This is a genomic window from Neisseria sp. (genome assembly GCF_030523955.1).
Classification (GTDB): Bacteria; Pseudomonadota; Gammaproteobacteria; order Burkholderiales; family Neisseriaceae; genus Neisseria.
In genome coordinates this window covers 1-56,803 of sequence record NZ_JAUNHL010000013.1, presented here as the reverse complement: position 1 = coordinate 56,803, position 56,803 = coordinate 1, and the positions used below count along the sequence as shown (strand labels likewise).

The 56,803-nt window shown below is 52.5% G+C and carries 54 protein-coding genes and 5 tRNA genes (1 of these 59 cut by a window edge); 39 read left to right on the top strand and 20 right to left on the bottom strand.

Annotation, left to right across the window (positions count from 1 at the left end; all coding sequences use genetic code 11):
- The 3 genes from argC to Q4C79_RS04335 form a co-directional block, all read right to left on the bottom strand.
- Nucleotides 1-131, bottom strand: partial view of an N-acetyl-gamma-glutamyl-phosphate reductase gene (gene argC, locus Q4C79_RS04345; protein WP_303089804.1) — the 5' end (the start) only. 919 nt of this gene lie to the left of the window's left edge; the window shows 131 of its 1,050 coding nt (coding positions 1-131); it begins with the start codon at nt 129-131; the stop codon falls past the left edge of the window.
- 344 nt (nt 132-475) lie between these two features.
- A complete protein-coding gene (locus tag Q4C79_RS04340) occupies nt 476-1,642 on the bottom strand; it encodes an NnrS family protein (protein ID WP_303089803.1) in 1,167 nt (388 codons plus the stop codon).
- A 191-nt stretch (nt 1,643-1,833) separates the two neighbouring features.
- Nucleotides 1,834-2,193 (bottom strand): hemerythrin domain-containing protein, encoded by a 360-nt coding sequence (locus Q4C79_RS04335; RefSeq protein WP_303089802.1) that lies wholly within the window; start codon nt 2,191-2,193, stop codon nt 1,834-1,836.
- A 246-nt stretch (nt 2,194-2,439) separates the two neighbouring features.
- On the opposite strand from Q4C79_RS04335, the gene Q4C79_RS04330 reads away from it, so the two are divergent.
- From Q4C79_RS04330 to Q4C79_RS04275, 12 genes are all read left to right on the top strand, one after another.
- Nucleotides 2,440-2,868, top strand: coding sequence for an Rrf2 family transcriptional regulator (locus Q4C79_RS04330; protein WP_303089801.1), 429 nt, complete (start codon nt 2,440-2,442; stop codon nt 2,866-2,868).
- Between the two features lie 100 nt (nt 2,869-2,968).
- Nucleotides 2,969-3,910, top strand: a complete 942-nt coding sequence (gene hemC, locus Q4C79_RS04325; protein WP_303089800.1) for a hydroxymethylbilane synthase — start codon at nt 2,969-2,971, stop codon at nt 3,908-3,910.
- 30 nt (nt 3,911-3,940) lie between these two features.
- The gene (locus tag Q4C79_RS04320; protein WP_303089799.1) at nt 3,941-4,708 is read left to right on the top strand and encodes a uroporphyrinogen-III synthase; all 768 of its coding nucleotides are present in this window, start codon (nt 3,941-3,943) and stop codon (nt 4,706-4,708) included.
- The gene (locus Q4C79_RS04315) at nt 4,705-6,222 is read left to right on the top strand and encodes a uroporphyrinogen-III C-methyltransferase (RefSeq protein WP_303089798.1); all 1,518 of its coding nucleotides are present in this window, start codon (nt 4,705-4,707) and stop codon (nt 6,220-6,222) included. Before Q4C79_RS04320 ends, Q4C79_RS04315 begins: the two co-directional genes overlap by 4 nt.
- On the top strand, nt 6,219-7,421 hold the full coding sequence (locus Q4C79_RS04310; RefSeq protein ID WP_303089797.1) for a heme biosynthesis HemY N-terminal domain-containing protein: 1,203 nt from the start codon (nt 6,219-6,221) through the stop codon (nt 7,419-7,421). Before Q4C79_RS04315 ends, Q4C79_RS04310 begins: the two co-directional genes overlap by 4 nt.
- A gap of 99 nt (nt 7,422-7,520) precedes the next feature.
- Nucleotides 7,521-8,420 carry a recombination-associated protein RdgC gene (locus Q4C79_RS04305; protein WP_303089796.1) on the top strand — a complete coding sequence of 300 codons (900 nt, stop codon included), beginning with the start codon at nt 7,521-7,523 and terminating at the stop codon, nt 8,418-8,420.
- A gap of 180 nt (nt 8,421-8,600) precedes the next feature.
- A complete protein-coding gene (gene dcd / locus Q4C79_RS04300) occupies nt 8,601-9,167 on the top strand; it encodes a dCTP deaminase (RefSeq protein ID WP_303089795.1) in 567 nt (188 codons plus the stop codon).
- A gap of 369 nt (nt 9,168-9,536) precedes the next feature.
- Nucleotides 9,537-10,877 carry an ABC transporter substrate-binding protein gene (locus Q4C79_RS04295; protein ID WP_303089794.1) on the top strand — a complete coding sequence of 447 codons (1,341 nt, stop codon included), beginning with the start codon at nt 9,537-9,539 and terminating at the stop codon, nt 10,875-10,877.
- Between the two features lie 83 nt (nt 10,878-10,960).
- Nucleotides 10,961-11,878 carry a carbohydrate ABC transporter permease gene (locus tag Q4C79_RS04290; protein ID WP_303089793.1) on the top strand — a complete coding sequence of 306 codons (918 nt, stop codon included), beginning with the start codon at nt 10,961-10,963 and terminating at the stop codon, nt 11,876-11,878.
- Between the two features lie 44 nt (nt 11,879-11,922).
- Nucleotides 11,923-12,765, top strand: coding sequence for a carbohydrate ABC transporter permease (locus Q4C79_RS04285; protein WP_303089792.1), 843 nt, complete (start codon nt 11,923-11,925; stop codon nt 12,763-12,765).
- A gap of 3 nt (nt 12,766-12,768) precedes the next feature.
- Nucleotides 12,769-14,424, top strand: coding sequence for an alpha-glucosidase family protein (locus Q4C79_RS04280; protein ID WP_303089791.1), 1,656 nt, complete (start codon nt 12,769-12,771; stop codon nt 14,422-14,424).
- Nucleotides 14,425-14,478: 54 nt separating this feature from the next.
- Nucleotides 14,479-15,666: an ABC transporter ATP-binding protein gene (locus tag Q4C79_RS04275; protein ID WP_303089790.1), complete on the top strand. Its 1,188-nt coding sequence runs from the start codon at nt 14,479-14,481 to the stop codon at nt 15,664-15,666.
- A gap of 254 nt (nt 15,667-15,920) precedes the next feature.
- On the opposite strand, the gene Q4C79_RS04270 is transcribed toward Q4C79_RS04275, so the two are convergent.
- Nucleotides 15,921-17,297, bottom strand: a complete 1,377-nt coding sequence (locus Q4C79_RS04270; RefSeq protein ID WP_303089789.1) for a nucleobase:cation symporter-2 family protein — start codon at nt 17,295-17,297, stop codon at nt 15,921-15,923.
- A 245-nt stretch (nt 17,298-17,542) separates the two neighbouring features.
- The gene (gene trpB / locus Q4C79_RS04265; protein WP_303089788.1) at nt 17,543-18,748 is read right to left on the bottom strand and encodes a tryptophan synthase subunit beta; all 1,206 of its coding nucleotides are present in this window, start codon (nt 18,746-18,748) and stop codon (nt 17,543-17,545) included.
- Between the two features lie 233 nt (nt 18,749-18,981).
- Here trpB and Q4C79_RS04260 point away from each other — a divergent pair, with 233 nt between their 5' ends.
- From Q4C79_RS04260 to Q4C79_RS04240, 5 genes are all read left to right on the top strand, one after another.
- Nucleotides 18,982-19,401 carry a diacylglycerol kinase gene (locus Q4C79_RS04260; protein ID WP_303089787.1) on the top strand — a complete coding sequence of 140 codons (420 nt, stop codon included), beginning with the start codon at nt 18,982-18,984 and terminating at the stop codon, nt 19,399-19,401.
- Between the two features lie 37 nt (nt 19,402-19,438).
- Complete coding sequence (locus Q4C79_RS04255) at nt 19,439-19,906, top strand: copper chaperone PCu(A)C (protein WP_303089786.1); 468 nt, start codon at nt 19,439-19,441, stop codon at nt 19,904-19,906.
- Nucleotides 19,907-20,137: 231 nt separating this feature from the next.
- A complete protein-coding gene (locus Q4C79_RS04250; protein WP_303089785.1) occupies nt 20,138-20,674 on the top strand; it encodes a DUF2062 domain-containing protein in 537 nt (178 codons plus the stop codon).
- The gene (locus tag Q4C79_RS04245; protein ID WP_303089784.1) at nt 20,667-21,230 is read left to right on the top strand and encodes a type IV secretion protein Rhs; all 564 of its coding nucleotides are present in this window, start codon (nt 20,667-20,669) and stop codon (nt 21,228-21,230) included. The genes Q4C79_RS04250 and Q4C79_RS04245 overlap by 8 nt, the downstream gene beginning before the upstream one ends.
- A 131-nt stretch (nt 21,231-21,361) precedes the next feature.
- Nucleotides 21,362-21,437: transfer RNA gene (locus Q4C79_RS04240), tRNA-Thr, on the top strand.
- Between the two features lie 143 nt (nt 21,438-21,580).
- On the opposite strand, the gene Q4C79_RS04235 is transcribed toward Q4C79_RS04240, so the two are convergent.
- From Q4C79_RS04235 to Q4C79_RS04225, 3 genes are all read right to left on the bottom strand, one after another.
- The gene (locus Q4C79_RS04235) at nt 21,581-23,104 is read right to left on the bottom strand and encodes an acetyl-CoA hydrolase/transferase family protein (RefSeq protein WP_303089783.1); all 1,524 of its coding nucleotides are present in this window, start codon (nt 23,102-23,104) and stop codon (nt 21,581-21,583) included.
- Nucleotides 23,105-23,260: 156 nt separating this feature from the next.
- Nucleotides 23,261-23,878: a recombination mediator RecR gene (gene recR / locus Q4C79_RS04230; RefSeq protein WP_303089782.1), complete on the bottom strand. Its 618-nt coding sequence runs from the start codon at nt 23,876-23,878 to the stop codon at nt 23,261-23,263.
- Between the two features lie 175 nt (nt 23,879-24,053).
- Nucleotides 24,054-24,704, bottom strand: coding sequence for an HAD family hydrolase (locus tag Q4C79_RS04225; protein ID WP_303089781.1), 651 nt, complete (start codon nt 24,702-24,704; stop codon nt 24,054-24,056).
- A 300-nt stretch (nt 24,705-25,004) separates the two neighbouring features.
- Here Q4C79_RS04225 and yaaA point away from each other — a divergent pair, with 300 nt between their 5' ends.
- The 4 genes from yaaA to Q4C79_RS04205 all read left to right on the top strand — a co-directional run bounded on the left by yaaA (nt 25,005) and on the right by Q4C79_RS04205 (nt 26,726).
- Nucleotides 25,005-25,778, top strand: a complete 774-nt coding sequence (yaaA, locus tag Q4C79_RS04220) for a peroxide stress protein YaaA (protein ID WP_303089780.1) — start codon at nt 25,005-25,007, stop codon at nt 25,776-25,778.
- Between the two features lie 73 nt (nt 25,779-25,851).
- Nucleotides 25,852-25,941 (top strand) — tRNA-Ser (locus Q4C79_RS04215).
- A gap of 27 nt (nt 25,942-25,968) precedes the next feature.
- Nucleotides 25,969-26,058 (top strand) — tRNA-Ser (locus Q4C79_RS04210).
- A gap of 143 nt (nt 26,059-26,201) precedes the next feature.
- Entirely contained in the window at nt 26,202-26,726 is a 525-nt protein-coding gene (locus Q4C79_RS04205; RefSeq protein ID WP_303089779.1) for a C40 family peptidase, read from the top strand.
- A gap of 198 nt (nt 26,727-26,924) precedes the next feature.
- On the opposite strand, the gene fabB is transcribed toward Q4C79_RS04205, so the two are convergent.
- The 3 genes from fabB to trmA form a co-directional block, all read right to left on the bottom strand.
- Nucleotides 26,925-28,136: a beta-ketoacyl-ACP synthase I gene (gene fabB / locus Q4C79_RS04200; protein ID WP_303089778.1), complete on the bottom strand. Its 1,212-nt coding sequence runs from the start codon at nt 28,134-28,136 to the stop codon at nt 26,925-26,927.
- Nucleotides 28,137-28,161: 25 nt separating this feature from the next.
- Nucleotides 28,162-28,689 carry a 3-hydroxyacyl-[acyl-carrier-protein] dehydratase FabA gene (gene fabA / locus Q4C79_RS04195; RefSeq protein ID WP_303089777.1) on the bottom strand — a complete coding sequence of 176 codons (528 nt, stop codon included), beginning with the start codon at nt 28,687-28,689 and terminating at the stop codon, nt 28,162-28,164.
- A gap of 170 nt (nt 28,690-28,859) precedes the next feature.
- Nucleotides 28,860-29,960 (bottom strand): tRNA (uridine(54)-C5)-methyltransferase TrmA, encoded by a 1,101-nt coding sequence (trmA, locus tag Q4C79_RS04190; protein WP_303089776.1) that lies wholly within the window; start codon nt 29,958-29,960, stop codon nt 28,860-28,862.
- Between the two features lie 136 nt (nt 29,961-30,096).
- On the opposite strand from trmA, the gene ruvB reads away from it, so the two are divergent.
- Nucleotides 30,097-31,128: a Holliday junction branch migration DNA helicase RuvB gene (gene ruvB / locus Q4C79_RS04185; protein ID WP_303089775.1), complete on the top strand. Its 1,032-nt coding sequence runs from the start codon at nt 30,097-30,099 to the stop codon at nt 31,126-31,128.
- A 145-nt stretch (nt 31,129-31,273) separates the two neighbouring features.
- Here ruvB and Q4C79_RS04180 read toward each other — a convergent pair whose 3' ends face one another.
- The 5 genes from Q4C79_RS04180 to Q4C79_RS04160 all read right to left on the bottom strand — a co-directional run bounded on the left by Q4C79_RS04180 (nt 31,274) and on the right by Q4C79_RS04160 (nt 35,549).
- On the bottom strand, nt 31,274-32,689 hold the full coding sequence (locus tag Q4C79_RS04180) for an MFS transporter (RefSeq protein ID WP_303089774.1): 1,416 nt from the start codon (nt 32,687-32,689) through the stop codon (nt 31,274-31,276).
- A gap of 106 nt (nt 32,690-32,795) precedes the next feature.
- A complete protein-coding gene (gene hemW / locus Q4C79_RS04175; RefSeq protein WP_303089773.1) occupies nt 32,796-33,974 on the bottom strand; it encodes a radical SAM family heme chaperone HemW in 1,179 nt (392 codons plus the stop codon).
- A 51-nt stretch (nt 33,975-34,025) separates the two neighbouring features.
- Nucleotides 34,026-34,619, bottom strand: a complete 594-nt coding sequence (rdgB, locus tag Q4C79_RS04170) for an RdgB/HAM1 family non-canonical purine NTP pyrophosphatase (RefSeq protein ID WP_303089772.1) — start codon at nt 34,617-34,619, stop codon at nt 34,026-34,028.
- 13 nt (nt 34,620-34,632) lie between these two features.
- A complete protein-coding gene (locus Q4C79_RS04165) occupies nt 34,633-34,866 on the bottom strand; it encodes an NGO_0222 family membrane protein (RefSeq protein ID WP_303089771.1) in 234 nt (77 codons plus the stop codon).
- Between the two features lie 329 nt (nt 34,867-35,195).
- Nucleotides 35,196-35,549, bottom strand: coding sequence for a RidA family protein (locus Q4C79_RS04160; RefSeq protein WP_303089770.1), 354 nt, complete (start codon nt 35,547-35,549; stop codon nt 35,196-35,198).
- Between the two features lie 153 nt (nt 35,550-35,702).
- Here Q4C79_RS04160 and ybaK point away from each other — a divergent pair, with 153 nt between their 5' ends.
- Genes ybaK through Q4C79_RS04145 form a run of 3 tightly spaced genes read left to right on the top strand, consistent with a single transcriptional unit; the run spans nt 35,703 to nt 37,529 of the window.
- A complete protein-coding gene (gene ybaK / locus Q4C79_RS04155) occupies nt 35,703-36,182 on the top strand; it encodes a Cys-tRNA(Pro) deacylase (RefSeq protein ID WP_303089769.1) in 480 nt (159 codons plus the stop codon).
- A gap of 25 nt (nt 36,183-36,207) precedes the next feature.
- Nucleotides 36,208-36,630, top strand: a complete 423-nt coding sequence (locus Q4C79_RS04150; RefSeq protein ID WP_303089768.1) for a hypothetical protein — start codon at nt 36,208-36,210, stop codon at nt 36,628-36,630.
- Nucleotides 36,631-36,653: 23 nt separating this feature from the next.
- Entirely contained in the window at nt 36,654-37,529 is an 876-nt protein-coding gene (locus Q4C79_RS04145; RefSeq protein WP_303089767.1) for an EamA/RhaT family transporter, read from the top strand.
- A gap of 266 nt (nt 37,530-37,795) precedes the next feature.
- On the opposite strand, the gene mutL is transcribed toward Q4C79_RS04145, so the two are convergent.
- Nucleotides 37,796-39,715, bottom strand: coding sequence for a DNA mismatch repair endonuclease MutL (mutL, locus tag Q4C79_RS04140; protein WP_303089766.1), 1,920 nt, complete (start codon nt 39,713-39,715; stop codon nt 37,796-37,798).
- 179 nt (nt 39,716-39,894) lie between these two features.
- Between mutL and Q4C79_RS04135 the strand changes: the two genes are divergently transcribed.
- From Q4C79_RS04135 to Q4C79_RS04100, 8 genes are all read left to right on the top strand, one after another.
- A complete protein-coding gene (locus Q4C79_RS04135) occupies nt 39,895-40,182 on the top strand; it encodes a hypothetical protein (protein ID WP_303089765.1) in 288 nt (95 codons plus the stop codon).
- Between the two features lie 138 nt (nt 40,183-40,320).
- A complete protein-coding gene (locus Q4C79_RS04130) occupies nt 40,321-40,632 on the top strand; it encodes a YqjD family protein (RefSeq protein ID WP_303089764.1) in 312 nt (103 codons plus the stop codon).
- Between the two features lie 88 nt (nt 40,633-40,720).
- Complete coding sequence (locus tag Q4C79_RS04125; protein WP_303089763.1) at nt 40,721-41,131, top strand: phage holin family protein; 411 nt, start codon at nt 40,721-40,723, stop codon at nt 41,129-41,131.
- Between the two features lie 3 nt (nt 41,132-41,134).
- Entirely contained in the window at nt 41,135-41,434 is a 300-nt protein-coding gene (locus Q4C79_RS04120; RefSeq protein WP_303089762.1) for a hypothetical protein, read from the top strand.
- A gap of 217 nt (nt 41,435-41,651) precedes the next feature.
- Nucleotides 41,652-42,911 (top strand): transcription termination factor Rho, encoded by a 1,260-nt coding sequence (gene rho / locus Q4C79_RS04115; RefSeq protein WP_303089761.1) that lies wholly within the window; start codon nt 41,652-41,654, stop codon nt 42,909-42,911.
- A gap of 82 nt (nt 42,912-42,993) precedes the next feature.
- Entirely contained in the window at nt 42,994-44,334 is a 1,341-nt protein-coding gene (locus Q4C79_RS04110) for a deoxyguanosinetriphosphate triphosphohydrolase (RefSeq protein ID WP_303089805.1), read from the top strand.
- Nucleotides 44,335-44,469: 135 nt separating this feature from the next.
- A tRNA-Arg gene (locus Q4C79_RS04105) sits at nt 44,470-44,546 on the top strand.
- A gap of 15 nt (nt 44,547-44,561) precedes the next feature.
- A tRNA-Glu gene (locus tag Q4C79_RS04100) sits at nt 44,562-44,636 on the top strand.
- 607 nt (nt 44,637-45,243) lie between these two features.
- Here the strand turns inward: Q4C79_RS04100 and cysG are convergent.
- A complete protein-coding gene (gene cysG, locus Q4C79_RS04095; protein ID WP_303089760.1) occupies nt 45,244-46,623 on the bottom strand; it encodes a siroheme synthase CysG in 1,380 nt (459 codons plus the stop codon).
- A 188-nt stretch (nt 46,624-46,811) separates the two neighbouring features.
- On the opposite strand from cysG, the gene Q4C79_RS04090 reads away from it, so the two are divergent.
- From Q4C79_RS04090 to Q4C79_RS04070, 5 genes are all read left to right on the top strand, one after another.
- The gene (locus tag Q4C79_RS04090; RefSeq protein ID WP_303089759.1) at nt 46,812-47,537 is read left to right on the top strand and encodes a phosphoadenylyl-sulfate reductase; all 726 of its coding nucleotides are present in this window, start codon (nt 46,812-46,814) and stop codon (nt 47,535-47,537) included.
- A gap of 555 nt (nt 47,538-48,092) precedes the next feature.
- Nucleotides 48,093-49,007, top strand: coding sequence for a sulfate adenylyltransferase subunit CysD (gene cysD, locus Q4C79_RS04085; RefSeq protein WP_303089758.1), 915 nt, complete (start codon nt 48,093-48,095; stop codon nt 49,005-49,007).
- Between the two features lie 316 nt (nt 49,008-49,323).
- A complete protein-coding gene (locus tag Q4C79_RS04080) occupies nt 49,324-50,187 on the top strand; it encodes a GRP family sugar transporter (RefSeq protein ID WP_303089757.1) in 864 nt (287 codons plus the stop codon).
- 217 nt (nt 50,188-50,404) lie between these two features.
- The gene (locus Q4C79_RS04075) at nt 50,405-51,715 is read left to right on the top strand and encodes a sulfate adenylyltransferase subunit 1 (protein WP_303089756.1); all 1,311 of its coding nucleotides are present in this window, start codon (nt 50,405-50,407) and stop codon (nt 51,713-51,715) included.
- Between the two features lie 367 nt (nt 51,716-52,082).
- A complete protein-coding gene (locus tag Q4C79_RS04070) occupies nt 52,083-53,882 on the top strand; it encodes an assimilatory sulfite reductase (NADPH) flavoprotein subunit (RefSeq protein ID WP_303089755.1) in 1,800 nt (599 codons plus the stop codon).
- A gap of 105 nt (nt 53,883-53,987) precedes the next feature.
- Here the strand turns inward: Q4C79_RS04070 and Q4C79_RS04065 are convergent, their stop codons facing one another.
- A complete protein-coding gene (locus tag Q4C79_RS04065) occupies nt 53,988-54,392 on the bottom strand; it encodes an opacity family porin (RefSeq protein ID WP_368492203.1) in 405 nt (134 codons plus the stop codon).
- Nucleotides 54,335-54,607, bottom strand: a complete 273-nt coding sequence (locus Q4C79_RS13185) for a hypothetical protein (RefSeq protein WP_368492202.1) — start codon at nt 54,605-54,607, stop codon at nt 54,335-54,337. Before Q4C79_RS13185 ends, Q4C79_RS04065 begins: the two co-directional genes overlap by 58 nt.
- Nucleotides 54,608-54,891: 284 nt before the next feature.
- Here Q4C79_RS13185 and cysI point away from each other — a divergent pair, with 284 nt between their 5' ends.
- On the top strand, nt 54,892-56,661 hold the full coding sequence (gene cysI / locus Q4C79_RS04060) for an assimilatory sulfite reductase (NADPH) hemoprotein subunit (RefSeq protein WP_303089754.1): 1,770 nt from the start codon (nt 54,892-54,894) through the stop codon (nt 56,659-56,661).
- The last annotated feature ends 142 nt before the right edge of the window (nt 56,662-56,803 follow it).

Here is a 56,803-nt window from a genome sequence, read left to right as displayed (position 1 = left end):
CCGGCTTCGCCGCGGCTGGTAATGGCGGTGACTTCGGCGTGAGGGTGGCCGGCCAGAAGGCGCAAGAGTTCGACGCCGGTATAGCCGGTGGCTCCGACGATGCCGATTTTGATTTTGGGCAAAGCGCTCATGTTGTGTATCCTTTTTTGCTGTTGTCATTCAAAAAGCAGAATGGAAGTGTAATCGGATAATGCCTGTCTGAAAAGACTGTTGTGTTTGCGGATGGTTGTACGGGCGCCTGCATTTCGATAACGCCGGCGGGATAGATGTTAAAACAGTCGGATGAATGGAAAAAATAGAACGAAGGATGGAAGGAAAAAGGCCTGTCTGAACCGGATTCAGACAGGCCTTTAGGGCATCTCGTCAGAAATGCTTGCGACGGCAGGTGCGGATTTTAACCAAAAATGCCGTCGCAACGTTTTCTGGCGGTACCTCTTGGTATGGCAAGTAGCAAGATATACCGGTAAAAAACGTTTCAGCCTGCTTTGCCGTCGATGCGCGGTTGTGTGAGCCAAGGCAGATAGCGGTAGATATACAGCACTAGGGCGGCGGCAAACAATACGGCGGAGAGGCGCATGCTGTGCAGATAGGCGGTAGTGTTGACTGCTACCAAGGCGGCGGAAGCGGCGCGGCAGAGGGCGGCAGCCAGCATCAAAACGAATGCGGCAGTCATCGGTTTGGGTACGGGATAGAGCGGCCGGCCGGTGTGGCCAAGTGCGGTGCGTACCATCATGCCCAGCGTTAACAGGCCGATGCCGCCTACGGCAATCAGGTGTACGCCCATATTGGTGAGGATGTAGGATTTCATCCATTGCGATACGCCCAATACCGCCAAACCCAGCGATGCAAACAGATAGCCGGCAAACAGTACCCATAATAAAGGTTCGCGCAATACGCCTTTTTCAAACCAGCGTACGGTTTGTACCAAGCCGAGCAGGCCGGCGGCCACGGCGCAGAGGGCGGCCAACGCGGGAAACAGTTGCAGCATGGTCGATAAGGCGGCGGTTAACGGCAGCAAAAGAGCGGCGAATGCCGTCCATTTCGGATTGGCAACTTGCGCAGTATTGAGGCGGCGGGAGGTGAAAAAGGAAATGATGCGGGTGCCGATCAGGCCGATAAAACCGCTTACCATAAACAAGCCGGCGAGCAGGCCGTTGAACAGTGCGCTGCCGTCAAACAGCGGTTGTGTCAAATATAGATGGAATACGGCGTGCGACAAACCGAAGGCCGCTAAGGCAACCACGGCGATATAGTTGTTGCCGTTGCGGCTTTTGATTACCGGTGCCGCCATCAGGGCAGCCGCCAGCCAGAAGAAGGCGGTGCCGGCGATGCCGCTGACGGCAGCGCCTTGCGGGAATAAGGTGGCAATGCGTGCAATCAGCCACAAACCGACCAAGCCGGCCAGCCGGGCGCCGCGTACCGGTGGTTGGCCGGTCCAAGTGGCTACGGCGGTTAACAGAAAGGCAACGACGATGGCGCCGGCATAGCCCCAAATCATTTCGTGGGCATGCCAGAAATAAGCAGGCAATTGCAGGGTACTGTACCAGCCGAAGCTCCACATTAAAATGGAAACCGCGCCGTAGAGGGCGGCCAGCAGATAAAGCGGGCGGAACGCCATTGCGAAAACAGGGTGTTTGAGCATGATGATTCTCTTGATTAAGGGCTTTTCCATTTTTTCAGACAGGCATTCGGATCGTAATGCCTGTCTGAAAAACAAAAGAGATACGGATTTTATAAAATAAGCAACAAGGTTTGAAAGGTTCGGATACGAATCGGATAGGGAATGCGCTTAGCTTTCGGTTGGCAAACAGCCATGCCAAATTTCCGGTGGATTTAAAGCGCATACTTTGCCAGCGCTTCAAACAATTCGCGCTCTTCAAAGCGCACATGATCGCGCAAACGTTCCGCCAGCATGTTTTGCCATTGCGGTTCGCCATATTGCGGCTGGCTTAACAGTTCGCGCAAAGCGGTATGGTCGCGCTCAAAACGCAGGCGCAGGTTGTGATCCGGCAGTTTTTGCCAAAGCGGGGCGAATTGTTGCTCTTCTCGGGTAAAGTGTTCCAGTAAATCGCGACTGTGGTTGCGGATGTCTATGCTGTGGTCGGCTTGCGGATCGCGTAAAATACGGGCGGCCATCGCCAGTGTATGATGGTGGTCGTGGGAAAGTTCGATGAGGGTTGCGTGGCGTTTCATAAAGGATTCCTGAATCGGCGGCGCCGGTTTGGCTGGAGTAGTAATTTCTAGAGTAAATATTTCTTTCCATGCTTAACCGGATAAAACGTTTGATTTAAAATCGCTTTGCCGGTTTTAGTTTGTGTGGGTATGAATTTGCCGTTAGGCTGTGTGCGCATCGGGGTAAACGATAAATAGCGTGGTAAACGGCGGCAAATCGTATATTTAAACTTTCATCTATTATGAAACTTATTAGGGGTAACCGCAATGTATTTGACCCAGTACACTGATTATGCGCTGAGGGTATTGATTTATGCCGCGGCCAATCAGGATAAATTAGTCAACATCAGCTCGATTGCCGAGGCTTACGGTATTTCCAAAAGCCATCTGATGAAAGTCGTTACGGCTTTGGTAAAAGCCGGTTTTCTTGAAGGCGTGCGCGGCAAGGGCGGCGGATTGCGGCTGGGAAAACCGGCGGAAGAAATCTGTATCGGAGAGGTGGTGCGCGAGTTGGAGCCTTTTCCGATTGTCGAATGTATGGGAAGCAACGGCAATTGTATTCTAACGCCAAGCTGCCGTTTTGCCGGTGTTTTAAACGGTGCGTTGCAGCAGTTTCTTCATTATCTGGACGGCTATACATTGGCCGATTTAATGAATCAGCCTTTGCGCGACAAATTGATCGAGCCGCCCAAATAGAAGCAATGCCTGTCTGAAAAGATGTTTCAGACAGGCATTTCTGCTACACTCAGGCCGATTTGTATTACTTGTCAATTTAATGTCTAACGGGTTTGATTTTATGACAACACCTAAAAAACTGGTTATCGCCAGCCGCGAAAGCAAATTGGCCTTATGGCAGGCCGGGCACATCAAAGCCCAATTGGAAGCGCTGTATCCCGAATGCGAAGTCAGCATTTTGGGGATGACTACGCGCGGCGACCAGATATTGAACGTTACCTTGTCGAAAATAGGCGGCAAAGGGCTGTTTATTAAAGAACTGGAGCAGGCGCTGGCAGACGGACGCGCCGATTTGGCGGTACATTCGATCAAAGACGTGCCGATGGAATTGCCGCACGGTTTTACACTGGCGGCGATTGGCGAACGCGCCAGCCCGTTTGATGCCTTTGTTTCCAACCGTTACGAGAGCTTGCAGGATTTGCCGGCAGGCGCGGTGGTCGGGACTTCCAGCCTGCGCCGCGAAGCGCTGTTGCGCGCACGTTTCCCGCATTTGGTGGTCAAACCCTTGCGCGGCAACCTGCAAACCCGTTTGGGCAAGCTGGATAATGGCGAGTACGATGCGATTATTCTGGCTAAAGCCGGGCTGGAGCGGCTGGGCTTGCACGACCGCATCCGCGATACCTTAAGCGAACAAGAGAGCTTGCCCGCTGCGGGGCAGGGCGCTTTGGGCATCGAAATCGCCGCCCACCGCCTGGATTTGCTGGAAGTGCTTAACCCGCTCAACCATCCGCAAACCCATGCCTGCGTGAGTGCCGAACGTGCCTTGTCGCGCGCCTTGGACGGCAGTTGCCAAGTACCTTTGGCGGCTTATTGCACGGAACAAAACGGTATGTTGAGGTTGCGCGGTTTTGTCGGCCGGCCGGACGGCAGCGAAATGTTGGAAGCAGAAGGAGAAGCGGCCATAGCTTATGCCGAAGAATTAGGCCGCAGAGTGGCCGAAAAACTAGCCGATGCCGGTGCCAAAACCTTGATTCAATCGATTCTGGCCGAACAGAAGCAGTAAAGCTGAATAAAAGTAAATGCTTTGTACGAGATGAAATTTGAGGATAAATGCCTGTCTGAACAGGAAAAAGGCGCACCGGTAATCTTAATTGTCCGCACGCAAGGGCGGCAGACGGCTGATACGGAAGTTTGCCGTGCCGCCGGCTGGCGGCCCTTATGGTTCAGCCCGCAAAAAATTGAACCGCAGGCAGCGGCGCTGGCGGACTTGCCGGCGCAATACGTCGGGGCAGATGCGGTATTTTGGGTAAGCCCCGGTGCGGTTCAGACAGGCATAGCCGCCTTGTCTGCCGAAGATTACCGCAACAAACCCAATATTGCGGTTGGCCGGGCGACGGCACAGGCTTTGCGCGAAGCCGGTTGCCGGCAGGTGATTGCGCCGGCAGACGGGCAGGACAGCGAAGCGGTATTGCGCCTGCCATTCTGGCAGCAGCAAATTGCCGGCAGATTATTGATTGTAAGCGGCGAAGGCGGGCGCAATTTATTGGCGGCTGTATTGGCCGAACGTGGTTGGCAGGTGGTACGCGCCGCCGTTTACCGGCGCGAGCCGCAAGCTTTGGATTGGGCGGCCTACCGTGCCGCAAAGCCGCTTGCGGCTTGGGTAACTTCCGCCGAACTCGTGCGCTTGCTGTTTGGGCAAGCGCCGCCCGAATTGGCGCAAAGTTTAAAATCCTTGTTATACTTAGTGCATCACTCTAAAATCGCCGAGGCCCTTTATCAGGCCGGTGCCACTCAAGTAGAGGTGGTCGAACGGCTGGATGAACACTTTCTGAAATCGTTACACGGAGCACAAAACCGATGAGCGAAGATAATCAGCAAAAAAATACGCTGCCGGAAGAAACGGAGCGGAATGTCATTACCGTCGACAGCGGCGGAAATGCGCATCGGCCGTCAGAATCCGACAGACAACCGCAAAAACACGAAACGCCAGAAGTTGCGGATTCAGCCGAAACCCGGCATTCCGCCCCTTATTCTAAAAACAACCAGACAGGAACCCCCATGACAGAGCCCAGTAAAAACGAACAAAACGCCGCCCCGACAGTTGCGCCGGTGGTGATCAAACAATCCGGCGGCAAAGGCTTGGCGGCAGGCGCCTTGATTTTGGCGCTATTGGGCTTGGGCGCCAGCGGTTTCTTGTTTGTACAGGGGCAGAATGTTTTAAAAAATCAAGAGCTCAATGTCGAGAACAAGCTGGATAAAGCGGCTTTGGGCGAGAGTAACAATGCCAGTATGCTGCAAGAAACACTGCGCCGCCAAAGCCAGATCGAAGCGGCGATCGGCCAGCTTGGCGGAGCGGCCAAGCAGAATGCAGAGGCCATTGCCAATACGCAACGCGCTTATCAGGAGTTGCTGAAAAGCAGGGTGAATTGGGTGGTGGACGAAACCGAATCCACATTGAACACCGCTGCACAACAGCTGATGCTGTCGGGTAACGTACCGGTAGTGATTAATGTTTTACAAAGCGTGGAAGGCCGCCTGAACCGTTTCGATCAGCCGGAATTGCTGCCGATTAAGCAAGCCGTCAGCAGCGATTTGGCCGCTTTGAAAAACCGCCCTTATGTCGACGTATCGAGCGCGTCGCTACGCTTGAACCGTTTGGAGACTGCGGTAGCCAGCCTGCCCTTGTCGGTGGACAGTACGCTTCAGCCGAGCAAAGCCGCTGCTGCTGCCGAAGCACAAGCCCAAACAGGTGCTTCTTGGTGGGAAAATGCTTGGGATAAAACCTTAAACAGCCTCAAAGGCTTGGTGGAAGTCCGCAAGATCAACAGCAATGACGCGATGCTGATTTCGCCGGAGCAGGCTTATTTCGTTCGCGAAAACCTGCGTTTGCGCCTATTGGATGCGCGCACTTCGCTGATGCAGCGCAACGGTGAAATTTATCAGGCCGATTTGAACGATGCAGAAGCAGCGGTGAAGCAATATTTCGATGTGAATTCGCCGGCTACGCAGTCATGGTTGAAAGAATTGGGCGAACTGAAAGCGCTTGATATCCGCTCGATTTCCGATGATGCGCTGAAAGCCAGTATCGCAGCCGTGCGCAGTTATCAAGACAGCGTACGGGTAGGCAGCATTGATGTCGGTTCTGCTGCCAGCCCGGTGCAGAGCGCTTCCGCACCGGCAGCTGCCAGCGCACCTGCCGCTTCGGCTTCTGCGCCGGCTGCTTCTGCGCCGCCAACCCAAGCTTCCGAGCCGGCAAAAGCCGCCGCTTCTGCCGCTCCCGCTTCTGCGGCCAAGCCGGCTGATAAAGCACCGCAAAGCCAACAGCCGGCTAAACCCGCTGCACCCGCCGCCGGTGTGAAAGGGGATCAAGCATGAAAGGCCTGATTTGGACGATTATTCTTTTTGCCGTTGCCGCCGGATTGGCAGTTGCCGCCAGCATTTATAGCGGTAATGTTTATATTGTGGCCGAACAGACCATGATACGCATCAATCTGATTGCCTTTATCATCGGCTTGCTGGTTTTGGTGGCGGTACTGTATCTGCTGTTCGGGCTGTTGGCCGGTATATTGAACGTGCCGGGCCGTATGCAGCGTTTCGGTACTGCGCGCAAGGGCCGCAAAGCAACGGTTGATCTGAATGCCGCCGGTTTGGCCTTTTTCGAAGGTAGGTTTCAGAAAACCGAGGAGGAAGCAGCCAAAGTGCTGGCCAATAAAGAAGCGGGTGATAACCGTACGCTGGCTTTGATGTTGGGCGCACACGCGGCCGATCAGATGGACGATATCGAGTTGCGCGACCGCTATTTGCAGGAAATCGAGCATTTGCCGCAGAAACAGCAGTTATCCCGCTACCTGTTGTTGGCGGAAAGCGCCTTGAGCCGTCGCGATTATGAAGCGGCGCGCACGAATATTACCGCAGCCACCCAGATTAATCCCACGCTCACCCGCTTGGTGAAACTGCAATTGCGCTATGCGCTGGATCACGGCGATGCGGCCGAAGCTTTGGAGCGTACCGAAAAACTGCTGAAAGCCGGCGCCATTAACGAAAACGAAGCGGCGCAATATCAGGATTGGTCATACCGCCGTCTGTTGGCTTTGGCGGGCGATGCGAGCGCTTTGAAGGCCTGTCTGAAACGGATTCCGGAGAAAGAAAAAAGCAGCAGTTTGTGTGTGGCGATTGCAGAAAAATATGCGGCATTGGGTTTGTATAACGATGCTGTGGACTGGGTGGGCAAATATTATCCGCAAAACCCGCAGAGCGGTTTGTTGGCGGTATTCGTGCACAGTGTGAATTTCTTGGGCGGCCGCGAGCAGCGCAAAGCCATCGATATGGCCGAAGGCTGGTTGAAAGCCAATCCGCAGGATGCCGATTTGCTGCTTTACCTCGGCCAGCTGGCATACAGCCAGCAGTTGTGGGGCAAGGCGCAGGGTTATCTGGAAGCCAGCTTGGCCGTACGCCCTGGCATGCAGGCACGTTTGGCTTTGGCCAAGGTGTTTGACGAAACCGGCAATACGGTCAAGGCCGACGAACAGCGTATGCTGGCGCTGGAAAATGTAGCCGGACAACCGGCCGATTAAGCATGATCGCACCGATAAAATGCCTGTCTGAAAGCTTTCAGACAGGCATTTTGCTATAATAGCCGGCTTTGTAACATAAGATTAAAGAAAGCATCTGTTATGTGGTTTAAGCAAATCAGTTTTTATCCCCTCAATTTAGAAAAGCTTCCCGAATTGGAAACGCTCGCTGCCAAGCTTGGCGAAGCGGAATTTGCTCCGTGTATGGGGTTAGATTGGTTTAGCGAAGGTTTTGCCGCACCGGTTTCGTTTTCGCCCGAAACCGTATTCCCGGCCGACTACACTTGGCGGGTGGCATTGAAGAAGGAAGAAAAAGTGCTGCCTGCCGGCGTTATCCGCGATATTTTGGACGAACGCGTTGCCGAAATTCAGGAAAACGAAGGCCGCAATGTCGGCCGTAAAGAGAAGCAGGAATTGAAAGAGCAGATTACCGATGATTTGCTGCCGCGCGCGTTTACCCGCTCCAGCCGTTGCGAAGCGGTATTCGATACCCGCAACGGTTTTTTATTGGTCAACAGCGCATCACCGAATAAAGCGGACAACCTCTTGACCAAGCTGCGCGAGGCACTCGGCGGCTTGGAAGCCGGCCTGCCCAATACCAAGCAATCTCCCGCCAGCCTGATGACCGACTGGTTGCTGCGCGGTGCCTGCGAAGGCGGCTTCGAGCTCGACAGCGACTGCGAACTCAAAGGCAGCGGTGATGTGGCGGCAACGGTTAAGGTGTCGAAACAGGATTTAACCGCCGATGAAGTGGTGCAGCACGTGAAAAACGGCAAAACCGTCACCCAGCTGGGGCTGGTGTGGCGCGAACAGATTGCCTTTGTGCTCACCCAAGATTTCACTCTTAAGCGTATCCAGTATCTGGACGTATTGCAGGAAGAAGCGGAAAGCCACGGTGATGATGCCGCCAGCCTCACCTTCGCCTCGCAGATTCTGATGACCGATGCGCTTAGCACCCTGTTGCAAGAGTTGGTGGCTTATCTGGGCGGTTGGCAGGATTGATGCCAATATTGGTTTGAACGAGAAAATACGGTATCGGTGTGGTATATTGCGGTTTAAGTTAATTTCGTCACCGCCGTGCTTGTAAACGACGTTTGATGATAACCGGATGGCAAACAGTTTGGATATTGGGTTTGTAAACCGAAAATACGTCTTTAAAAATATTGAATCAGGAAATGAGCAATGAGTATTAAGTCTGACAAATGGATACGCCGCATGAGCGAAGAGCACGGCATGATCGAGCCTTTCGAGCCTAATCAGGTCAAGGAAATCAATGGGCAGAAAATCATTTCCTACGGCACTTCCAGCTATGGTTATGACATCCGCTGTGCCAATGAATTCAAAATCTTCACCAATATCAACAGCACCATCGTCGACCCGAAAAATTTTGATCCGAAAAACTTTGTTACCGTGGAAGACGACTGCTGCATTATTCCGCCCAATTCCTTCGCATTGGCACGGACAGTGGAATATTTCCGCATCCCGCGCAATGTGTTAACCGTGTGCTTGGGAAAATCCACTTACGCGCGTTGCGGCATTATTGTGAATGTCACCCCGTTCGAGCCGGAATGGGAAGGCTATGTAACCTTGGAATTTTCCAATACCACGCCGCTGCCGGCCAAGATTTATGCCGGCGAAGGTGTCGCACAGGTATTGTTTTTCGAAAGCGACGAAATATGCGAAACCTCTTATAAAGACCGTAATGGCAAATACATGGGACAAACCGGCGTGACTTTGCCGAAAACCTGAGCGCGTCAGGCAAACTGATACAGGCTTACCAGATGAATGCCTGTCTGAAAACAAGCGAATCGCAATTTTTGTATCGCCTAAGTTTTCAGACAGGCATTTGCCGTAAAGAGCCGCCGCATAAAGCTTACACATAGCTTTCTAGACGATGCCTTCTATCAAGCCGGTTATCCAACTTGTCTTTTCTGATTGACAATTATTAAAACTTGCTATATTTTGCCGCCGGATGTGAACAAAAATATTCACATCTTTGTGTTTTTTAACATATAAACATTAATATGATAAGAAACATGGATTTTTTACAGTATTTGAACGATGCTTAAGAGTAAATATTCTAAACGCTTCGCAAACTTTTTTAAGAAATAGGAAGAAATGATGGCTAAATTGGCAGAATGGAAACAAATCGGCAAATGGACAATGACCGTCGGTGCCGTATTGGTACTGGGTGCTTGCGGCGGCAACAAGGGCGATGCCGCTAAAGCGGATGCACCGGCAGACAGCAAAGGCGGCAATGTAGAGTTGACGATTTCCTGCGGATCGGTAGGCCAAGACTATGAAATGTGTAAAAAATTAACTGATGCTTGGGCTCAAAAAACCGGCAATAAAGTAAAACTGTTTACCGCACCCAATTCCAGTACCGATATTCTGGCCTTGTTCCGCCAGCAGTTCGGCGCCGGTTCTTCGGATTTGGACGTAGTAATGATTGACGTAGTTTGGCCGGGTATTTTGAAAAACCATCTGGTTGATTTGAAACAATACAGCAACGGCGCAGAATCCAAGCATTTCCCCGCCATCATTGCCAACAATACCGTTGACGGCAAATTGATAGCCATGCCTTGGTTTACCGATGGCGGCCTGATGTATTACCGTAAAGATTTGTTGGAAAAACACAATCTTCCTGTACCGAAAACTTGGGCAGAAATGGCTGAAACCGCGCAAAAAATTCAAGATGCGGAGCGCGCTGCGGGTAATAAAGATATGCAAGGCTTTGTTTTCCAAGGTAAGGCTTATGAAGGCTTGACTTGTGACTCTCTGGAATGGGTAAGCAGTTTCGGCGGCGGTTCCTTCGTGGAAGCGGACGGCAAAATTTCCGTAAACAATCCGCAAGCAGCGGCGGCATTTGATACTGCGGCCAAATGGGTAGGCACCATTTCACCGAAGAGCGTGCTAAATGGCGGCGAAGAAGAAGCGCGCGGTATTTTCCAAAACGGTAATGCCGTATTCATGCGCAACTGGCCGTATGCTTGGTCGCTGATGCAGAAAGATGACAGCAAAGTTAAGGATAAAGTGGGCGTTTCACCTCTGCCTGCCGGCGGTGAGGGCGGCAAATCTACTGCGACTCTGGGTGGTTGGCAGTTGGCGGTTTCCAAATATTCCAAACATCCGAAAGAAGCCGCTGATCTGGTGATGTTCCTGACCAGCCCGGAAATTCAGAAACAGCGTGCCATCGAAGGCTCTTATAACCCGACTATTCCGGAGCTGTATAAAGATGCCGATGTTTTGAAAGCCACTCCTTTCATGGGCGATTTGTATGATGTGTTTACCAGTGCGGTTGCGCGTCCTTCTACCGTTACCGGCGACAAATACAACGAAGTATCTGCTGCTATCTGGAATGCAACCTCTTCTGTATTGAACGGTAAATCCAACGGTGCGGATGCAGCGAAAAAATTGGAAGAAGATTTAACCAAAATCCGCCGCGGCGATAAATGGTAATCTGAGACTATACGGGTCAAATCCCGCACTTTTTCAGGTGGGATTTGGCCTTATTTGTATCCAATTTTGGGAGGAGAGGATTTATGTCGAAATCCAATCAGACAGAATTAAACCGGCAGCGGGTGCGCAGCGCATGGTTCTTTTTGGCGCCGATGTTGATTGTGCTGACTTTGGTTGCGGTATGGCCGTTAACACGTACCATTTGGCTGAGTTTTACTGATGCCAAAATCGATATGATGTCCGGCCCGGATGTCAATTTTGTCGGGCTGAGCAACTATATCGGCCAATACGGTTTATTTTTTACCGGTTCCGAGATGATTAGTGCCGAATGGTGGCAAGCAGTAAGAAATACATTTTTCTTCGCTTTTGTGTCGGTTACCTTGGAAACCATCTTGGGTTTGGCGGTGGCATTGGTGTTGAATGCCGAATTTAAAGGCAGGGCATTGGTGCGTACGGCGGTGTTGGTACCGTGGGCGATTCCGACCATCGTATCGGCGAAAATGTGGGATTGGATGCTGCAACAACAGTTCGGCATCATCAATTTGTTTCTGGCTACCATCGGTTTTGAGCGTATCGCTTTTACTACCGATTATCCGATGCTGTCGGTATTGATTGCCGACGTCTGGAAAACCACGCCTTTTATGGCATTGTTGATTCTGGCTGCATTGCAAATGTTGCCAAAGGATTGCTACGAAGCAGCCAAGGTCGACGGTATTTCTCCCGTTAAAGTCTTCTTTAAAGTTACTTTGCCTTTAATCAAACCGGCGCTGTTCGTCGCAGTGATTTTCCGTTTACTGGATGCGCTGCGTGTGTTCGATGTGATTTATATCATGACCGGTACCAACGAACAAACCATCAGTATGTCGGGTTTCGTGCGCGAAAAACTGATTGCAAATGGTTATATCGGTGAAGGATCAGCCGCTTCTACGGTTTTGTTCCTGATTATCGCAGGTTGTACTTTAATCTATATGAAAATGACGCGAACCGGTGCCGACAAGTAATGCCTGTCTGAAACGGTTTGCTTATAGCTTAATAGGAGAAATTTATGCCTAAATCTTTATTTTGGCGTCTCTGTTTTTGGTTGTTTGTGCTGCTGATCGTATTTTTTGCCTTATTCCCGTTTGGCTATGCGATTTTGTCATCCCTGCTTACCGGTAATGCGTTGTATGACGTTACGCAAGTGGTCAATACCGGTTTGAGCTTTGCCAATTACAGCTCTATTTTAGACAATGAGGATCAGCCCTTTTGGTTGAACATCATGAATTCTCTGCTGGTATCGATATCGGTTGTTGCCGCTTCTTTGTTCCTAGGGGTAACGGCGGCCTATGCTTTGGGAAGAGTTCAATTCCGCGGCCGTGGCTTGTTGCTGATCATGGTATTGGCGGTTTCCATGTTTCCCCAAGTTGCGGTATTGGCCGGTATGTTCGAAATGATGCGGGCAATGGGTTTGTACAATAAAAGCATGGGCTTGGTCTTGCCGTATTTGATTTTCACGTTGCCGTTTACGGTATGGGTGTTGACGACCTTCATCCGAGATTTGCCGAAAGAAATCGAGGAGGCGGCCATCATGGACGGCTGCACGCCTTGGCAGATTATCAAAGATGTATTCATGCCATTGATGTGGCCGGCTTTGGTATCGACCGGTTTGCTGGCTTTCGTAGCGGCGTGGAACGAGTTTCTGTTTGCGCTCACTTTTGTGAATGATGATGCAGAACGCACCGTACCGGTGGCGATCTCTTTGATTGGCGGCGGTGCAAGCTCGCAAGAGCTGCCTTGGGGTAAGCTGATGGCAGCTTCGGTAATCGTTACCTTGCCTTTGGTGGTAATGGTGTTAATTTTGCAAAGAAAAATTGTATCTGGCTTGACCAGTGGTGCGGTGAAAGGATAAATCATGAAAACTTTTTTACAACATCCGGATAATCAAACGAATCCGGAATGGTGGCGCGGTGCCACGATTTACCAGATTTACCCGCGCTCCTATCAAGACAGTAACGGTGACGGTATCGGCGATCTGAAAGGCATCATCGACAGATTACCTTACATTGCCGGTTTGGGAGTAGATGCCGTTTGGTTATCACCCTTTTTCACTTCGCCGATGAAAGACTTCGGCTATGATGTTTCCGATTATTGCGATGTGGATCCGATGTTCGGAACTTTGGATGACTTCAAACATTTGGTAGCCAAAGCGCATGAGCTGGGCTTGCGTGTGATTATCGACCAAGTGTTGAGCCATACCGCCGATATTCATCCTTGGTTTGTCGAATCCAGTTCCAGCCGCGATAATCCGAAAGCCGATTGGTATGTATGGGGCGACCCTAAAGAAGATGGCTCGCCACCCAATAACTGGTTGTCGATTTTTATCGGTAGCGCTTGGCAGTGGAATGCACGCCGCGAGCAATACTACATGCATAACTTCCTGACCAGCCAGCCGGATTTGAACCTGCACAACCGTGAGGTGCGCGCCGCCTTGTTTGATGTATTGCGATTCTGGCTCGATATCGGGGTGGATGGTTTCCGTTTGGATACGGTGAATTTCTATATGCACGATGCCCAATTGCGCGACAATCCGGCACGCGGCCGTCCGTCCGATAACGATTGCGGCGTGGTGCCGACCAATCCGTATAGCTGGCAGAAGCATTTGTATGACAAGTCGCAGCCGGAAAACCTGCAATTGTTGCAGGAAATGCGAGCCGTGTTGGACGAATATCCAGGCATCACCACCGTCGGTGAATTGGGCGATGAAAATTCGTATGAATTGCAGTTAGCCTATACCGCAGACGGCGACAAACTGCATACTGCTTACACCTTCGACTTGCTCAGCGAACAAAAATCACCGCTTTATCTGCATGAAGTGTTGGACAAGTTTGCACAAGGCGGGGAAGACAGCTGGGCGTGCTGGTCGCTGGGTAACCATGATACTCCCCGCTTGGCCTCCCGTTGGAATGGAGATCCGCAGGCATTGCGCGCTTATTTGTCGATGCAGTTGAGCTTGCGTGGCAGTCCTTGCTTGTATCAAGGCGAGGAACTGGGTTTGACCGAAGGCGTGCTCACTTTCGAGCAATTGCGCGATCCTTACGGCATCAGCATGTGGCCGGAAGCAGGCGGGCGCGACGGTTGCCGCACGCCTATGGTGTGGCAGTCGGGTGCTGCCAATGCCGGTTTTTCCGATGCCGAGCCGTGGTTGCCGGTGATGCAAAATCATTTGCCGTTGGCGGTCGATCAGCAAGATGCAGATTCAGGCAGTCTGTTGAATTATTACCGTGATTGGTTGCAGGCACGCAGGAAATTGGCCGTATTGTGGTCAGGTTCGTTCGAGCTGCTGGCCGCACATTCTCAGGTATTGGCCTATATTCGCCGCGATGTTAAGTCCGGCAGAACACTTTTGTGTGTGATGAATCTATCGGGTCAGACAGCGGAATATGCTTTGCCTGCTAATGTGTTAGCGAAAGAATTGGCCGATGTGCCGCAAACAGCGGATAGCAAGCTGCTGGATAAAGAAGTTCTTTCTTTACAGCCATGGGGCACTTTGTTTGCCTGGATCGATTAAAACACGGTTCCCTTTATACATTATTGAAAAGAAAGAATCCCTTAGGAGAGTATTATGGCAGAGATCGTTTTAAAGAACGTCTACAAACAATACGGTCACAATCCCTATACCATCAAAGATGTAAACCTGCATATTAAAGAAGGCGAGTTTTGCGTATTTGTAGGCCCGTCCGGTTGCGGTAAATCTACCTTGCTGCGCATGATTGCCGGTTTGGAAGGCATTACCAGCGGCGAGCTGACCATCGGCGGCAAGCGTATGAACGAGAAAGCACCGTCCGAACGAGGCGTATCTATGGTATTCCAAAGTTACGCTTTGTATCCGCATATGACGGTTCGTGAGAATCTGTCTTTCGGTTTGAAGCTGGCGAAAACCGACAAACAGACCATAGACCAGAAAATCCAAGAAGCGGCCAAAATCCTGCAATTGGATCATCTGTTAGACCGGTTGCCTAAAGAGCTTTCAGGCGGTCAGCGCCAACGCGTTGCCATCGGTCGGGCGATTGTGCGCAACCCGGATGTGTTTTTGTTTGACGAACCATTATCAAATCTGGATGCCGCCTTGCGTGTGCAAACCCGTATCGAAATCGCCAGACTGCACAGCAATCTGAGTGCCAGTATGATTTACGTTACTCACGACCAAGTGGAAGCGATGACCTTGGCTGATAAGATTGTCCTGCTGAACTCAGGCCCGGCCGTTGAGCGTGACGGTTCGGTTGCACAGGTGGGCGCACCGCTCGAACTGTATCATTTTCCGATAAACAAGTTCGTGGCCGGCTTTATCGGTTCTCCGAAAATGAACTTTATTCATGCCAAGTTGCGTTCCGCCACCCCGGAACAGGCGATAGTGGATATCGGCGGACAAACCTTTACCGCACGCATTAACGCAGTCGGGCTGCCGGACGATACACCGTTGGAAATCGGTATTCGACCCGAACACGTGATTATTGCAACCGATCAAACCGATAACCTACTGAAGGGAGCGATTGAATATATCGAGAAGTTGGGCGAAGCCTCTTATCTGTATGTGCGTACACCTGAGAGCGAACAGCCGATTACCGTGCGCCAACACGGTGACAGCCGTTATAAAGAAGGCGATATGATTACGCTTTATTTGAAACCCAGCCGCTTGCATGCCTTTAAAGAAGACGGCCGTTCCTGCCCGCGTACCATTACCAAAGAGTCGGTTAACCACACATTGTTTGTTGCCGGTGTGGTTGGCGGAGCTGCGGCGACTGCCGATTGATTGTATCGCTTGTGTTAGCGGGAACACGGTTATCCGGAAGCAAGCCGTGTTCTATAGCGGATTAACTTAACTTTCGCTACGGCGTTGCTGCGCCTTGCCGTACTACTTGTACTGTCTGCGGCTTGCTGCCTTGTATCGAAAATTAATTAAATCCGCTATATATTGAGAAATGCCTGTCTGAAAGTTTTCAGACAGGCATTTTATTCACCAATCGGTTTGCTGCTTTGTACCGAAGTAATGGAATCCGAACACACTTACTCCGCCAGATAAACCGTTTTATCGTGCTTATCGTGCGGCAGAATCAAATTCAGCACCACCGCGGTAATACCGCCGGCGGCAATGGCATTGCGGAACACTTCGGGTAACAGTTTGAACACTTCAGGCTCAAAAGCCACACCCAAGCCTATGCCCACGCTGCTGGCGGCGATAACCGCTTCGCGACGGGTGATGCCGTGGGTCATGATAATGCGTACGCCGGCAATTGCAATCAGGCCGAACATCAGCACCATCGCTCCGCCCAATACCGGATGAGGAATGGTGGTAAACGCGCGGCCAATAATAGGAAACAGGCCGCACAACACCAAAATCGCTGCAATAAATTTGCCCACATGGCGCGAGGCGACACCGGTCATTTGAATCACACCGTTGTTTTGCGCAAAAGTGGTCAGCGGCAGCGAACCCAAGGCGGTAGCAATCACCGATACCAAGCCATCGGCCAATACACCGCCGCGCAGACGTTTTTGAAACTCTTCACCTTCGTAGGGTTGAGCCGAGACCATCGCCGTAGCCGTCAAATCGCCGACTGCCTCGAATACGCTCAGCAAATAAATCACCCCGGCCACCCAAAATGCCGCCCAGTCAAAGGCAAAACCGTATTTGAACGGGGTGGGAATGGTAAACATCGGCGCATTTTGCAAAGGGGTAAAATCCACCATGCCCATGGCCAATGCGGCGAGATAACCGGCAATCAGCCCGACCGCAATACCACTCATACGCAAAAATGGATTGCGCATACAGTTGAACAGCAGCACGATGATCAGCACGAACGAGGCGAGCCCAATATTTTGCAAGGAGCCGAATTCGGGTGTATTTTTAGTATGGAAACCGCCGCCGAAATCGGTAATGCCGACATCAATCAGGCTTAGGCCGATCAGCAGTACCACCACGCCGCTAACGGTAGGCGTAATCACCCGTTTCAAATAAGGCAGCGCCCAAGCGGAAGCGCAAACCAGAAACGCACCGGCAAAGGAAACGCCAAGCAGGGTGGAAATCATGGTGTGTTCGTCCAATCCACCTTCTTTCATCGACAATCCGAGCGAAATCATCACACCGACAAATGAGAAGTTCACCGACTGTATCGACAGCATCCCGGAGCCGACGATGCCGAAACGGTTGACCTGCAAAAACGTGCCGATACCGGAAGCGACCATAGACATGGAGACCAGGTAAGCAGTCATCTCGACCGGAAGTTGCAGCACGTTGCCGACGATTAGCGCCGGCGTGACCATAGGAACAAAAATCGCCAGCAAATGCGTGATAGCACTCACCAGCGAATTAAAGAAGGGCGGTTTGTCTTCCAATCGGTAGACTAGGTCTGCTTCCGCCGCTGCCTTGTTTTCCAAACTTGCCATGTTTTATCCTTGAGTTTACAAAAGTGAAAAAAAGTAAATTGATGCGATTGTAATGGAAAACAGAGTTACTGGCAAAACGGTGAGCAGCGTTTTGATAATGATGATGTATCGGCTTGAGGCTTTGTATCGAAGTAATTAAATTTGCTCTATATGCCTGTCTGAAAAATTATTTTCAGACAGGCATATCATTCAAAAACCACCCGGTTTTATCACGAGTGGTTTTTCATCATATTCGCCAACGGCGCTTAAATCTCGATTTTGCCCAATACAAAATCAATGTCTTTATCGCCTCGGCCGGATAGATTCACCAGTAGGCGCTTGCCGTTGCCCAGTTCGGCTGCGCGGCGAAGTGCGTAAGCCACGGCGTGCGAGGATTCCAGCGCGGGGATAATGCCTTCTTCGCGCGACAAGGCCATGAAAGCGTCCAAACATTCGGCATCGGTGGCGGTTTCGTAACGTGCGCGGCCGCTGTCTTTCAGGTGGCAGTGCTGCGGGCCGACTCCGGGATAGTCCAGCCCCGAAGCGATGGAATGCACGGCGGCAGGTGTGCCGTCGGCTTCTTGCAGATAGTAGCAGTTGAAGCCCTGAATGTTGCCGAACTTGCCCAAGGTCATGGTTGCGGCGTGGCGGCCGGGTTTGTCCAAGCCTTCGCCGGCGGGTTCCACGCCCACTAGTTCCACGTTTTTATCGTCGATAAAGGCATTAAACAAGCCCAGCGCATTCGAGCCGCCGCCGACGCAGGCAATCACTTCGTCGGGCAGGCCGCCGTAGGCCGTCTGGAACTGCTCGCGCGCTTCGTGGCCGACGATGGATTGGAAATAAGCCACCATTTCGGGATAGGGCGCGGGGCCGACCACCGAGCCGATGGCGAACATGCTGTCGCCCAGCTGCCCCATATACGATTCAAATGCGCTGTCCACCGCTTCTTTCAGCGTGCCCGCGCCCGCCGACACCGGTACGATTTTCGCGCCCAAAATCTTCATGCGCGAAACATTGGGGTGTTCTTTGGCGATATCGACCACGCCCATGTGGATTTCGCATGCCAAACCCAGCAGCGCGGCGGCGGTGGCCAAGGCAACACCGTGCTGGCCGGCGCCGGTTTCGGCAATCACTTTTTTCTTGCCCAGTTTTTTCGCCAGCAGCACTTCGCCGATGCAGTGGTTGATTTTATGCGCGCCGGTGTGATTCAAGTCTTCGCGTTTCAGATAAATCTGCGCGCCGCGCTGCGACAGCGTGCGGGCGTGGTAGATCGGGCTGGGGCGGCCGACATAAGTGGCTTGCAGGCGTTTCATTTCGCTGATGAAATCGGCGTCTTGAATAATGTTGCGAAAGCCGGTTTCGATTTCGGCCAATGCTTTGGCCAATTCGGGGTGGCCGATTTTACCGCCGTGTTTGCCGAAGTTACCCTCGGCATCGGGTAAAACGAGCGTATTTAATTGTTCTTGCACCATGTTGTATCTCTTTTGTAAACAGAATGAACGAAACCGTTATTTTTTCAGACAGGCATTCAAATAACAAGTAATTTCTGGTTTGCTGACGATAGCGCTTGCTTTAGATAAGGGAAGTGTTTAGCATTCAGCCGATTGTTGGTAGTGTATGGACTGCCGCTTGCTATCTTGTGAAAAATAATTCTTTTGCTAGGTGCTGCTGTTTTGAAATCGTTTTTTAAGGACGGAATGACAATATGAATGATAATCGTGAGGATAGGGAGCTGTCGTATGCCGAACAGATTAAGGGAAAAACCGGCTTGCAGCGCATCATTAATGCTTGCGGTTATTCTATCGATGGTTTCAAAGCGGCGATGACCGAGCAGGGTTTCCGCCAATTGGTTTATCTCAACAGTGTGTTGCTGGTTTTGTGTTTCGTGTTTCCATTCGGGCCGGCTACCCGCATGATGTTGATTATGGCCTCGTTTATTACCTTGATAGTCGAGTTGTTTAATACTGGGGTGGAGGCGGCGGTAGATCATACTTCGTTGGAAAAACATATATTGGCCAAAAGAGCCAAAGATGTTTGCTCTGCTGCGCAAACCGTGGCTTTGATGCTGTTGGCGATATTGTGGTTGATGGCGTTGTGGCGCGAATACGGATTGAATGTTTTTTAACTTATCAGGCTGTATACCGACAGCAAGGAATCCTATCATGAAAAAAATATTGTGGACTTTACTGGCATTGGGCATGACGCAGAATGTATTGGCGGCCGAGATGATGGTTGAACAACCGTGGGCGCGGCCAACTTTGCAGGGCATGAGTATGGGCGGTGCTTTTATGCTGTTGAAAAATGAAAGTGCTCAAAACGATATACTCATCGGCGGTGCAAGCCCGGTTGCCGATAAAGTCGAAATCCATACCCATGTGCGCGAAGGCGATGTGATGAAAATGCGTGAAGTTAAAGGCGGTATTCCGCTGTCGGCCGGGCAATTGGTGAAGTTGGAACCCGGTGCTTACCACGTGATGCTGATGGGATTGAAAAAACCGCTCAATGCCGGCGACCGTTTCCCGCTGACCTTGAAATTCAAACATGCCAAACCGAAAACGGTGCAGGTAAAAGTAGAAAGTATGCAGGGTAGCGGATTACAACAGGGTGCTCATGATATGAAGCATCATTAAATTATTCCAGTCATTATATAGATGAGATGATTGCCATAACCATTGCCTGTCTGAAAGACGATTAGCGTTCCCGTTTTGTCTTTCAGACAGGCATTCAGCATATCCCGGGTAAGAACCCATATGCAGACAGGATCGGGACATTTCATTATATTTACACCTCTTCTACTTGTATTTGCTTGTCGGCAATACTATCTTCCCCTTTCCCGATGCCTGAGATTTTTGTAAAACCCCATGAACCGAAAACGCATTTCCTTTCGCAACAAACTTCCTAAACAAGAGCAGATTTTTGCATCACGCTGGACCAAACCGTTGGCACCTTGGTTTGATCGGCCTTATTTTTGGACGGTGAACCGCCGGCAAGCAGCCTTATCGGTGGCGGTAGGAATGTTTTGCGGTTTGATGCCCGGGCCCACGCAAATGCTCAGCGCCTTACTGGTTGCCTATTTTTTGCGAACCAATTTGCCGATAGCCATTTTTTCCACACTTTATACCAACCCGATAACCTATATGCCGCTTTACTATCTGGCTTATCGAATCGGTGCAGCGCTGATGGGCATCGATGCTGCTGCCACACTAAGCTTGCCGGAGTGGCAAGGCGAAGGATTTCTCAGCCGTGCTTGGGAATGGTTGTTGGGTGCCGGAAAGCCATTGCTCATCGGCGTACCGATATTGGGCTTGGTGTTGGCAGTGATTGCGTATTTTGCCGTGTTGTGGATTTGGCGTGCCTATACCGTTTTTTCTTGGAACAGGCGCAAGCAGAATGGCTAAGCATTGGCGGCGGCTTACCGATAAAGAAATCGCTTGTGCCCGGCAGATATTCGGTGAAAGCATAGATTATCAAAAGGTAAAAATCTACCGTGGCATTCCCTGGCTGCCGAGCCTGAAAGTGGCCGTTGCGCCCAACGGCAATATTTATTTTCCCCGTGATTTATGTCCGGCAGATTTTACTGAGGCAGAACCGCACTTTCAGGTGTGGCTGATACACGAGCTTACCCACGTTTGGCAATCGCAACAAGGATTCCGAACCTGGCTCGGCGGCTTGCTGCTGGCCTTGCGCGGAGGCTACTACCGCAAACGCTGTTATGATTACCCTCAAGCGGCAGAGGGTGGTTTGCCTGAATTTTCCGACTTGAATATGGAACAACAGGCCGAAGTATTGGCACATTATTTTGCCGGCCAGTGTTTAAATTGGCATCATTACCACTGTCGGTTGAACCATTACGAGGCCTGTCTGAAAGAGTTTTTGCAACAACCGGAAAATACAACCTTGCTGCCTTCTTATTGGAGCGCTGGAAAGACGAATATAGATAAAAAAGATAAATAATAGCAAAGCATCCGGCCATTATTTTCGATAAAAATATAATGTAAATCCAAACAATTATTTTAAAATTGTCCGAAAGCTCCGTTAGAGAGGTTGACACTTTCCACCAAGCGTTTATAATTCCGACTTCTTTAGCCGGTATAGCTCAGTTGGTAGAGCAGCTGACTTGTAATCAGAAGGTCCCGAGTTCGACTCTTGGTGCCGGCACCAAATTTAAAATCAGCCCAATCAAAAGATTGGGCTGATTTTTCATTTAAATATCTGCAAGATATTTTTCAGACAGGCATTATCCATAAAAAACCTCCGCGCAATCGGCGGAGGTTTCTATTTGATGATTCAAATTCAAATAGCGTTTACTTGATACGCATATCCCCGGTTTCTACAAAGCGTTGGTGCCATGAAAGCGCTTCGCTCAGAATGTGCGGAGTATGCAGGCCGCCGGCTTTTTCGGCGCGGTTAAAATAATCGTTCAACTGGTCGCGGTAATCCGGATGGGCGCAGTTGTTAATGATAAGTTTCGCACGTTGACGCGGTGATTTGCCGCGCAAATCGGCCATGCCTTGCTCGGTTACGATGAACATCACATCGTGCTCGGTGTGGTCGTGGTGTGAAACCATTGGCACGATGCAGGAAATCGCGCCGTCTTTGGCTACCGAGGGCGATACAAAGAACGAGAAGAAGGCGTTACGGGTGAAGTCGCCGGAGCCTCCGATACCGTTCATCATTTTGGTGCCCATCACGTGGGTGGAGTTTACGTTGCCGTAGATATCGGCTTCGATCATGGCGTTCATGCCGATAACACCCAAGCGGCGGATAAGTTCGGGGTTGTTGGTGTATTCCATCGGGCGCAAGATGATTTTATCGCGCAGAAACTCGATGTTGTCGTTGAAGCGTTGCAGCGCGTCGGGGCTGAACGAGAGTGCGGTGGCGGAGGCCGATTTCATTTTGCCGGCAATAATCAGATCGAGCATGCCGTCTTGCAGCACTTCGGTGTAGCCGGTGAGATCGTCGAACGGCGCGTCCAACAGGCCGGCCAATACGGCGTTGGCTACGTTGCCCACGCCCGATTGCAGCGGCAGCAGATTTTTCGGCAGGCGGCCGGCTTTCACTTCATGCGAGAAGAAGTCGATGATTTGCGCGGCGATGCGTTTGGAGTTGTCGTCGGGGTCGGCGAACTTGCTGTTGCGGTCGCCGCTGTTGGTGAGTACTACGCCAACGATCTTGTCTAAATCACATTCGAGATAGGGTGATCCGATACGGTCGAACGGGCCGGTGAGCGGAATGGGCTGGCGGTGCGGCGGTACGCCGATGTCGTATACAACGTCGTGCATGCCTTCCAGTTTTTCATTTTGCGCGGCATTTACTTCGATGATGACTTTTTTAGCTGCTTTCAGCGCTTCGTTACCATGGCCGATGCCCATGGCAGGGATGATTTTACCGTCGGCGGTGATGCCGGAGGCTTCGACGATGGCGATATCGAAGTTGCCGTAGAAACCTTGGCGCATTTGTTGCTCAACGTGCGACAAATGCATATCTTGGTAGGCGATGTTGCCGGCGTTAATGCTGTTGCGGATGCCGGGATCGGATTGGAAGGGATTGCGGAAGCTGACACAATTGGCGGCTGCCAGAACGCCGTCGCATTCGGGGGCGGTAGAAGCGCCGGTGATCATACCGATGGCGAACGCTTCGCCGCGCGCGTGTGCGGCTTTGGCACGCTCGGCAATGGCGGTGGGCAGGGCTTTGGGATAGCCGGCACCGGTAAAGCCTGTGATGGCAAGGGTCATGCCGTTTTGTACAAATTCGGCTGCTTGTTCGGCAGACATGATTTTGGCGCGCAGGCCTTCGTGTTTGATGCGTTCAGCTGCGTTGGCAGTCATAAAGAATTCTCCTCTAAACTAGTGTTTTCCGCTGGAAATCGAAATCGGTGCTTACGCCTTGTAATCAGGTGTAACGAATCGGCTTAAATATAGCTTATAAGCCGGGGATCTGTAAAGATTGCGGCGGGATGATTTTTGCTTTCAGACAGGCATCGTTCAATTGCTGCTGTCTTTTAATTGCCGACGCTCGTATACCGCTTGGGCGAGAGTGCCGGCGTCTATGTATTCGAGCTCGCTGTTGAGCGGCATGCCGCGCGAGAGGCGGCTGACTTTATAAGGCAGTTTGGCGAACAATTCCGAGAGGATATAGGCGGTGGCGTCGCCCTCGGCGGTGAAGTTGGTGGCAATGATGATTTCTTCGACTTCGCTCTCTTGCAGTCTCTTTATCAGTTTATCCAATGCAATGTGGTTTAAATCCATGCCTTGCGCCGGGCTGACTTGACCCATCAAGACGAAATACAGGCCGTCGTGGCAATGGGCGGCTTCCATGCTGGCGACATCAGCCGGCATGTGGACAATCATCAAGCGGTGCGGGTCGCGTTGTCCGTCGGCGCAAATCGCGCACAATTCGTGCTCACTGAAGGTGTTGCAGCGTTTGCAGTGGCCCACTTGTTTGAGGGCGTTTTGCAGTGCTTCGACCAAAACGGCGGCTCCGTCGCGGTCGTGTTGCAACAACTGGTAGGCCATGCGTTGGGCGGATTTGGGGCCGACGTTGGGTAGGATGCAGAGTGCTTTAATCAGGCGGGAAAAGGCATCGGGGGTAGTTTTGCTCATGAGGCGGCTTTGCGGTTTTATGGTGACTGAAATTCAGAATAGTACAGCATTGCCTCGCCTTATCTCAAAGAGAACGATTTTGTCAGCCGCTAAAGCGGCAACAAAATCGGTTGCGTGCTATCTGTACTGTCTTTGGCTCGGCGTTTTGTCTTATTCTGAATTTAAGTTGCTATATTTATAAGCGTGTTAATAAGTCGAGCGGGGTGTCGATGGCATAATCCTGTAACCATTGTTCGGGGGCATCGGTATCGGCGATATAGCCCCAGTTGGCCAAAACGGCGGTCATGCCGGCATTTTTGGCAGCCAGCATGTCGCGCTCGGCATCGCCGACGTAGAGACAGTTTTCGGGAGCGACACCGATTGCTTGGCAGGCGTACAACATGGGCAGGGTGCTGGGCTTGGCTTCGCGGCACGTGTCGCCGGAAACGACGGTGGCCGGCGGTATGGCAAAACCGAGTTTCGGTACCAGCCTGTCGGTAAAGGTTTTCGGTTTGTTGGTGATGATGCCCCATTGCAGGCCGCGTTCGTTAAGAGTGAGAATCAGTGGGTTGATGCCGTCGAACAATACAGTGTCGCAATCGAAACAGCGTTCGTATTCGGCAAGATATTCTTGGCGCCAGCGATTGTGTTCGGGATGATCCTTGGTGATGCCGGCGCCCAATAAAATCAGGCCGGAAGCGCCGTGGCTGGCCACCGGCCGGATTTCCTCCATTGCTTTGGGCGCTAAGCCGTGGCGCGCCAGCAAGGCGTTGAGGGCGCCGCCCAGATCGAGAGCGGTGTCGGCAAGCGTGCCGTCGAGATCGAATAATACGGCTTGAAGAGTCATTGGGAGCTTTCTTGGTTTGATGCATAATGTTTCAGACAGGCATGGGGTTTGAATAGGCCTGTCTGAAAAGAAAATGAAATAGATAAACGAACATGATTTTAGCAGACTTTCAGTGTGTTGCGAGGGGATAGCGAAGGTTTATCGGGCGGATGCGGAATGTTTAAATGCCTGTCTGAATGCCGTGTATTACTTGTCAAGCAGAATGCCGGAGGCTAAAGTATCGACCTGAACTTGATGGCCTTGCCGGTGGTGATATGCCTGTCTGAAAAAGCCTAATTTAAATATTTAAAAGAGAATGTCATGTTATTTGTGATTTCCCCTGCCAAAAACCTCAATGAACAACCTGTTAATCAGCCGGCTGCCTACAGCCAGCCGGATTTGTTGGACGATGCGGCTTTGCTGATGAAAGAGCTGCGTCGTTTGGCGCCGCAGGATATCGCGAAATTGATGCATGTTTCCGATAAGATTGCTTTGTTGAATGCCGAACGTAACGCGGCTTGGCAAACTCCGTTTACCCCTGAAAATGCCAAACCGGCGGTCTATCTGTTTAACGGCGATGTGTACGAAGGGCTGGCCGCTGAAAGCCTAAGCTCGCAGAGTATCGACTATCTGCAAACACATTTGCGCATTTTATCGGGGCTGTACGGCTTGTTGCGCCCGCTGGATTTAATCCAGCCGTATCGTTTGGAAATGGGTACCGCGCTGGCCAATCCGCGCGGTAAAAACCTTTATGAATTTTGGGGCGACATCATCGCCGAAGCGCTCAACCACGCTTTGGCAAAACAAAACACCGATACCTTGGTGAACCTCGCTTCGCAGGAATATTTCAAATCGGTATCCGGCAAGTTGCGGGCACGTCTGATTACGCCGGTGTTTAAAGACGAGAAGAACGGCCAATACAAAGTGATCAGTTTCTATGCCAAACGCGCGCGTGGCTTGATGGTACGCTATGCCGCCGAGCACCGGATTCAAGAGCCGGATGCTTTGAAAGATTTTGATTCGGAAGGCTATGTGTACAACGAAGCCGCTTCCAATGAAAAAGAATGGGTATTTTTGCGTGCCGAGCAAAAATAAAGTGCACAATATTTCACGGCAAAGCACTTGGCAAACGGTGTGAAACAGGCTAATATACGCGCTTTCAAGAAACGGAAGCGTGGCAGAGCGGTTTAATGCAACGGTCTTGAAAACCGTCGAGGGTTTGCGCCCTCCGTGAGTTCGAATCTCACCGCTTCCGCCAAATCTTGAAACAATTTGAATTGCATTAGGAAGCGTGGCAGAGCGGTTTAATGCAACGGTCTTGAAAACCGTCGAGGGTTTGCGCCCTCCGTGAGTTCGAATCTCACCGCTTCCGCCAAATATCAGAAAACAGCCTGTTCGATGCCGACAGGCTGTTTTTTTGTGTGCGCAAATGATGATATTATCGGGAAATCAGGTAATAACGGTATTTTCCGCTATAATTGTTCGGCTGTGAGTTTGGCCGCATAAATGGAGAAGATCATGCAGATAAACGCGTGTTGGAAAGCAGGTTTGCTATCGCTGGCGATGTTGGGCTTGGCCGCTTGCGGCACCATTTCCGGCAAAAGGCCGTCGGGTAGTGTTGCGACTCACAAGATCAAACCGGTGCGGATTAATCCGGCGATGCAGGCCGACGGCGGGCGGGAGCTGATTATGCAGAGCATGGATTTGGTCGGTACACCTTATCGTTGGGGCGGTACTACCGATGCGGGCTTCGATTGCAGCGGCATGATTCAGTATCTTTATAAAAACGCATTGGGCGTAAACCTGCCGCGTACTTCACGCGATATGGCGGCTGCATCGAAGGGCATCAGCAAAAGTCATCTGAAAGCGGGTGATTTGGTGTTTTTCAATACTTCCGGCCGCGGTATTTCGCATGTGGGGCTGTATATCGGTAACGACCAGTTTATTCATGCACCCTCGTCGGGTAAGACGATACAGACAGAAAAACTCAGTAAGCCTTATTATGCCAGCCGTTTTGTGAAGGCGGGTACGTATTTTTATTGAGTATAGTGAATTCAATTAATTTACATTAGGCGTTGCTACGCCTTGTCGTACTATTTGTACTGTCTGCGGCTTGCTGCCTTGTACTGTAAATTAATTGAATTCACTATATTTTTTGAAAGGTGCTTAAACGGCAAATGCCTGTCTGAAAAAAACAAAACCCGATCATGTGACCGGGTTTTGTTTTTTTCAGACAGGCATTTATACGCGGCTGAAGATTAGAGTGGCGTTGGTGCCGCCGAAACCGAAGCTGTTGGACATCACAGCATTGAGTTTCTTTTCCTGATTCTCAAGCGGAATCGGCACGCCGGAGGCGGCTTCATCAAGGTTTTGAATGTTGGCACTACCGCAGATAAAGTCGTTCTGCATCATCAGAATCGAATAAATCGCTTCATTGGAGCCTGCCGCACCTAGCGCATGGCCGGAGAGCGATTTGGTGGAGCTTACCGGCGGTACTTCCTGGCCGGCAAATACCGTGCGGATGGCATCCAACTCTTTGGTGTCGCCGACCGGAGTGGACGTGCCGTGGGCATTGATGTAATCCACTTTGCCGCCGTGTTGGGCCAGTGCCATCTGCATGCAGCGTACTGCGCCTTCGCCGGAAGGGGCGACCATGTCGTGGCCGTCGGACGTGGCGCCGTAGCCGGTGAGCTCGCACAGAATGGTGGCGCCGCGTGCTTTGGCGTGCTCGTATTCTTCCAGTACCAGCATGCTGCCGCCGCCGGAAATCACGAAACCGTCGCGGTTGGCATCGTAAGCGCGGCTGGCGGTTTCGGGGGCATCATTGTATTTGCTTGACATGGCGCCCATGGCGTCAAACAAAGAACTCATCTGCCAGCAAACTTCTTCGCCGCCGCCGGCAAACACGATGTCTTGTTTGCCCAATTGGATCAGCTCGGAGGCGTGGCCGATGCAGTGTGCACTGGTGGAGCAGGCGGAGCTGATGGAATAGTTCACGCCTTTGACTTTGAAAAAGGTCGCCAAACAAGCGGCTACGGTGGAAGCCATGGTTTTGGTGACGGCATAAGGGCCGATGCGTTTTACACCGCTTTCGCGTAAGGTGTCGGCGGCTTCGACTTGTGCCGATGAGGAGGCGCCGCCGCTGCCGGCGACAATGCCGGTACGCGGGTTGGAAACCTGTTCTTCAGACAGGCCCGCCATTTCAATGGCTTCTTTCAGAGCGATATAGGCGTAAGCTGCGGCGTTGCCCATAAAGCGGAAGACTTTGCGGTCGATATATTCTTTCGGATCCAGTTTGATGGTACCGGCCACTTGTGAGCGCATGCCCATTTCCTGATACACCGGTTCGAATTCGATGCCGGATTTCAAGGTTTTGAGGGAGTCCAGAACTTCGCGGCAATTGTTGCCCAGGCTCGATACGATACCGATGCCGGTAACGACTACTCGTTTCATAATACTTACTCTCCTGCGGTGAGGATTAGAAATCGTCTGTACTGGTAAAGAGGCCGACGCGCAGGCCGTTTCCTTCGTAAATCCGGCGGCCGTCCACGCTCATTTCGGCATCGGCGATACCCAGCACCAGTTTGCTGTTCATGACGCGTTTCATGTGGATATGGTAGGTGATTTTTTTATGTTTGGGCAGCACTTGGCCGGTAAATTTCACTTCGGCGCAACCGAGTGCGCGGCCGCGGCCGGGTGCACCGGTCCAGCCCAGATAGAAACCCACCAGCTGCCACATGGCATCCAAGCCCAAGCAGCCGGGCATCACGGGGTCGCCTTCGAAGTGGCAGCCGAAAAACCATAAATCGGGGTTGATATCCAATTCCGCAATGATTTCGCCTTTACCGTATTTGCCACCGTCGGTGTTGATGGTAACGATGCGGTCGACCATCAACATATTGGGCAGCGGCAATTGGGCATTGCCCTCGCCGAACATCTCGCCGTGGGCGCATTGGAGCAATTCTTCTTTAGTGTAACTGCTTTGCGGAATGTGCTGGGAAGTCATGGGTGTCCTTAAATATCCAAAAAAGTAACCGAAGTTGTCGGCAAATTTATTAGAGGCTATGCTCTAACCGGTTGATTTTAATGGGGTGCCTGCTTTTGCGTCAAGCCGCACGGCTTGGTTTTGCCGGACTTTACTCAAATGCCTGTCTGAAGCTTTTGATTTGGCCGGATTTATGCTGATGTATTCCTCTTGCGCAATAAAACCCCGCTTTCGATATGGTGGGTAAACGGGAATTGGTCAAATAGGGCGAAGCGTTCGATGCGGTGGCTGTTTGCGAGGATTTCCAAATTGCTGCGCAGTGTATCGGGGTTGCAGGAAATATAGAGGATGTTGTCGAAGCAGGCCAATAATTGCAAGGTGTCACCGTCTACTCCGGCGCGCGGCGGATCGACGAATACGGTAGAAAAATCATAGCTATCCAGTTGAATGCCACTCTCTTGCAGACGGCGGAATTCGCGTATGCCTTGATAGGCTTGGGTGAATTCTTCGGCGCTCAGGCGGGCGATGGCGATGTTGTCGCAATGGTTGGCTTCGATATTCCACAAGGCTGCGGCAACGGAGGTTTTCGAAACTTCGGTAGCCAATACGCGCTTGAAATGCTGCGATAGTGGCAGGGTGAAATTGCCGTTGCCGCAATAAAGTTCCAGCATGTCGCCGCCCAAACCTTGCGCACTTTGGCAGGCCCATTCGAGCATGGATTGGCAGACGGCGGCATTGGGCTGGGTGAAGCTGCCTTCTGTTTGGCGGTAGAGGTAGTGGCGGCCGGCTACGTTCAGCTCTTCGGTAACAAAATCCTGTGATAATACGATTTTCTGGCCCCTGCTGCGGCCGATAATGAAGATGCCCAATTTTTGTTGGAGTTGGCGGGCAGCGGTTTGCCATTCGTCGTCCAGTTTTTTGTGGTAAATCATGCTTACCAACACTTCGCCGCTTTGGGTGCTTAAAAATTCACATTGGTACCAGCGGTTTTTCAATACCGGTATCTCAGCAGCCGACTGCAATAGGGCGGGCATCAGGCGGTTGATGGCTTGGCTGGCAGCGGGGAAGTCGTATAGTTTGATTAAGGATGCACCGCCGGCTTTGCGGCCGGGCTCGAACATGGCATAGCTGATGTGCTCGCCTTCGTGCCAGATACGGAATTCCGCGCGCATGCGGTAATGGCTGGGCGGAGAAGGAAAAATTTCCAATTCGGGCGTGTGCAGACCGCTAAACAGGTTTTGCAGATAAGCGGCTTTGTCGGAGAGCTGTTGCGAGTAGTCGGGTGTGGACATGGCGGGGAATGTAGATGAACGGTTTGTTATTATAGACAATCGGGGCGGTTTGCAAAAGCCGTAACTTTCAGACAGGCCTGCCGGTTTCGGGTATCATAGCGCACTATTAATCGTTGTTTTAATCTTTAATGAAATTATGCTGCAAACCGATAATCTTACCGGCAGCCGCGCCGAGCGCGTGATTACCGCGAAAACCTTATCCGCTCAAGAAGAACAGCTTGAGCGTGCGCTGCGGCCCAAGGCCTTGGCCGACTATATCGGCCAAGCCAAGGCCAAGGAGCAGCTGGAAATTTTTATCCAAGCGGCCAAACAGCGCGGCGAGGCATTGGACCATACCTTATTGTTCGGCCCGCCCGGTTTGGGCAAAACCACACTGGCGCATATTATTGCCAAAGAATTGGGCGTGAACCTGAGGCAGACTTCCGGCCCGGTGCTGGAGCGTGCCGGCGATCTGGCGGCGCTGCTCACCAATCTGGAGCCGCACGATGTGCTGTTTATCGATGAAATCCACCGCTTAAGCCCGGTAGTGGAAGAGATTCTGTATCCGGCGCTGGAAGACTACCAGCTTGATATCATGATAGGCGAGGGGCCGGCCGCCCGTTCGGTGAAAATCGATCTGCCGCCGTTTACCTTGATCGGCGCCACCACCCGCGCCGGCATGCTCACCAATCCGCTGCGCGACCGTTTCGGCATTGTTTCGCGGCTGGAGTTTTACAATCATCAGGATTTGGCGGTGATCGTCGGCCGTTCCGCCGCTTTACTGCAACTGGATATCGACGACACCGGCGCAATGGAAATCGCCCGCCGCAGCCGGGGCACGCCGCGTATCGCCAACCGCTTGTTGCGCCGCGTGCGCGATTATGCAGAAGTGAAAAGCAGCGGCAAAATCAGCGCGGCCACTGCCGATGCGGCTTTGGGTATGCTGGATGTGGACGCCGAAGGCTTGGATGTGATGGACAGGAAATTTCTCGAAGCCATTTTGCATAAATTTAGCGGCGGCCCGGTCGGGCTGGAAAACGTGGCGGCGGCCATCGGCGAGAGCACCGATACCATTGAGGATGTGATCGAGCCTTATTTAATCCAGCAGGGCTTCTTGCAGCGTACCCCGCGCGGCCGGATGGCAACCGAGCGCAGTTATCTGCATTTTGGTTTGAAGTTTGAAAAATAAGCGGCAGAAAAAGTGATGCCTATTAAGACCGGGTATAACGGATGCGTTATTAAGTAATTGATTACATTAGACAATGCCTGTCTGAAAAATATCTTTTCAGACAGGCATTTTTGTTTTCAAGTTGGAAGCGGGCGTACCGTTATGTCTATGCTTTTTTAGCGACCAAGCTGCTGCCGTCATGCGGGTGTAATCGGGTAAACACCCAGCTGGAGCAGAAGGTAATCGCGCCGATAATCAGAAAAGTTTGATCGAAGGCATCGGCAAGTTGGCTTGAATGCGTGTGCGCGCTGCCGCTGAACCAGTTGAGCAGCAGGGCGCCCAGTGCGATGCCTACGCTGATGGAAAGTTGCTGGTTCACGGCCATCAGGCTGGTGCCGCTGCCTGCCTGATAAGGCCGCAGGTCGGAAATGGTTAATGTGTTCATCGAAGAATATTGCAGTGAATTGCAGATGCCCATGGCAAACAATAAAGGTATCAACAGCCACAGCGGCGTTTCGGCGTCGGGGAGGGCGAGCGACATAATCATCAGGCCGATCAGGCGGGTGTTCCAGATCAATACATGGCGGTAGCCGAAGCGGGTAATCAGTGGTTTGACCATCGGTTTGGTTAACAAGGCACCCAAAGCGATCGGTGCCAATACCCAGCCGACCAAGCTGGCGCTGCGGCCGAAAGCCACTTGCAACAGCAGCGGCAGCAAAAACGGTACCGAGGCCATCCCCAAGCGGCTGATCATATTGCCAAGCACACCGAGGCGGAAGGTGCGTACTTTCAGTAAGTCGGGTGTATAAAGCGCCTGCGGATCGGCGATGGCGTGCCGACGGTAAAACATCAGCGCCAGTATGCCGAAAACGGCGCACAACCCGGCGAACAGCCAAGCGCCGGGGTGGTTGAGCATTTCCACTGCCAGGCTCAAACTCACCGCGCCGCTGCTGAACATCAGAAAACCGAGTGCGTCGAAATGCGGGCGTTCGCCGCCGGGCGCATGAAAATCCGGCATCAGCCGCGGCGTTAGGGCGATACCGAGCAGGCCGATCGGCACGTTAATCAGGAAAATCCAGTGCCAGCTGGCGTATTCCACCAGATAGCCGCCGACCAAAGGTCCCATTACCGGCCCCAGCAGCGCGGGCATGATAATGAAGTTCATCATGCCGAGCAGACGGGTTTTATCATAGGCACGCATCACTACCAGCCGCGGCACCGGCATCAGCATCGCGCCGCCCATGCCCTGCAAAACGCGGGCGAACACCAGCAGCGGCAGGTTGGGCGAAGCGGCCGCCAGCGCAGAGCCGCCGACAAACAACGACATGGCGATGGTGAATACTTTCCGGGTGCCGTAACGGTCGCACAGATAGCCGCTCATCGGCGTGAGCAGAGCCAGCGTGAGGGTATAGGAAACCACTGCCGACTGCATATTGAGCGGCGATTCGTTCAAATCCAACGCCATTTTCGGCAGAGCGGTGTTGAGGATGGTGGCATCCAGCATCTGCATAAAAATAGAGAGTGCCAGCAGAATCGGCAGCCAGCGCGAGGGCGGAGGGGCAGTGGGAATGGGCGGATTCATGATGCGTGTTTTGGATGGGTTGGGCGGATTGAGGTTTGTTTTTTAGTTTTCAGACAGGCATTTTGTTTGCCTGTCTGAAAACTACGGATAGGATGGTTCCAGCCGATTATGCCAGAAAATACTGCAATAAATCATTGAGAAAGCGGCGGCCGAGCGGTGTGGCGCGCAAATAGGCGGGGTCGGTATCGAGCAGGCCTTGCCGCTGGGCGGCCAGCAGCGGTTTGGCGATGGCGCTGCTGCTGATGCCGGTGCGTTCTGCCAACCAAGCGGCGGGCACGCCTTCGGTGAGCCGCAAGGCGTTCATCATAAATTCAAACGGCAAATCTGCGCGTGCTACCGTCCGCCGCTCGGCGGCTGAGGCGGGATCGGCGGCGATAGCCTGTAAATAATCGTTGGGATGGCGTTTGCGCACGGTGCGCTCGATACGGTCGTGATGCGAAATTTTGCCGTGTGCGCCTGCGCCTATGCCGATATAGTCGCCAAACTGCCAATAATTGAGATTGTGGCGGCAAAACTGGCCGTTGCGGGCAAAGGCGGAGGTTTCGTAATGCAGGAAACCGGCGTCTTCCAGTGCCTGCTGCACGGTATCTTCGATGTCTTGTGCGGCTTCGTCGGCGGGCAAATCGGGCGGCGGGGTGTGGCCAAACGGCGTGTTCGGCTCCATGGTCAGGTGGTAGGCGCTGATGTGGCCGGCACCGGTGGCCAGCGCGGTGCGCACGTCTTGCAACGCACCGGCTACGTCTTGGCCGGGCAGGGCGTACATCAAATCGATGTTTACCCGCTCGAATAAATTTAAAGCCGTTTCGATGGCGGCCAGCGCTTCGCGGCTGTCGTGGATGCGGCCGAGTTTTTTCAGACAGGCATCGTTAAAACTCTGCACGCCGATGGACAAACGGGTTACGCCGGCGTCGCGAAAGCCTTGGAATTTCTCGCGCTCAAACGTACCGGGGTTGGCTTCCAGCGTGATTTCCGCCGCCGGCTGCACACGCAGCAGTGCGCGCACGCCGGCCAGCAGGCGGTTGATGGCATCGGCGGAAAACAGGCTGGGCGTACCGCCGCCGATAAAAATGGTTTCCACCGGCCGCCCCCACACGTGAGGCAATTCGGCCGCCAAATCGGCCAACAACGCATCTACATAACGCTCTTGGTCGTTTGCGGCTTTGTGGGTGTGCGAATTGAAATCGCAATACGGGCATTTCTGCACGCACCAAGGCAGGTGGATGTAGAGCGACAGCGGCGGTAGGGCGGTAAGCCGGCCGGGCGGGGTAAATTGGATGGCGGTCATGGCGGTATCAAGGAACAGTCAAACGCGTATCGGCGGGGCAAACGGGCGGGGCTACAGTATATCCAGCTTCTTTTTCAATTCCTGTAATGCCAGGCCGCGGTGGCTGATTTGGTTTTTCATGTCCGGCGCAAGCGAGGCGGCGGTACAGCCTTGTTCGGGCAGGAAAAAATGCGGGTCGTAGCCGAAACCGTGGCTGCCTTCGGCTTGTTCCTGCCACAGGCCGTGCCAGATGCCTTCGGCGATGATCGGCTGCGGGTCGTTTTCGTGGCGCACCAGTACCAAAACGCAAACGTAATAACAGCGTTTGTCGTCTTTATCCGCCAGTTGGGCCGACATTTTGGCATTGTTGGCGGCATCGGATTTTGGCTCGCTGCCGGCAAAGCGGGCGGAATATACGCCGGGTGCGCCGCCCAAAGCATAGGCGCAGATACCCGAATCGTCGGCCAGCGCCGGTTTGCCGCTGTATTTGCTGGCGTGGCGCGCTTTGGCGATGGCGTTCTCGATAAAGGTTACATGCGGCTCGGGGCATTCGGGCACGGCAAATTCGGCTTGCGAGCGTACACGAATGTTGCTTTGGGCGAACCAGCGGGAAAATTCGGCCAGTTTGCCGGCATTGCCACTGGCCAGTACGATTTCTTGGAACACGGTGAAAACCTTTTTATTGATCGGAAGATTGCCGGATTTCGCGCATCATTTTATGACGCGCCTGTTCGCGCAAAAACAGCGCCAGGCAGGCGATTTGGCCGAAGGCGGCGGCAAAGGCAAACAGGAAGGCGGCAATGCCGAATTGCCGGCTTTCGATGGAAATCAGGTAAGCGCCTATGGTAATCAGGACGATAAACAGCAGGGTAAACAGTGCGGTGAGCACGAGCCAGGTTTGGCGTTTGGACATGGCGGAATACGGGTTTGAAATAAAATGCACATTATAGCCGAATAAAGAAATGCCTGTCTGAAAGGATGTTTTGGGCGATGCAGAAACTTTTTCAGACAGGCATTGCGTTGCCAATATTCCCAGTTTATTTAAAAAATAACGTCATACTCGGGTAAGCTCGAGTATGACGGGATGGCAGCCATGCCTGTCTGAAATCTATTTTTAGCTCCGCAGAAACCCGCTTCGCTCGTTTTAGCTCCGCAGAAACCCGCTTCGCTCGTTTTAGCTTCGCAGAAACTCGCTTCGCTCGTTTTCAGACAGGCATTTTTTAGCACACATGGTTTTCGGTTTTAAACCATTACCACGGCCGAAACCTTAATTTCCACTTTCCATTCCGGCTTGGCGAGCTTCGCTTCCACACAGGCGCGGGCGGGGCTGCGTTCGGGATTGACCCATTCGTCCCAGGCCAGGTTCATGGCATCATAATCGGCCATATCGGCCAGAAAAATGGTGGCTTCCAGCAAGTGGTTTTTGTCGGAGCGGCATTGCGCCAGCCAATGGTCTATCTGAGCCAGCACATCGCGGGTTTGTTCGGTAACGCCGGTGTCGGTATTTTCCGGCACCATGCCGGAGAGGAAAACGAAACCGTTGGCAACGGTGGCTTCGGAAAGGCGTGCGCCGGGGCCGATATAGCGGATACTCATGTTGTTGCTCCTTATATTTCCGAGAGGGGAAAACGGCGGCAGTGCCGCGGGTTTGCGACCGGTAAGCGGGGTTAAACCGATCGGCAATGATGTGAACGCTCGGTTCGGACTATGGTAACATATCCGCCCGTTTTTCAAGAAACCGTTTGCAAGATGTCTAAGCCCGATTATCCGGTTACCGCCGCCATCCGTTTTCTGCGTGCGCACAAAATCGATTTTATCCCCATGCTGTATGACTATGTAGAACACGGCGGCACCGCCGAATCCGCCGCGCAGCTGGGCGTGCCCGAGCATCAGGTGATTAAAACCATTGTGCTGCAAGACGAACATAAAAAAGGCCTGATTGTGCTGATGCACGGCGATTATCAGATTTCCACCCGAAATCTTGCCCGCCAGCTGGGCAAGAAACACATCGAGCCTGCCGATGCGGCGCAGGCGAATAAGTGGACGGGTTTTCTGGTTGGAGGCACCAGTCCTTTCGGTTGCAAATCCGCGCTGCCGGTTTATGTGGAAAAAAGCATTTGGGATTTGGAAACGATATACATCAATGGCGGCAAACGCGGTTTCTTGGTGGCTGTCAGCCCGCAGGCGCTGAAAAGTTTGTCGCCGGCCGATGTGGCCGTGGCGGTTTAGCAGCATATTTAATAAGGAAAATATTTTGAATCCACCTGTCGAGCAGAATTACGCCGGCTCTATGCCGCCGGAGAAGCTGAAAAGTACGCTGACCATCGCTTATGCGCTGTATTTGTTTTCGCTGATTATGCCTTTATGCCTGATTGCCGGTGTGATATGGGCTTATGTGAAACGGCATGAAGCGGTTGGTACGGCGTATTACGATCATTACCCCTATTTGATTAAAACGTTTTGGTATACCTTGCTGCTGCCGATGGCCGGTTTGATGATGATTTGGTTGGCGATGTGGTTGGAATATGGGATGTCGGTAAGCATCGCCTCAACGGTTTTGGTCATACTGGGCCTGCTGTTGATTATTTTCTGCTCGGTTTGGTTTCTCTACCGCAGTATTGCCGGATTGGTGAAGTTGAATAACGGGCAAAGCGTATCGCCGAGCGGTTGGTGGTAAACGTTATATCTGTATGGATTTTTATGATTTATCTGATTGTCAGTATTTTATGCAGCGTATCCGTTTCCGTGCTGCTGAAAATTTCCCGCAGTAAGAAAATCGATATCGAACAGGCAGTGGCGGTGAATTATCTGGTTGCCGTGAGCCTGACCATGGCGGTGTTGAAGCCCGATTTGTCGGCTTGGCAATCTTATCTGCCGACCTGGTGGCTGTTTGCCGCTCTGGGTGTATTGTTGCCTTCGGTGTTCGTGATTATGGGGCGCGCGGTGCAACAGGCGGGAATTGTGAAATCGGATGCCGCGCAGCGTTTGTCGCTGTTTTTGCCGGTGGCCGCGTCGTTTTTGATTTTCAACGAAACGCCCAGCGTCGGCCGTCTGGTCGGTTTGGCGTTGGCGTTTGCCGCTTTGTTTTGTTTGTTGTGGAAAGAGGGCGGAGGTAAGAAGTCGGGCGGTACGCTTTCACAGGCAGCTTTGTTGCTGGGGGTATGGGCGGGTTACGGTATTATCGATATTCTGTTTAAACAGGTCGCCAAAAGCGGTACGGCTTTCGGCGGTAATTTGTTGGTGGCGTTTATCTTGGCGGGAGTGCTGATGTTCGGCTATCTGTTTGCCAAAGGCACGAAGTGGAGCGCCGCGGGCATCCTCGGCGGGCTGGTGTTGGGCGGCTTGAATTTTGCCAATATTTGGTCTTATGTGCGTGCCCATCAGGTGATGAGCGAAAATCCGACCATTGTGTTTGCCGGGATGAATATCGGGGTGATTGTGCTGGGCACCTTGGTCGGCGCGCTTGCTTTCCGCGAGAAAATCAGCACCGTTAATATGGCGGGCATCGTGGTGGCGATCTGCTCGATCGCCTGTTTGTTTTATTGGCCGCAATTGGCGGGTTTGTTGGCTTTGTAATGGGAAAGAATATAAATGCCTGTCTGAAACGCTTGGGTTTCAGACAGGCATTTTTTCAGACAGGCAGAGACCTTTGCAAAATTCTTTTCGATACCTGAAAACACTTGCGTCATGCCCGGGCTTGACCCGGGCATCTGTTTGTTTGAGAAGAAAAAGCAAATACTCGGAGCAAGCCCGAGTATGACGAGATATCAATAAATTCAGGATTAAAAAGTTTTTTGCAAAGGTTTCAGGCATCGATGCCTGTCTGAAAACATTTTTTCGCTTTATTGACCGCGTAAAAACAAGGCATCGAGCTGTTGCAGGGTAAGCTTGACCCAGGTCGGGCGGCCATGGTTGCATTGGTTGCTGCGCGGGGTGTTTTCCATGTCGCGCAACAGGGCGTTCATTTCCGGCAGAGTGAGGCGGCGGCCGGCGCGTACGGAGCCGTGACAGGCCATGGTGGCGAGGATTTGGTTTTCCAGCGCGGTGATGGTTTGCGAGCCGCCGGCTTGGGCGAATTCCTGCAGGATGCTGCGGGCGAGTTCGACCACATCGCTTTTGGCCAACATGGCCGGTACGGCGCGGATGGCGATGCTGTTTTCGCCCAAGGGCGATAAATCAAGGCCGAATTCGGTAAGTTTGTCGCCGTGGTCAGCCAGAGCCGCCATTTCTTCGTGGCTGGCGGTAAAACTGACGGCGATGAGCAAGGGCTGGCTGGCCAGTCGGCCGGCGGTTTCGCGCTGCTGCTTCATTTTTTCATAATTCACCCGCTCGGCGGCGGCATGCATGTCAACCAGCAGCAGGCTGTCTTCGGCTTGTGCAAGGATGTAAATGCCCAATAATTGGGCGATGGCAAAGCCCAGCGGTGGAGTTTCGGCTGCGGCTATTTGTCCGGCCAATTCATCATCAAGGCCGGAGGGTGCGGCAACCGGCGGCAGGCTGCTGCCGAAGGCGGGTAAGGGATCGGGTTCGGCAGGTTGTTGGTAGAGTTTGGCGTAAGTATCCAGCGCGGCTTGGCTTTCGCGCAGCGACAGTGCGCGCTGTTGCGAGGCGCGGGCAGCCGGCGTGTAGGCGGCGGGAGCTTGTCTGCCGCTGTTGTTGTCTGTTTGGGTAGGTCTGTCTGAAACACTTGGCGGATGAGATGGAGATGGCGCATCGATGCCCAGCATTTGGTGCAATACTTCGCCGGCATTGTTAACGCTTTCGGTTTGGTCGGCGCGGGTGGCGGAGAGTGCTTTATCCAAGGTGTGAAAAATCAGTTGGTGCACCGCTTGGCTGTCGCGGAAACGGATTTCGGTTTTGGTCGGATGTACGTTTACGTCTACGTTTTCCGGCGGCAGCTCGAGAAATAGGACGAAAGCGGGGGTAAGCGCTTGGTGCAGCACGTCGCGGTAAGCTTGTTTGACGGCGTGCAGCATCACTTTGTCGCGCACGAAGCGGCGGTTGACGAAGCAATATTGCTGGTTGCTTTTGCCTTTGGCAAAAGTGGGCTTGGCGATGATACCGGTCAGCCGCATCGCACCTGCACCGCTGTCTATCGGCAGAGAGGCGGCGGCAAATTCTGGCCCCATGATGGCGGCGACGCGCTCGGCCAGACTTTGCGCGGGGTAGTCGAAAATGCTTTTACCGTTGTGCTTTAAGGAAAAAGCTACCTGCGGATGCGCCAGCGCCAAGCGTTCGAGCATGGTGGCGCAGTGGGCGTATTCGGTGCTCTCGGATTTGAGGAATTTGCGTCGTGCGGGGGTGTTGAAAAACAAATCGGCCACTTCTACAGTGGTGCCGAGTGGGTGGGCCGCGGCACCGATATTGCCGAGTTTGCCGTCTTGCGCACGGATTTCGCCGGCATGGCCGGCATCGGGGCGGCGGCTGGTGAGGGTGAGGCGGGAAACGGAAGCGATACTGGCCAATCCTTCGCCGCGAAAGCCCATGCTGCAAACTTTTTCCAAGTCGGCCAGGCTGACGATTTTGCTGGTGGCGTGGCGTGATAGGGCCAGAGGCAAATCTTCGGCATGAATACCGCTGCCGTTGTCGGTAACGCGGATCAGCTTGATGCCGCCGGCCTCCAATTCCACCGAGATTTTGTCTGCCTGCGCATCGAGGCTGTTTTCCACGATTTCCTTGAGGGCGTTGGCCGGGCGTTCGACCACTTCGCCGGCGGCAATTTGGTTAATCAGGTGGTCGGGCAGGGGGGCAATGCGCATCATGCGTTTCGGTACCAATAATTTTTTCAGACAGGCATGATTCTATAGAGAAACGGGAAACAATGCTAATGTTCGGGAACCGGTAAACGGTTGGCGCTGTTGGCGGTATGCCTGTCTGAAAGCACGATGGACCTCTCTTCGGCTATAATTTGGCGGCAGCAACTATTTTTTAGAGAAAACGAATGAATAAAGAACTGCTCGGCTTGATATTCCTGCCCGCCGGGGTGATTTCGATGGCCGCCGCCGCTTTATGGCAGATGTATGTGGTGATGACGGAAAGTTATACGCTCAACCGTTTTAAAGACAAGCAGCTGGTGTGGGTGGTCAGTGCGATGTTTTTCAGCTTCACGCTGGCGATTTACATACTCTGCCCGAACGCGCGTAAAAAAGGAGTGTTATTTTGGCTGCTGGCGATAGGCGGCGTCTTAATGTATGTTTTGGCAAGGCTGTGGCTGCCTTGGAAGAAGTAATTTGAGAGGCGGTGTTTTTTTTTGTAAAGATGAAAAAACAAATCTTGCAATTTGTCTTAAGATTCCTATATGCTGAATTAAGCCCGCCAAATGGCGGTTTGAGAAGTATAAACATTCCGAAACGAAAGGGAGTTACTGATGAAACGCGATTTTGAAGCAAAAAAAGAAGCTTTGATGAAAGAAGTACGCTCGGTTTTGAGTGATGTAGAAGCCCTGACCAAAGACAATGTCGAACGCGGAGTGGAAGAAACCCGTGCTTTGCGCGAAAAACTTCAGGATCAACTGGATCGTGCGCAAAACAAGTTGCAAGAATTTGAAAGCCAAGCCAGCGAACAAATCCGTCACCGGGTTAAACAAGCCGACGAATTGGTTCAAGACAAGCCCTATTATGCTATGGGCTTTGCCGCATTGGCCGGTTTGGTGGTGGGTATATTATTGAACCGCCGCTGATATCAATCGTACGCCCTGCCGTTTTATAGCTTAACTCGGCAGGGTATTTTGTTAGAAGTGCGTTCTGATTTTCTGCGAAAGGTAGTATATGAATATCCGGCAAGAGCTAGACTATCTGAAAAAGCGTGTTATTCAGGGCGCTGATCTGTTGCTGTTGCGTTTGCGTTTGCTTAACCTTGATGTCAGCAACCAAGTGGCCGGCATCATCCGTATTTTTGCAACGATTGTTATAACTGCCGTGGTCAGTCTGATTGCCTTGATTGCCTTGTTGTTTGGCTTGAATACCGTGTTGCCGGAGCAAGCCAAAATCTGGGTATTTTTTGGCAGCGCAGGTTTGTTGTTTTTAATCGTGTTGGTTTTATTGTTTCAGATAAAGAAAACTTGGAGCGAAGCCAACCGTCCATTAGCCGAAACCCTGAAGGGCATGCAGGGTGATTTGGATTATTTACTGGGCAGACAGAGGGAAAATCCTGTCAATAAACAGAATAAGGACGTCTAGAATATGTCGAAACTAAGTAAACAAGAAGAACGCGAATTATTAGAGTTGGAAATAGAACTGGCTCGCTTAAAATTGGCAACCGGAGAATTGCTGCGCAAACGCCAGCAGCGGCAAAGACAGCAAGAAGAGCATTTCGGCCACAAACTAATCGAACTGGCCGGACAAGCCTCACAAAAAAAATTAACTTGGAGCGCCGTGATGATGCCCGCGCGATGGAAACACCGTGTACTGGTCGGTATCGCTTTGCTGGCATGGGAATATTGGCGTAAGCAACAAAATCATTCCTACCGTTCTTACCGTTAAGAATTTTTCTATATTTCCGGCTTGACACCTGAACAGGCGCTGCATACAATGCAGCGCCAAATATCCCTGTTTCTATATTTCGAATTCTTCAATTATTCTCAATATTCTACACATAACCCCATTTCTATTTCCGTCTGCACCTTATTTACCGAGTGAGCAAAATTATCCGGTTCATGGGTAGCGGATGTCCATAATTATCTATTCTATAAAAAACATCATGCACGTTTCCGAACTACAAAACCAACATATTTCCAAACTCTTGGAACAAGCCGAACAAATCGGTATTGAAAACGCCAACCGCCTGCGTAAACAAGACTTGGTTTTCGCCATTGTCCGCCAGCTGATGAAGCAGGGCGAGGGCTTTACTTGCTCAGGCACGCTGGAAATTCTGCCCGACGGCTTCGGCTTTTTGCGCAGCTCCGATACTTCTTATCTGGCCGGCCCCGATGATATTTATGTATCGCCCAACCAAATCCGCCGCTTTAACCTGCACACCGGCGATACCATCGAAGGCAGCGTGCGCGTGCCCAAAGACAACGAACGCTATTTCGCATTGGTACGCCTCGATTCGATTAATGGCGACAAACCCGAAGTGTGCAAGCACAAAATCCTGTTTGAAAACCTCACGCCGCTTTTCCCCACCAAACAATTCAAACTTGAGCGCGACATCAAAGCGGAAGAAAACCTCACCAGCCGCGCCATCGATTTGGTTTCCCCTATCGGATTCGGTCAACGCGCCTTATTGGTGGCGCCGCCGAAAACCGGTAAAACCGTGATGCTGCAAAATATTGCGCACGCCATTACCGCCAATTATCCCGAAGTCGAGTTGATCGTGCTGCTGATAGACGAGCGCCCGGAAGAAGTAACCGAAATGACGCGTAGTGTGCGCGGCGAAGTGGTGGCTTCCACTTTCGACGAACCGGCCACGCGCCATGTGCAAGTAGCCGAAATGGTGATTGAAAAAGCCAAGCGTATGGTGGAACACAAAAAAGACGTAGTGATTCTGCTCGACTCCATTACCCGCTTGGCACGCGCTTACAATACCGTGGTGCCTGCTTCCGGCAAAATCCTCACCGGCGGCGTGGATGCCAATGCGCTGCACCGCCCGAAACGTTTCTTCGGCGCGGCGCGCAATGTCGAGGAAGGCGGCTCGCTCACCATTATCGCCACCGCACTGGTCGACACCGGCAGCCGCATGGACGATGTGATTTTTGAAGAATTTAAAGGCACCGGCAATATGGAGTTGCACCTCGACCGCCGCATGGCCGAAAAGCGTGTGTTCCCCGCCATCAACATCAACCGCTCCGGTACCCGCCGCGAAGAATTGTTGGTGCCCAACGAGCAATTGCAGCGGATGTGGCTGTTGCGCAAATTCCTGCATCCGATGGACGATATCGAGGCCACCGAATTTTTGGTGGGCAAACTCAAAGACTCCAAAGACAACAACGACTTTTTCGAATTGATGCGCGGCAAATAAATCAACGTATGCCTGTCTGAAAAGTTTTTCAGACAGGCATTTCTTTTTGCAACATCGCATAAGGTTCAAACATATGGCAAAAATGAATTGGCAGCAGCTGCTAAGTACCACTCGTTTCCGTCCGAAAGAAGGCATGATTCTTCCGACCAGTACACCGTCTACCCAAGAAGGACAAGATGCGCTGCGTACCGACTTTCATATCGACTACGATCGGGTGGCCTTTTCCAGCGCCTTCCGCCGGTTGGGCCGTAAAACCCAAGTGCATCCGTTTGCCGAGCACGACCACACCCACAACCGGCTCACACACAGCGTAGAGGTGGCCAGCGTCGGCCGCAGTCTGGGCAACCGGGTCGGCGTCATGCTGGCTGCTGGCGGCTTTTTGCCCGCAGGCAATACACCCAGCGACATCGGCGCCGTGGTTCAAGTGGCTTGCCTGGCACATGATTTGGGCAATCCGCCGTTTGGCCATGTCGGTGAAAACGCTTTGCGCGATTGGTTCCGCGATCCGAAAAACGCCCATTATCTGGAAGGCCTGTCTGAAGCAGAACGCCGCGATATACAAACTTACGAAGGCAACGCCCACAGCCTGCGTCAACTGGCCAGCATCGAAATGTACCGCAACCGCGGCGGCATGCGGCTCACCGCCGCCACCATCGGCACTTTGTTGAAATACCCTTGGACAACGCTGGATCCGCGCGGCGATAAGAAATTCAATATCTACCAAACCGAATTGCCGTTTATGCGCCGGGTAGCCGAAGAGCTCGGCCTGAGCGAACTGGCGCCGGATGTGTGGGTGCGCCATCCGCTCTCTTACCTGATGGAAGCGGCGGACGATATTTGTTATGCCCTGCTTGATTTGGAAGACGCAGTCGAAATCGGCTTAATCGGCGATATCGAAGTGGAAAGCATTCTCTCCGAACTGACCTTTGTCGAAAACACTTGGTATGCCCAATCCAGCCGCCAACGCTGCGCCATGTTGCGCGGTATCGCCATCGGCCGCTCCATCGATGATGTGGCGCAAACCTTTATCACCCACCAAGCCGATTTGCTCAACGGCGAATTTAAAGGCAAAGACCTGATTACCCTGTGCAGCCCGCAAGTGCGTAATACCTTGGAAAAAGCCAAAGATTTGGCGCGCAACCGCATCTTCCGCCATCAGAGCAAGCTGATGACCTCCATCGCGGCTTACCCCTGCTTAAGCTCGATACTTGATTTGTTGGTACCCGCAGTATATGCGTTTGTTGTCGAAGGAAAAGTCAGCCAGCGCCATTCGCTATCTTTGGAATTGTTGGCGGACGAACCGGTTGAAGAGGGCGACAGCCTTTATCTTGCTTACATGAAAGTGCTGGATTTTGTCGGCAGCATGACCGATAACTCTGCCGCGAAAATGGCGCGTGAACTCTCCGGCGTAGGTATGCTGTAAATAAATTTTAAGAAATATCAGTCTGCTAAATGATAGGTTGAAAAAAATCCCGTTAAAAGCTGGACAATGCTGCCGGTTTTCTATATTATTCGCTTCTCTTGATTCACGGCACACTAAAGAGCTGATGAAGAAAACGCACCCGTAGCTCAGTTGGATAGAGTATCTGGCTACGAACCAGAGGGTCGGGCGTTCGAATCGCTCCGGGTGCGCCACAAATTATTTTATCCGCGCCCATCGTCTAGCGGTTAGGACATCGCCCTTTCACGGCGGTAACCGGGGTTCGATTCCCCGTAGGCGTGCCAGATTCCGATAACCCCTTCAAGCTTGTCTTGAAGGGGTTGTTTTATGCCTGAGACCTTTGCAAAACTCTTTCCGATACCTGAAAACATGTGCGTCATGCTCGGGCTTGATCCGAGCATCTTTTTGTTTTGAAAGAAAAAGCAGATACTCGGGTCAAGCCCGAGTATGACGAGATATAGCAGATTAACTTAACTTTCGCTACGGCGTTGCTGCGCCTTAGCTCAAAGAGAACGATTTTGTAAGCCGCTGAAGCGGCAACAGAATCGGTTCCGTACTACTTGTACTGTCTGCGGCTTGCTGCCTTGTATCGAAGTAATTAAATCTGCTATATCAATAAATTCAGGATTAAAAAGTTTTTTGCAAAGGCCAATGCCTGTCTGAAAAATATTTTCAGACAGGCATTGTTTTGTTTTTAATCTTTATCGTTAGTCCACTAATTTTTAGTAACCGTTTCGTCATACTCGAGTCCAGCCCGAGCATGACGCGTGTACTCTCGTCTTAAGTGAATCCGCTATATATGTTCTTGGCAATTGACTATCGCGAAAGCAAACAAAGAAAAATGCGGGCCAATCAATCGCCCGCATTTTTTATACCTGTCTGAAAAAACGATCACACCCTAAACCATTGCAACTCGTCGCGTAATTTCACCACTTCGCCGATAACGATCAGCGCCGGGGAAGGCGCATCGGCGGCGAGGGCGGCGAGGTCTTGCAAAATGCCGGTGCGCACGCTCTGGCCGGGTTGGGTGCCTTGGGAAATCACCGCAACCGGCGTATCGGCGGCGCGGCCATGGGCAATCAGTTCGCGGCTGATTTCTTCGGCTTTGATGGTGCCCATATAAACCACCAGCGTTTGGTTGCCGCGTGCCAGAGTTTGCCAGCGCAGCTTGTCGCCGTCGGGGCGGCAGTGGCCGGTAACGAATAGCGCGGTTTGCGCGTAATCGCGGTGGGTCAGCGGGATGCCGGCGTAAGCGGTGGCACCGAGGCCGGCGGTAACGCCCGGCACGATGCGGAAGGGAATACCGGCTTTAACCAATACTTGGCATTCTTCACCGCCGCGGCCGAATACGAAGGGGTCGCCGCCTTTTAGGCGCACCACGCGTTTGCCTTTGCGGGCGTATTCGACCAGCAGACGGTTGGTTTCTCCCTGTTGCACCTGATGGGCGCCGGCGCGTTTGCCGACGCTGACTTTTTCGGCGTCGCGGCGTACCAAGTCCAGGATTTCAGGCGAGACGAGGGCGTCGTATAACACCACATCTGCCGCCTGCATGGCTTGTAAGGCGTTGAGGGTTAGCAGGCCGGCGTCGCCGGGGCCTGCGCCCACCAGCACCACTTCGCCCTGTGCTTGGTTGTGATGCGATTCGAGACGCTGCTGCAACAGGGCTTCGGCGGCAGCTTCGTTGCCGCTGGCCATGTAATGTTCGAAGGTTTGGTCGTGATGGAACAATTGTTCCCAGAATTTGCGCCGTTCGGTCAGGCTTTTGATTTTCTGTTTGACTGCTGCGCGCCAGCGGCCGGCCAATGCGGCGGTACGGCCGGTGTGCTGCGGCAGCAGGGTTTCGATTTTCTGCCGCCACAAACGCGCCAGCACCGGTGCGCTGCCGCTGCTGGAAACGGCGATTTTCAGTGGATGGCGGTCGATAACGGCAGGTACGATGAACGAGCAGTTGTCCAAGTCATCCACGCTGTTACAGAATTTGCCGGCCGCTTCGGCGGCTTGGAAGACGCGGCGGTTAAGTTCGGCGTCGTCGGTGGCGGCCACTGCCAGAAATACCTTTGCCAGTTGCCCGGCTTGGAATTCGCCGCCTAAATACTCGAGGCGGCCTTGCTGTTGCCAACCGGCCATTTGCGGCGAGAGTTGTTGCGCCACCACTTGCAGGCGAGCGCCGGCTTTTAACAGCGCTTCGGCTTTGCGTTCGGCCACGTGGCCGCCGCCGACCAGTAAAACCGGGCGGCCGCTGAGTTTGGCAAATAAGGGATAATCGCTCATGGCGTGTGTTCGGATCGTATTTTTTTAGATAGCGGCGATGGTAAGCGCAAAGCGGGCGGGGCGGAAGGAAATGTTTTATCTATATAAAGCACGGGCGGTTATAAACAAAGAAAAAACCGTTCCTTTTTCAGACAGGCATTTTGTGACAGTATATGCACATCATAAAACCACAAACATAGAACACAACCATGAAACCTGAATTTTGGCGTATGCCCGCCCCCGATTCCGCGGCACTGGCACAGTTGGCGCAGAAAACCGCCGTGTTGGCCGAGCGTTTGCAGGCGGTCGCCGAGCGTTTTCCGAACGCCGTTTTCGCCTCCAGCCTGGCGGCGGAGGATGCCATTATCACCGATCAGATTGCCGCTTTGAAGCTGCCGCTGCGGGTGATTACCCTGAATACCGGCAAACTCAATCCCGAAACCGAGGCGCTGATTGGTGAGACCCGCCGGCGTTATCCCGAGTTGGCGTTTGACGTATACGAGCCGCTGGCCGAAGATGCCGCCGAGTTTGAACGGGAATACGGCGCCGCGGCGATGTATGAGAGCGTGGAGTTGCGCAAACGCTGTTGCCATATCCGCAAAATCGAGCCGTTAAACCGTGCGCTGGCCGATGCTTCTGCTTGGCTGACCGGCCAGCGCCGCAGCCAGTCGGTTACCCGCAGCGAGCTTAATCTGGAAGAAACCGACGGCGCGCGCGGCATCGCCAAGTTCAATCCGATTTTCGATTGGGAAGACGATGATGTTTGGGCTTATGTGCAAACCCATCGGGTGCCGATGAACGCCCTGTATCAGCAAGGTTATCCCAGCATAGGTTGCGAGCCGTGCACCCGTCCGGTCAAAGTGGGCGAGGACATCCGCGCCGGCCGTTGGTGGTGGGAGCAAAAAGACAGTAAAGAATGCGGTTTGCACAAATAAAGCCGGTTTGATGAATAAAAATGCCTGAGGCCTTTGCAAAAAGCTGTTTTAATCCTGAATTGACCAATTTTTCGTCATACTGGGGCTTGACCCGAGAATCTGTTATTTTTTTAAAAACAACTAGATGCTCGGGTCAAGCCCGAGCATGACGTACGTGTTTAAAGTACCAAAAAGAATTTTGCAAAGTCTTTGCCTGTCTGAAAACTTTTCTTTGTAGAAGGTTTTCAGACAGGCATTTTCCGTTTCGTCATACTCGGGCGTACTTTTTTCAGTTGATTGGCTATATAGCAGATTAACTTAACTTTCGCGAAGGCTCTGCTGCGCCTTAGCTCAAAGAGAACGATTTTGTAAGCCGCTAAAGCGGCAACAGAATCGGTTCCGTACTACTTGTACTGTCTGCGGCTTGCTGCCTGGTATCGAAGTAATTAAATCTGCTATAAATGGACAAGGCGGCTCTATATAACCAAAAAGAATGTGATTACAAACAATGATTCTTTCCCTTTTTTTTGCGGCCTCGTTAAAGTAGCCGCCATCAGGAAAAGGAATATTGAAGCGATGTCTATCCAAAACAAACATCTCGATTGGCTCGAAGCCGAATCGATCTACATCATCCGCGAAGTGATTGCCGAAGCCAAAAATCCTGCGCTGTTGTTTTCCGGCGGCAAGGATTCGGTGGTATTGCTGGCCTTGGCGGTGAAAGCCTTCCAGATCGAAGGCCGTCCGTTGAAACTGCCTTTCAAATTATTACACGTCGACACCGGCCACAACTACCCGGAAGTAATCGAATTTCGCGACCAAACCGTAGCGCGTACCGGTGTGGAATTGGTGGTCGGCCATGTAGAAGATTCTATCAAGCGCGGTACGGTGGTGCTGCGCCGTGAAACCGATTCGCGCAACGCCGCGCAGGCGGTTACTTTGGTGGAAACCATCGAAGAGCAGGGCTTTGACGCGCTGATGGGCGGTGCCCGCCGCGACGAAGAAAAAGCCCGCGCCAAAGAGCGCATTTTCTCGTTCCGCGACGAATTCGGCCAATGGGATCCGAAAAACCAGCGCCCCGAATTATGGTCGTTGTACAACACCCGCCTGTTCCCCGGCGAAAACATGCGCGTGTTTCCGATTTCGAACTGGACCGAATTGGATATCTGGCAATATATCGCCCGTGAAAAGCTGGCGCTACCGCCGATTTATTACGCCCATGAGCGCGAAGTGGTCGAGCGCAACGGCCTGCTGGTACCGGTTACCCCGCTCACGCCCAAGCGTGAGGGCGATGTTTCGGAAGTGCGCAGCGTGCGTTTCCGCACCGTAGGCGATATTTCGTGCACCTGTCCGGTAGCCAGTACCGCGGTTAATGCCGAAGACATCATTGCCGAAACCGCCGCCGCCACTATTTCCGAGCGCAGTGCCACCCGTATGGACGACCGCGTTTCCGAAGCGGCAATGGAAGAACGTAAGAAACAGGGTTATTTCTAAGCGTTTCTTTAAAATACGGCTTTTATTTGAGAATGCCTGTCTGAAAAGTTTTCAGACAGGCATTTTTGTATTTGTTATATCGATTGATTGGCGTTTTGAGAGCAGGGTAAGTGATTCAGATGTAGAAATTACCAGAGTCAGGCGAATATGAAGTTAAACAGGCACTTCCGTAAATGAACCGATTTGTTGGCTTAAAAGGTTTCATTGATGAAAAAACAGATTTACTTTATCCACCGTGCATTTTTTGATGTGTATTAAATGGATGAACGGCGGCAGGGATTACAATCAAGATGTAATTTTACTTCAAGGAGGTGGCATGGATATTTTAATCGCATTACTTCCTGCCCTGTTTTGGGGCTCGATGATATTGTTTACGGTTTACATCGGCGGAACGGCCTACAGCCAGATTCTCGGCATCACCATAGGCGCGCTGCTGTTTGCGCTGGTGGAGTACGGTTTTGCTTCCCCCGAGATGACCGCCAAAGTGTTTTGGGTAGGGCTGGCTTCGGGGGCTTTGTGGACCGTCGGCCAGATCGGGCAGTTGCAAAGCATCAAAAAAATCGGCGTCGCCGTTACCATGCCGATTTCCACCGGTATGCAGCTGATTGCCACCACCTTATTCGGCGCGCTGGTGTTTTCCGAATGGCACGATGCCGTTACCACCGGCTTGGGTTTATCTGCTTTGCTGCTGATTCTGGCGGGTGTGTTTCTGACCTCTGCCAAACCCAAAGGTGCGGTGAGCGATGCGGCCGACAGCAGTAATATGCGCAATGCCTTGATTATGTTGACGGTATCGACGCTGGGTTATTTAAGCTATGCGGTACTGGCAGCGTTTTTCAAGGTAAACGGCGCCGATGCGGTGTTGCCGCAGAGTATCGGCATGGTGCTGATGGCGTTGCTGTTAACGGCGCGGGAAAAGCCGTATAACCGCGATACGCTTAAAAATATCCTGCCTGGCATTGTATGGGCGTTCGGTAGTTTTTTTATGTTTGTCTTGCAGCCGAAAGTGGGCGTGGCGATCAGTTTCTCGTTGGCACAGGTGGCGGTGGCCATTTCGACTTTGGGCTCGATTTTTATTCTGAAAGAGAAGAAAACACCCGATCAGATGAAAAAAGTGGTGTTGGGCATCGTGCTGATTATTGTTGCGGCGGTATTGCTGGGCATTGCCAAGGATTATTAGTTATAAGCCAATAACAATGCCTGTCTGAAAAAGTTTTCAGACAGGCATATCTATTTGCGGGTAATAAAACAATATTTGTATTGATACGGATTGATATAACGAAATCGTCTTATATTAAAACCAACCATTCTTTCCCTTTTCTGTGCGCCCTGATTAAAGTACTGCCCATCGAAAACCATCCGGGTATTGTTCCGCCCGGCCTGCACGAAAGAATAGAATGACTGCCACTACCGCTCCTTTACTCCGTTTCATCACCGCCGGCAGTGTTGACGACGGCAAATCGACTTTAATCGGCCGTCTGCTGTACGATAGCAAAACCCTGCTGACCGATCAGATCGCCAAGCTCGACCAAGCGGCGGCGAAAGGTGAGAATCCCGATTTCGCCAGCCTTACCGACGGCTTGGCCGCCGAGCGAGAGCAGGGTATTACCATTGATGTGGCTTACCGTTATTTCGCCACGCCGAAACGTAAATTCATCATCGCGGATACGCCCGGTCACGAACAATATACGCGCAATATGGTTACCGGCGCCTCTACCGCAGATGCCGCCATTGTGCTGGTGGATGCCACACGCGTCGATTTTTCCGGCGAAGAGCCTGTGCTGCTGCCGCAAACCAAACGCCACAGCGCGATTTTGAAATTATTGGGTACGCCGCACGTGATTATTGCGGTGAACAAACTGGATTTGCTCGATTTCAATCGCGAAGCGTATGAAAAAATCGTCGCCGCTTATCAGAAATTGGCCGAACAGATCAAATTAAGCGCCGATGTGCGTTTTATTCCGATCAGCGCGCTGGGCGGCGACAATATCGTCAATAAAAGCGTAAACACGCCGTGGTACGAAGGCGAGGCTTTGCTGCCGCTGCTGGAAAGTCTGCCGGCCGGTGCCAATCAGGCGGAAAAATTAAGCGCGCATTTCCCGGTGCAACGTGTGGCGCGCCAAGACGGCAGCAGTAGCGATGATTTCCGCGGTTACCAAGGGCGTTTGGAAGCCGGCCGTTTGGCGGTGGGCGACGAAGTGAAAGTACTGCCTTCGGGCAACAGCGCCAAAATCGCCGAGATTTACGGCGCTGCGGGCAAGCAGCAAAGCGCTGTCGCCGGCGAGGTGCTCACCGTTACGCTGGACAGGGACATCGATATTTCGCGCGGTAACGCGATTGTCGGCGCCGACAGCACGGCAGTGCCGCTGAAACAATTGCAGGCCGACGTGTGCTGGTTTGACGACGTAGCGCTTAATCCCGGCCGCCGTTATCTGCTGAAACACACCACCCAAACCACCGCCGCCAAAATCAAAGGCATCAGCTATGTGTGGGACGTGCATACCTTAAGCCGCGTACAATCGGCCGACAAATTGTCGATTAACGACATCGGCCATCTGAGCATTGTGCTGCAACAGCCGGTAAACGCCACCGCTTATAGCGAAAATCCGGCTACCGGTGCCTTTATTCTGATCGACGAAGCCACCAACCACACCGTGGCTGCCGGCATGATCAGCGGCAACGATACGGAAGACAGTTTTGAGATTTAAAAACTAAAGCCGTGGGGGCTGTCGACAATTAACCGGCGAAGCGGTTTTTTGAGACAAAAACCGCGTATGCAAGGCAAAAAGCGCAGCAAGACTGAACATCTTGCGAGCACTTTTAACGCCGCAGACGGGGGATTTTGACCAAAAATACTGCCGTTGCGTTAATTGTCGGCAGTCCCTAGGATGCCTGTCTGAAAGATTTTTTCAGACAGGCATTGTTGCGGAAGCAGCCGTATGCCTGTCTGAAAGGTTGGAAAACGTACAAGCATACGGTTATAACCAAGCAAACTAAGCAAACAACCGAACATTCTTTCCTTTTTGCCCGGCAAAACGGTAAAGTCTGCCAAAAAACACGATTCAGGAACCTTCCATGAGCACACCGATTACTCCCGAACTGACCGCCCAGTTGGCGGCGTTAACTCCGCAACAGCTGGCGTTTCTCGCCGGTTACGCTTGGGCGAAAAGCCAAGGTGCCGCAGCAGCGGCCGATTTGCCGCTGGCCGCGGTGCCCGCAGCCGTTGCGACTGCATCCGCCCCCGCCCGCCGCGTAACCGTATTGTCCGCCTCGCAAACCGGCAACGCCCGCCGCGTGGCCGAGCAGTTGCTGGTAAAACTGGAGGGTGCGGGAGTCGACGCCAAGCTCGTGGCCGCCGCCGATTACAAGAGCAAAAACCTGCCGGGCGAAGATATCGTTTTGTTGGTGAGCTCTACCCAAGGCGAGGGAGATCCGCCCGAAGAAGCGGTGCCGCTGTTTAAATTATTGAGCGGTAAAAAAGCCCCCGATTTGAGCGCAGTGAGCTTTGCCGTATTGGCGCTGGGCGATTCCAGCTACGAGCGTTTCTGCCAAGCCGGCAAAGATTTGGATATGTATTTTGACAAGCTCGGCGCCAAGCGCTTGGCGGATTTGGGTATTTGCGATCTCGATTTCCAAGCCGCCGCCGATGCTTGGGTGGCTTCCACCGCAAAACTGGTGGCGGATTTGGCCGCGTCGTCAGGCGGGACGGCCGCAGCGCCGGCTACCGCCGGCAGTGCGGCGGTAGTGGAAACCGGTACGGTATATACCAAAGAGAAACCGTATACCGCATCTTTATCGGTGCGCCAGAAAATCACTGCACGCCATGCCGAGAAAGACGTGCAGCACATCGAAATCGATCTGGCCGGCTCCGGTATCCGTTACCAAGCGGGCGACGCGCTGGGCGTGTGGCCGGTAAACAGCGAAGCTCTGGTGGCCGAAATCCTGCAATTGGCCGGACTGGAGGGCAGCGAATCCGTCCAGAAGGGCGACGGCAGCCAAACCGATATCCGCAGCGCCTTGAGCCTCGATTTGGACATCACCCAAAACACCCCGCAATTCGTGCGCCAATATGCCGAATTGACCGGTAATCATGAATTGAAAGGCCTGTCTGAAAACGCAGAAGAGTTGAATGCTTTTCTGGCGCAAACCCCGCCGGTGGGCGTGTTGGCGCAATATCCGGCCGCCATTGCCGCGCAGGATTTGTTTAATCTGTTCCGCGCACAAACCCCGCGCCTGTATTCCATCGCATCGGTGCAGGACGAAGTGGGTGAGGAGGTGCACTTAACCGTCGGCGTGGTACGCTTCGAGCATCACGGCAACACCTATACCGGCGCCGCATCCGGCTGGCTGGGCGGTGTGCTGGAAGAGGGCGATGCAGTGCGCGTGTTTATCGAACCGAACAAATTGTTCCGTTTGCCGGAAAACGGCGATACGCCGGTGATTATGATCGGTGCCGGTACCGGCGTCGCTCCGTTCCGCGCCTTTATGCAGCAGCGAGATGCCAACGGCGACGGCGGCAAAAACTGGCTGGTGTTCGGCAACCAGCGCTTTACCGACGATTTCCTCTATCAGGCCGAATGGCTGCAATACCGCAAATCCGGCCTGCTCACCCGCGCCGATCTGGCTTGGAGCCGCCAAGGTAAAGAGAAAGTTTATGTTCAGCATAAGCTGGCTGCCGCTGCCGCCGATGTATGGGCATGGTTGCAGGAAGGGGCGCATATTTATGTTTGCGGCGATGCGGTGCGCATGGCACGCGATGTGGAAAATACCTTGCTGGCGATTATTGCCGAACAAGGTAAGTTGAGTGCCGAAGAGGCGGAAGACTATCTGAACGATTTGCGCGAAGAAAAACGTTATCAACGTGATGTTTATTAAACCGCTGCACGCGGATTTTACAGGCGGCAATAAAAACCGCCTGTAAAACCGGCAGCTTGAATAAACACGGTTTGACAGGCGGCTGACGGGATACCGGCTGGTTATTTAGAATTTTACGCGTACACCGGCAGACAATTCGTGGCTGCTGATTTTAGCGTTATCAAAGAATTTGCCCCAGTGGTTGTAACGGTAACCGGCATTCACAGTTACTTTGTCGCCTACTTTCACACCCACGCCGGCAAGAGCGCCTACACCGGTTTTGGTTTCTTTGCCCTCTGCGTGAAAATTAAAGTTACCGCGATTGAGTTCTAAGTAGTCATAAGAAACGGTATTGGTGCCTACGCGCGCACCCAGATACGGTTTTACTTTTTCACTTACCGGGAAATCATAGATAACTGAAACCCCTATATTATTTTTGATTTTGCCGGTGAGCGTGCTAACGTTATGGTAGCCTAATTCAGCATCCGATTCAGTGTGTTCAAAAGAAGATTTGTAGCGGGTGTAATCCACGCCGACGCGCCAGAGTTATTGCCAAAATCATAGCCTACTGTCAGGCGTGGGCTGAAGCCGCTTTGGGATACGGTCGGGTTGTTATCTAGGCTTTCACTTTCTTTGAGTTTAATTTTGCTAACACCCGCATCCGCCTGAATATAAAAACCGGAATCGGCCAAAACCGGGGCAGACAAAGCCAATACTGCAACAGCGGCAAGAAATTTTCCATTCATTTAAGAATCTCCGTAAAATGTGAATAAATAAAAATTAAGTTACCTTTTCTATCATGCGGCAAACTGCGTTGTCTTTGCATTCAAATAAGTAACGAGATTTATTATATATTTATGAAATACCAAAATGAATTTTAGTAGCCCGTTTTAATGTATGAGTGTGGTGCCGATATAACAAAAAACACTTATATTAAAACCAAGCATTCTTTTCACTTTGCAGGTGGATTCTGTAAAGTAACATGATCAAATAGCGGCTAAAGCCGCCTGAAAACAGCAAGGAACCTATCATGACCACCAACGATCCGCGCGCCAAACTGCCCGATGCGCCTTTAGCCGACAACGAGCGCTTAAAAGACCAAAGCCATTATCTTAAAGGCACCATCAAAGAAGATTTGGGCGACGGCCTCACCGGCGGCTTCAACGGCGACAACTTCCAACTCATCCGCTTTCACGGCATGTATGAGCAAGACGACCGCGACATCCGCGCCGAGCGCGTCGAGCAGAAACTGGAGCCGCTGAAAAACGTGATGCTGCGCTGCCGCCTGCCCGGCGGCATCATCCAGCCCAAACAATGGCTGGGCATCGACCAATTCGCCAGCGAGCGCACCATGTACGGCTCCATCCGGCTCACCAACCGCCAAACCTTCCAGTTTCACGGCGTGTTGAAAGACGATATCAAACCCATGCACCAATGGCTCAACGAGCTGGGCCTCGATTCCATCGCCACCGCCGGCGACGTGAACCGCAACGTGTTGTGCACCAGCAATCCCGTGGAAAGCAGCCTGCACGAAGAAGCCTACGAATGGGCGAAAAAAATCAGCGAACACCTGCTGCCCAAAACCCGCGCTTACGCCGAAATCTGGCTCGACGGCGAAAAACTGCATTCCACCGAAAACTTCGCCGAAGCCACGCCGCTGGCCGATGCCGTGAAAAGCGGCGACGCCACCGAGCCGGTGCTGGGCAAAAATTACCTGCCGCGCAAATTCAAAACCACGGTGGTGATTCCGCCGCATAACGATGTGGATTTGCACGCCAACGATTTGAACTTCGTCGCCATCGGCGAAAACGGCAAACTCGTCGGCTTTAACGTGCTGGTGGGCGGCGGTTTGTCGATGGAGCACGGCAACACCAAAACCTATCCCAACACCGCCGTCGAATTCGGCTTTGTGCCGCTCGAAAAAACGCTGGATGCCGCCGCCGCCGTGGTTTCCGTTCAGCGCGACTGGGGCAACCGCAGCGACCGCAAAAACGCCAAAACCCGCTATACCATCGAGCGGGTGGGCAAAGACGTGTTTATCGAAGAAGTGGAAAACCGCATGGGCGCGAAATTCGAGCCTATCCGCCCCTACGCCTTCACCTCGCGCGGCGACCGCATCGGCTGGGTGCAGGGCGAAGACAAAAAATGGCACCTCACGCTGTTTATCGAAAACGGCCGCCTGCTCGATTACCCCGGCCGGCCGCTGAAAACCGGTATGCGCGAAATCGCCAAAGTGCACAAAGGCGACTTCCGCCTCACCGCCAACCAAAACCTGATTGTGGCGGGCGTATCGTCGCGCGACAAAGCCAAAATCGAGCAAATCGCCCGCGAACACGGCTTAATCAGCGATGCCGTTACCCCGCAGCGCGAAAACAGCATGGCCTGCGTGTCGCTGCCGACCTGCCCCTTGGCGATGGCCGAAGCCGAACGCTTCCTGCCGCAGTTTACCGACAAAATCGACGCGCTGTTTGCCAAACACGGCCTGAGCCAAGAGCATATCGTGCTGCGCATCACCGGCTGCCCCAACGGCTGCGGCCGCGCCATGCTGGCCGAAATCGGCTTGGTGGGCAAAGCGGTGGGCCGTTATAACCTGCATGTCGGCGGCAACCGCGAAGGCACCCGCATTCCGCGTTTGTTTAAAGAAAACATCACCGAACCGGAAATTCTGGAAATCATCGACGGTTGGTTGGCAGATTGGGCGGCCAACCGCGAAGAAAACGAAGGCTTCGGCGACTTCGCCGTGCGCACCGGTATTGTGAAACCGGTATTGGATGCCCCGCGCGATTTCTGGGCGGTATAATTGATTTGATTCGCCAAACAAGAACAATGCCTGTCTGAAAACTTTTAGCTTCGCTAAAAAGCGCAAGCTTGTTTTCAGACAGGCATTTTGAGACCTTTGCAAAACCCCCATCTGCGGCGCATTTCTGCGTTGTGTGCTGCTC

Bases quoted from the DNA above. Each gene is read 5' to 3' on its own strand.
- Q4C79_RS04330 (WP_303089801.1), top strand. From the start codon at position 2,440: ATGTATTTGACCCAGTACACTGATTATGCGCTGAGGGTATTGATTTAT.
- Q4C79_RS04120 (WP_303089762.1), top strand. From the start codon at position 41,135: ATGTCGAAACTAAGTAAACAAGAAGAACGCGAATTATTAGAGTTGGAA.
- Q4C79_RS04275 (WP_303089790.1), top strand. From the start codon at position 14,479: ATGGCAGAGATCGTTTTAAAGAACGTCTACAAACAATACGGTCACAAT.
- dcd (WP_303089795.1), top strand. From the start codon at position 8,601: ATGAGTATTAAGTCTGACAAATGGATACGCCGCATGAGCGAAGAGCAC.
- Q4C79_RS04260 (WP_303089787.1), top strand. From the start codon at position 18,982: ATGAATGATAATCGTGAGGATAGGGAGCTGTCGTATGCCGAACAGATT.
- hemW (WP_303089773.1), bottom strand. From the start codon at position 33,974: ATGACCGCCATCCAATTTACCCCGCCCGGCCGGCTTACCGCCCTACCG.
- Q4C79_RS04135 (WP_303089765.1), top strand. From the start codon at position 39,895: ATGAATAAAGAACTGCTCGGCTTGATATTCCTGCCCGCCGGGGTGATT.
- Q4C79_RS04310 (WP_303089797.1), top strand. From the start codon at position 6,219: ATGAAAGGCCTGATTTGGACGATTATTCTTTTTGCCGTTGCCGCCGGA.
- recR (WP_303089782.1), bottom strand. From the start codon at position 23,878: ATGAGCAAAACTACCCCCGATGCCTTTTCCCGCCTGATTAAAGCACTC.
- cysI (WP_303089754.1), top strand. From the start codon at position 54,892: ATGACCACCAACGATCCGCGCGCCAAACTGCCCGATGCGCCTTTAGCC.
- Q4C79_RS04255 (WP_303089786.1), top strand. From the start codon at position 19,439: ATGAAAAAAATATTGTGGACTTTACTGGCATTGGGCATGACGCAGAAT.
- fabA (WP_303089777.1), bottom strand. From the start codon at position 28,689: ATGACTTCCCAGCACATTCCGCAAAGCAGTTACACTAAAGAAGAATTG.
- Q4C79_RS04320 (WP_303089799.1), top strand. From the start codon at position 3,941: ATGAAATTTGAGGATAAATGCCTGTCTGAACAGGAAAAAGGCGCACCG.
- Q4C79_RS04130 (WP_303089764.1), top strand. From the start codon at position 40,321: ATGAAACGCGATTTTGAAGCAAAAAAAGAAGCTTTGATGAAAGAAGTA.
- cysD (WP_303089758.1), top strand. From the start codon at position 48,093: ATGTCTATCCAAAACAAACATCTCGATTGGCTCGAAGCCGAATCGATC.
- Q4C79_RS04315 (WP_303089798.1), top strand. From the start codon at position 4,705: ATGAGCGAAGATAATCAGCAAAAAAATACGCTGCCGGAAGAAACGGAG.
- Q4C79_RS04080 (WP_303089757.1), top strand. From the start codon at position 49,324: ATGGATATTTTAATCGCATTACTTCCTGCCCTGTTTTGGGGCTCGATG.
- Q4C79_RS04335 (WP_303089802.1), bottom strand. From the start codon at position 2,193: ATGAAACGCCACGCAACCCTCATCGAACTTTCCCACGACCACCATCAT.
- Q4C79_RS04160 (WP_303089770.1), bottom strand. From the start codon at position 35,549: ATGAGTATCCGCTATATCGGCCCCGGCGCACGCCTTTCCGAAGCCACC.
- Q4C79_RS04205 (WP_303089779.1), top strand. From the start codon at position 26,202: ATGCAGATAAACGCGTGTTGGAAAGCAGGTTTGCTATCGCTGGCGATG.
- cysG (WP_303089760.1), bottom strand. From the start codon at position 46,623: ATGAGCGATTATCCCTTATTTGCCAAACTCAGCGGCCGCCCGGTTTTA.
- Q4C79_RS04075 (WP_303089756.1), top strand. From the start codon at position 50,405: ATGACTGCCACTACCGCTCCTTTACTCCGTTTCATCACCGCCGGCAGT.
- ruvB (WP_303089775.1), top strand. From the start codon at position 30,097: ATGCTGCAAACCGATAATCTTACCGGCAGCCGCGCCGAGCGCGTGATT.
- Q4C79_RS04125 (WP_303089763.1), top strand. From the start codon at position 40,721: ATGAATATCCGGCAAGAGCTAGACTATCTGAAAAAGCGTGTTATTCAG.
- Q4C79_RS04250 (WP_303089785.1), top strand. From the start codon at position 20,138: ATGAACCGAAAACGCATTTCCTTTCGCAACAAACTTCCTAAACAAGAG.
- Q4C79_RS04070 (WP_303089755.1), top strand. From the start codon at position 52,083: ATGAGCACACCGATTACTCCCGAACTGACCGCCCAGTTGGCGGCGTTA.
- trmA (WP_303089776.1), bottom strand. From the start codon at position 29,960: ATGTCCACACCCGACTACTCGCAACAGCTCTCCGACAAAGCCGCTTAT.
- mutL (WP_303089766.1), bottom strand. From the start codon at position 39,715: ATGATGCGCATTGCCCCCCTGCCCGACCACCTGATTAACCAAATTGCC.
- Q4C79_RS04110 (WP_303089805.1), top strand. From the start codon at position 42,994: ATGAATTGGCAGCAGCTGCTAAGTACCACTCGTTTCCGTCCGAAAGAA.
- Q4C79_RS04280 (WP_303089791.1), top strand. From the start codon at position 12,769: ATGAAAACTTTTTTACAACATCCGGATAATCAAACGAATCCGGAATGG.
- Q4C79_RS04290 (WP_303089793.1), top strand. From the start codon at position 10,961: ATGTCGAAATCCAATCAGACAGAATTAAACCGGCAGCGGGTGCGCAGC.
- Q4C79_RS04180 (WP_303089774.1), bottom strand. From the start codon at position 32,689: ATGAATCCGCCCATTCCCACTGCCCCTCCGCCCTCGCGCTGGCTGCCG.
- ybaK (WP_303089769.1), top strand. From the start codon at position 35,703: ATGTCTAAGCCCGATTATCCGGTTACCGCCGCCATCCGTTTTCTGCGT.
- rho (WP_303089761.1), top strand. From the start codon at position 41,652: ATGCACGTTTCCGAACTACAAAACCAACATATTTCCAAACTCTTGGAA.
- yaaA (WP_303089780.1), top strand. From the start codon at position 25,005: ATGTTATTTGTGATTTCCCCTGCCAAAAACCTCAATGAACAACCTGTT.
- Q4C79_RS13185 (WP_368492202.1), bottom strand. From the start codon at position 54,607: ATGAATGGAAAATTTCTTGCCGCTGTTGCAGTATTGGCTTTGTCTGCC.
- Q4C79_RS04340 (WP_303089803.1), bottom strand. From the start codon at position 1,642: ATGCTCAAACACCCTGTTTTCGCAATGGCGTTCCGCCCGCTTTATCTG.
- Q4C79_RS04305 (WP_303089796.1), top strand. From the start codon at position 7,521: ATGTGGTTTAAGCAAATCAGTTTTTATCCCCTCAATTTAGAAAAGCTT.
- Q4C79_RS04245 (WP_303089784.1), top strand. From the start codon at position 20,667: ATGGCTAAGCATTGGCGGCGGCTTACCGATAAAGAAATCGCTTGTGCC.
- Q4C79_RS04270 (WP_303089789.1), bottom strand. From the start codon at position 17,297: ATGGCAAGTTTGGAAAACAAGGCAGCGGCGGAAGCAGACCTAGTCTAC.
- Q4C79_RS04285 (WP_303089792.1), top strand. From the start codon at position 11,923: ATGCCTAAATCTTTATTTTGGCGTCTCTGTTTTTGGTTGTTTGTGCTG.
- Q4C79_RS04165 (WP_303089771.1), bottom strand. From the start codon at position 34,866: ATGTCCAAACGCCAAACCTGGCTCGTGCTCACCGCACTGTTTACCCTG.
- trpB (WP_303089788.1), bottom strand. From the start codon at position 18,748: ATGGTGCAAGAACAATTAAATACGCTCGTTTTACCCGATGCCGAGGGT.
- Q4C79_RS04235 (WP_303089783.1), bottom strand. From the start codon at position 23,104: ATGACTGCCAACGCAGCTGAACGCATCAAACACGAAGGCCTGCGCGCC.
- Q4C79_RS04090 (WP_303089759.1), top strand. From the start codon at position 46,812: ATGAAACCTGAATTTTGGCGTATGCCCGCCCCCGATTCCGCGGCACTG.
- fabB (WP_303089778.1), bottom strand. From the start codon at position 28,136: ATGAAACGAGTAGTCGTTACCGGCATCGGTATCGTATCGAGCCTGGGC.
- hemC (WP_303089800.1), top strand. From the start codon at position 2,969: ATGACAACACCTAAAAAACTGGTTATCGCCAGCCGCGAAAGCAAATTG.
- Q4C79_RS04295 (WP_303089794.1), top strand. From the start codon at position 9,537: ATGATGGCTAAATTGGCAGAATGGAAACAAATCGGCAAATGGACAATG.
- Q4C79_RS04225 (WP_303089781.1), bottom strand. From the start codon at position 24,704: ATGACTCTTCAAGCCGTATTATTCGATCTCGACGGCACGCTTGCCGAC.
- Q4C79_RS04145 (WP_303089767.1), top strand. From the start codon at position 36,654: ATGATTTATCTGATTGTCAGTATTTTATGCAGCGTATCCGTTTCCGTG.